Source organism: Pseudomonas aylmerensis, from assembly GCF_001702265.1.
Taxonomy (GTDB): domain Bacteria; phylum Pseudomonadota; class Gammaproteobacteria; order Pseudomonadales; family Pseudomonadaceae; genus Aquipseudomonas; species Aquipseudomonas aylmerensis.
Genome location: NZ_MAUE01000026.1, coordinates 115,344 through 173,014, shown reverse-complemented (window position 1 = coordinate 173,014; position 57,671 = coordinate 115,344). Strand labels below are relative to the sequence as shown.

Here is a 57,671-nt window from a genome sequence, read left to right as displayed (position 1 = left end):
CCTCGATGCTCGACGAGGACGGCAAATTCGTCGATGACTGCATCGTCTACCGCACCGGCCCCAACGCGTTCATGGTCGTGCACGGCGCCGGCACCGGGCATGAAATGCTCGTGCGTTCAGCCCAGGGCCGGCAGGTCGCGGTGCTGTTCGATGACGACCTGCACGACCTGTCGCTGCAAGGCCCGCTGGCGGTGGATTTCCTCGCCGAGCACGTGCCGGGGATCCGCCAACTGGCGTACTTCCACCACCTGCAGACGCGCCTGTTCGACCGCCCGGTGATGATCTCCCGCACCGGCTACACCGGCGAGCGCGGCTACGAGATTTTCTGCAAGGCCGCCGACGCCCCGTTCCTGTGGGACAGCATCCTCGAACAAGGCGCGAGCCTGGGAATTATCCCGTGCGCCTTCACCGCGCTGGACTGGCTGCGGGTGGAAAGCTCGCTGATGTTTTTCCCCTACGACAACTCGCAGATGTACCCCTTCGCCGACCAGAAGGCCGGCGACACCCTGTGGGAAATGGGCCTGGACTTCACGGTTTCGCCCGGCAAGCAAGCGTTCCGTGGCGCCGAGGAACACCTGCGCCTGCGCGGCCAGGAGCGCTTCAAGATCACGGGAGTGCTGCTCGAAGGCGTGCGCGCAGCCGAAGCCGGCGACACCGTGTGGCAGGGCAACCAGCAGGTCGGCGTGATCACCTGCGGCATGTATTCGCGCCTGAGCAAACGCTCGATGGCCATCGCGCGCATGAGCGTCGCGTGCTCCGTCCCCGGCATTGCCTTGCAGGTGCGCGGCAGCCTGGAGGCCAGCGCCACCACCCACGCCCTGCCCTTCGACGACCCGGAAAAAACCAAGCGCACGGCCAAGGGCTGAACCTTCCTTCACTGTATTCAGGAGCTTTCGATGGACGCCTCCCGCGAACATTACATCCTCAAGATCACCTGCCCGGCGGCGTCCGGGATTGTCGCCGCGATCAGCGCTTGCCTGTCTCGCCAGCAGTGCTACATCAGCGAGCTGGCCCAGTTTGACGACGAGTTCACCGGGCAGTTTTTCATGCGTGCGGTGTTCCGCTTCAACACCGGGGTCGATGGTGACATCGGCGCCCTGCGCGAAGGCCTCGGCGACCTCGCCGGCGGCTTCGACATGCAGTGGCAATTGTTCAGCTCGCAACGGCCGACCCGCGTGCTGCTGATGGTCAGCAAGTTCGACCACTGCCTCACCGACCTGCTGTACCGCCACCGCAAGGGCGAGATGGACATGCACATCACCGCCGTGGTCTCCAACCACCTCGACCTGCGCGCGATGGCCGAGCGCGAGGGCATCCGCTTCATCTACCTGCCCATCACCAAGGACACCAAGGCCAGCCAGGAGGCCGAGTTGATGCGCATCGTCGACGACACCCAGACCGACCTGGTGGTGCTCGCGCGCTACATGCAGATTCTCTCCGACGGCCTGTGCCAGCAGTTGTCGGGCCGCGCGATCAACATCCATCACTCGTTCCTGCCCGGCTTCAAGGGCGCCAAGCCGTATCACCAGGCCTATGACCGCGGGGTGAAGCTGATCGGCGCCACCGCCCACTACGTCACCAGCGACCTGGATGAGGGCCCGATCATCGAGCAGGAAATCCAGCGCGTCGACCACACCCACCTGCCCGACTCGCTGGTCGCCATCGGCCGCGACACCGAGACCGTGGCCCTTTCCAAAGCCCTGAAATACCACCTGGAACACCGGGTGTTCATCAACCAGGACAAGACAGTGATCTTTCGCTGACCCCCTCAGGAGGCACGCTCATGACTCTACGTGTTGCAATCATCGGCGCCGGCCCGTGTGGCCTGGCGCAACTTCGCGCCTTCCAGTCGGCCCGCGACAAAGGGGCAGACATCCCCGAACTGGTGTGCTTCGAAAAACAGCAGGACTGGGGCGGCATGTGGAACTACACCTGGCGCACCGGCCTGGACGAAAACGGCGAGCCGGTGCACGGCAGCATGTACCGCTACCTGTGGTCCAACGGCCCCAAGGAATGCCTGGAGTTTGCCGACTACACCTTCGAGGAGCATTTCGGCCGGCCGATCGGCTCCTACCCACCCCGCGAAGTGCTGTGGGACTACATCAAGGGCCGCGTGGAAAAGGCCGGCGTGCGCGACTACATCCGTTTCAACAACGTAGTGCGCCAAGTCACCTTCGACGAACAGACCCAGCGCTTCACCCTGCAGGCCCACGACTACACCAGCGACACCTTGACCAGCGAAGCATTCGACTACGTGATCAACGCCTGTGGCCACTTCTCCACGCCCAAGGTGCCGTACTTCGACGGCTTCGAGCAGTTCGCCGGGCGCATCCTGCATGCGCATGATTTTCGCGAGGCGCTGGAGTTCAAGGACAAGGACCTGCTGATTGTCGGCAGCAGTTATTCGGCCGAGGACATCGGCTCGCAATGCTACAAATACGGCGCGCGCAGCATCACCAGTTGCTACCGCACCGCGCCCATGGGCTACGCCTGGCCCGACAACTGGGAAGAAAAACCGCTGCTCAAGCGCCTGGAAAACAACCGTGCGTATTTCGTCGACGGCAGCAGCAAGCACATCGACGCCGTCATCCTGTGCACCGGCTACAAGCATCACTTCCCGTTCCTGCCCGATGAGCTGAGCCTGAAAACCGATAACCGCCTGTGGCCGATGAACCTCTACAAAGGCGTGTTCTGGGAAGCCAATCCGCGGCTGATCTACCTCGGCATGCAGGACCAGTGGTACTCCTTCAACATGTTCGATGCCCAGGCCTGGTACGCGCGCGATGTGATCCTGGGGCGCATTCCGCTGCCCAGCCACGCCGAGATGCTCGCCGACAGCCGGCAATGGCAGGCGCGCGAACAGGTGCTGGAAACCAACCAGCAGATGTTCGAGTACCAGGGCGCCTACATCCAGCACCTGGTGGACGCCACCGACTACCCGAATTTCGACATCGCCGCCGTCAACGAAACCTTCCTGCACTGGAAGCACGACAAGGCGGAAAACATCATGGGCTATCGCGACAAGTCCTATCGCTCATTGATGACCGGCACCCAGTCACCGCCGCACCACACCCCCTGGCTGCAGGCATTGGACGACTCGATGGCGGCGTACCTCGGCGAGCCCGCGACCGCCATCAAGTCGGTCGGTTGAAGGTGCAGCCGATGATGAATGCACCGCGTATTTCGCGCCCGCGAGAACCCGGCTTGTTTGCCCGCGCGCCGAACCTGGAACGCTACCGCGTGGCCGCCGGCGGTGTCACGCTGGTCGACTTGCAGCCCGGCGACGGCCTGCAAGTCATCGACGTCGAAGGCCGCCAGGCCTGCACACTGCTGGCCCTCGACGCCGGCGGCCGCAGCGCCCTGGCCAGCTGGGGATTGCACGCGTCTATCGCCTGCAGCGTGCCCGCGCGTATCGGCCAGGTGCTCGATCGGCGCGGCATAGAGGCGCAGCAGTTGCCGCGCGCCGCGTCGTTGTGGGACGACGACAGCCCGCCCGGCCACAGTCGCCATTTTGTCGCGCAGGACGCGCTGCTGGTGATCGTCGCCGCCCCTGCCGGCCCGACCGCTGTCGACCGGGAATACCGGCCCAGTGAGCTGCGCCTGCTGGTCACCCGCGCCAACCCGTCGCCGCTCTGGGTGCCTGCCCTGCCTGAGCCGTTGGGCGAAGTGCTGGACGAGTTCACCCTGCGCGCCGGCACGGCCCATGCCTACACCGTCGCCAAGGGGCAGTACGTCCAGGTACTGGATGTCGCGGGACGCCAGTGTTCGGACTTCGTCGCGCTCGACCGCCGCGCCCTGGATCGCGGTATTGAGCTGGACCTCGACCAGACCGTGACCCGCACGCTGAACGGCAGCGCCTACCCGGCACCGGGGCTGTTCTCGAAGTTTTTCGACCGCCAGATGCAGCCGATGCTCGAGGTGGTGCGCGACACCGTCGGGCGCCACGACTCGTTCGCCCTGGCCTGCGCGGCGCGTTATTACGAGAGCCACGGGTATTTCGGGCACGACAACTGCAGCGACAACCTCAGTCAGGTCCTCGCCCCCCATGGCGTACAGGCGCGCAAGGGTTGGCCGGCGATCAATTTCTTCTTCAACACCGGTATTGATGCACACCAGCAGATGACCCTGGATGAGCCCTGGTCGCGCCCCGGCGACTACGTGCTGCTGAAGGCCATGACCGACCTGGTGTGTGGCAGCACCTCGTGCCCGGATGACATTGACCCGGCCAATGGCTGGAACCCGACCGATATCCATGTCCGCATCTACCGCGAGAAGGAGCGTTTTTCCATCGCCATGAGCACTCGAACCACGGCGGATGCCGACCCGATTCTCACCCGTGAGTCTGCGTTCCACTCACGCACCAGCGCCCTCACCGGCAGCTTCACCGACTACCGCAACTGGTGGCTGCCGCTGCGCTACGACGGCTATGGCGCCACCGAGGAATACCTGGGGTGTCGCGAGCGCGTGGCGGTGATGGACCTGACCGCCCTGCGCAAATTCGAGATCATCGGCCCCGACGCCGAAGCCTTGCTGCAGTACTGCCTGACCCGCGACGTGCGGCGCCTGGCGGTGGGCCAGGTGGTGTACTCGGCGATGTGCCACGCGCACGGCGGCATGCTCGACGACGGCACCCTGCTGCGCCTGGGCCCGGACAATTTCCGCTGGATCTGCGGCGAAGACTACGCCGGCCCCTGGCTGCGCGAGCAGGCACAGAAACTCGGCATGAAAGTCTGGGTCAAGTCCGCCAGCGAGCAGATCCACAACCTCGCCGTGCAAGGCCCGCTGAGCCGCGAGCTGCTCAAGCAGATGGTCTGGACCCCGCCCACCCAGCCCAGCCTGGAAACCCTCGGCTGGTTCCGCTTCCTGGTCGGTCGGCTGGACGGCTTCGATGGCTGCCCGTTGATGATTTCCCGCACCGGCTACACCGGTGAGCTGGGCTATGAAGTGTGGTGCCAACCCGAAGACGCCGAGCGGGTCTGGGACCGCATCTGGCACCTCGGGCAACCCCTGGGCCTGGTGCCGCTGGGCCTGGAAGCCCTGGACCTGCTGCGCATCGAAGCCGGGCTGATTTTCGCCGGCTACGAGTTCAGCGACCAGACCGATCCGTTCGAGGCCGGCATCGGTTTCAGCGTGCCATTGAAGAGCAAGACCGATGATTTTATCGGCCGTGAAGCCCTGTTACGGCGCAGTGCCCACCCCACCCACAAGCTGGTCGGCCTGCACCTGGGCGGCAATGAGGCGGCCCACCATGGCGACCCGGTGTACCACGGCCGGGCCCAGGTCGGGGTGATTACCAGTGCCTGCCGCTCACCGTTGCTGGCCAGCAATATCGCGCTGTGCCGGGTGGATGTTAGCTGCGCCGAGCCCGGCACGGCACTTGAGATTGGCAAAGTCGATGGCCTGCAGAAGCGCATCAGCGCCACGGTCAGCGCAGCGATTTTCTACGACCCGGACAAAAGCCGGGTGCGCAGCTGATCGTTCCGATACGCGTGTGCCACCCCATTTTGACTGCCCCACTTAAACGCTATTCAGACATGGGAATACAGAGATGGAAGCGACGACGTTCGAGGCAGTACCGCAGGCCGCCAGTTCGGTGGGCAGCCTGCACCGCAAGATCGATTGGCGCGGGGCGTTCTGGGTCGCCAGTGGCGTACCCGCCCTGGTGCTGTTCTCTATTGGCGCCATTGCTGCGACGGTCGGCAAGCCGGCGTGGATCGTATGGATCGTGTCGATCCTGTTCGGATTTATCCAGGCCTTTACCTATGCCGAGATCGCCGGGCTGTTCCCGCACAAATCCGGCGGCGCCTCGGTGTACGGCGCGGTGGCCTGGGTGCGCTACAGCAAGCTGATCGCGCCGGTGTCGGTGTGGTGCAACTGGCTGGCGTGGTCGCCGGTGCTGTCCATCGGTTCGGGGCTGGCGGCGGGGTATATCCTCACCGCGCTGTTTCCTGCCGATGCACTGATCAACACTTGGCAACTGACCTTGCTGGACCTGGGCTGGGTGAAAAGCGGCCTGTCGCTGCGCATCAACGCGACCTTCGGCATCGGCCTGTTGATCCTGCTCACGGTATTTGCCGTGCAACACGGCGGCATCCTGCGTTCGGCACGCCTGACCCTGGTGCTCGGTGTCACCTCGCTGATTCCGCTGCTGCTGGTGGGCGTGGTGCCGTTGTTCACCGGGGATGCGGCCCAGGCCAACTTCCTGCCGCTGTACCCGCTGGCCCATGATGCGGCCGGGCAAGTCATCGATGGGCCCTGGGATATCTCTGGCTGGTCGCTGATGGCCGGCGGGTTGTTCATGGCCGCGTGGTCCACCTACGGCTTCGAAACAGCGGTGTGCTACACCCGCGAGTTCAAGGACCCCAAGCGCGACACCTTCAAGGCCATCTTCTACGCCGGCCTGCTGTGCATCCTGGTGTTCACCCTGGTGCCGCTGGCGTTTCAAGGCAGCCTCGGGCTGGGGCAACTGGTGACCCCGGCGGTGCTTGACGCCAGCGGCGCGATTGTTACACCGGCGGTGTACAGCGGCCTGTTGTCGCCAGCGATCTACAGCGGCATGGGCGTTGGCCAGGTGCTGGCCGACAGCATCGGCGGCGGCAAGGTGGTCGCCAATATCGTGCTGATCATGTTGGTGCTGGCGACGCTGCTGGCAATCATGACCTCAATGTCCGGCTCGTCACGCACGCTGTATCAGGCGTCGGTGGATGGCTGGCTGCCCAAATACCTGGGGCGCACCAATGAACACGGCGCGCCGACGGCGGCGATGTGGACCGACCTGTCGTTCAACCTGCTGCTGTTGTTGATGTCGGACTATGTATTTGTGCTCGCGGCGTCCAACGTCAGCTACATCATCTTCAACTTCCTCAACCTGAATGCCGGCTGGATTCACCGCCTGGACCGCCCCGACTGGGTGCGCCCGTACAAAGCGCCCACCGTGCTGCTCGCGGCAGGTGGCGTGTTGAGTTTCGTCAACCTGGCCTGCATGGGCCTGGGTGCGGACATCTGGGGTGCGGGCACGCTGGTCACCGGCTTGCTCCTGGCGCTGCTGATCTTGCCGGTGTTCTGCTTCCGTCACTACGTGCAGGACAAAGGTCGCTTCCCCGCCGCCATGCTCAGCGACCTGTATCTGCAGGTCGGCGACGGCCAACGCCGCGCCGGCTGGCTGCCCTATGCCACGCTGATTGCCGGTGCACTGGTGGTGTATGCCTGCCATCAACTGGTAGCCTGAGCACACTGGGCTGCTTATCGCTGAGGGATCTGTTCCCTCAGCGCCTCCCTATTTCTCCAGACAACGGTGACGCTTTTGACCAGCTCTCTCCCCACGCTTGCCCGCGATATCGACGGCAAGGCCATCTCTGCCCGGGTGCTCGACGAGGTTCGCGAAGAGGTCCAGGTGCTCGCCACGCAACAGATCTACCCTGCCCTGGCGGTACTGCTGGTGGGCGATGACCCGGCCAGCCATGTCTACGTGCGCAATAAACTGCTGCGCGCCAAGGAAGTCGGGATTCGCTCGCTTGAATACCGGCTGCCGGATGACGCCACCCAGGCGCAGGTGCTGGCCCTGCTGGCGCAGTTGAATGCCGATGCGTCGGTCAATGGCATCCTCGTGCAGCTGCCGCTGCCGGGGCATATCGACGAGGCGGCGGTGATTCACGCGATTGACCCGATCAAGGACGTGGACGGCTTCCACCGCGAAAACGTCGGCGGCCTGGTGCAAGGCATCGAGGTGCTGACGCCCTGCACGCCCAGCGGCTGCATGCGCCTGCTGTATGAAACCTGCGGTGATTTGAGCGGAATGCACGCGGTGGTCATCGGCCGTTCGAACATCGTCGGCAAACCGATGGCGACCCTGCTGCTGCAGGCCAACTGCTCGGTCAGCGTGGTGCATTCGCGCAGTGTCGATGCACCGGCGTTGTGCCGCCTGGCCGACATCGTCGTCGCCGCCGTCGGCCGCCCGCAGTTGATCGACGCCAGCTGGCTGAAGCCAGGCGCGGTGGTAATTGACGTGGGTATCAACCGCATCAACACCGAGACCGGCACGCGGTTGGTGGGCGACGTCGATTACGCCAGCGCTCGCACGGTGGCCAGCGCAATCACCCCGGTGCCCGGCGGTGTCGGGCCGATGACCATCGCCTACCTGCTGAAAAACACCCTGGTGGCCAGCCAACTCCAGCGCACTGCCCGGCCCCTGGCCCTGGCCGTGCCCTGAATGCCCCCCTGCAGGAGCTGGTTTGCCAGCGATGGCGGTGTGTCAGTCACCTTATGCTTTGACTGATCCAGCGCTTTCGCAGGCAAGCCAGCTCCCACATTTTTTCGAGGTGTCCGGTCGCTTGTGGAGGGTGCCCGCTTGTTAGGCAGGCCAGGCTGGCAGTGATCTGAACCACAACACAAAACCCCTGTGGGAGCTGGCGGAGTCGCCCTTATTTCAATCCCCAGGGTGATCGCAATATCCGGCGCGACGCAGCCCAAGTGTGGGAGTTGTCGAGCCCCGGCGAGGCTGCGAAGGCGGCGGCATTGCTGGCATTTTCTGCGCCTGGCACACCGCTTTCGCAGGCAAGCCAGCTCCCACATTTTTTCGAGGTGACCGGTCGATTGTGGAGGGCGCCCGCTTGTTAGGCAGGCCAGGCTGGCAGTGATCTGAATCACAACACAAAACCCCTGTGGGAGCTGGCTTGCCGGCGATGGCGGTGTGTCAGTCACCTTATGCTTTGACTGATCCACCGCTATCGCCAGCAAGCCAGCTCTTACAGGTTTGGGTTGTGATCAGTGGTTGTAAGCGCGCTCGTTATGCTCGGCCAGGTCCAGCCCCATGTCTTCCACCGATTCATGGGCACGCAGGCCGATCAGGGCGTTGATGACTTTGAGGATGATCCAGCTGATCGCGAAGCAGTACACGGTGGTCAGCACGGCCCCTTTGATCTGCGCCACGACCTGGCCGCCCATGGTCACGCCTTCGACCAGTCCGCCCATGGACGGTACGCAGAACACGCCGGTCAACACCGCGCCGATCATGCCGCCGATGCCGTGCAGGCCGAACACGTCGAGGCTGTCGTCGTAGCCGAAGCGGCGTTTCAACACAGTCACGCTGAGGTAGCAGAACACCCCGCACAGCAAGCCGATGGCCAACGCGCCGCCGACGCCCACATAGGCGCACGCCGGGGTGATCCCGACCAGACCGGCCAACGCGCCGCTGGCCAGGCCGAGGGCACTCGGTTTGCCGACCTTGAACCACTCGGTGAACATCCAGCCGAGGATCCCGGCACACGCGCCCAGTTGGGTATTGAGCATGACAATCCCGGAAAGGCCGTTGAGCCCGCCGCCGGAGCCGATGTTGAAGCCGAACCAGCCGACCCAGAGCATCGCCGCGCCGACCATGGTCAGGCTTAGGTTGTGCGCAGGCATCGGCGTGTTCTGGTAGCCCTTGCGCTTGCCGAGGATCAGGCACGCGGCGAGCGCAGCCACACCGGCGTTGATGTGCACGGCGGTGCCGCCGGCAAAATCGAGCACGCCCCAGTTATGCATCAAGGCCCCCGAACCGCCCCAGACCATATGCGCCACCGGGGCATACACCAGGGTGAACCAGATGGCCATGAACCACAGCGCCGCCGAGAACTTCATGCGTTCGGCAAACGCCCCGGCGATCAGCGCGGGGGTGATGATGGCGAAGGTCATCTGGAAGGTCACGAACACACCTTCCGGGATATCCCCCACCAGGCTTTCGGGGGTCATGCCGGCCAGGAAGGCACGGCTCAAACCGCCGACAAAACTGTTGAACGTCACCTGCCCTTCGACCATGCCGGTGGTGTCGACCACCATGCTGTAGCCGTAGATCACCCACAGCACGCCCACCAGGCCGGCGATGCCGAAACATTGGGTGAACAGCGAGAGCATGTTTTTCGCACGGACCAGGCCGCCATAGAACAACGCGAGCCCCGGCAGGCACATGAACAGCACCAGCACGGCGGCGGTGACCATCCAGGCGGTGCTGCCGGTGTTCAAGGTGGGTGCATCGGCGGCCTGTGCCAAAGGTGCGAAGGCACTGGCGGCCAATAACCCGAAGAGGGACTTGCCGAGAAGACGATTGACCATATTCAAAGCTCCTGCGAAAGAAATGGGATATGCCTGGCAGCGAGCAGTTGTTGTTAGGAGAGCCTCTTGGCGGGCTCCTTGATTAGCCTATCTGTCGTGGCGAGGGCGCTTACGCAGCCCTAAAACGCCGGCTGCAGCTGCGCTGAACGGCAGCAAGCGCCCTCGCCACAGGTATGACGCCAGGCTCAGTAGCCGGAACCGGGCACCCAGCTGGTTCCTGCCAACGGCACCCGGGCCATCGCCGCCGATTCCACGGTCAGCGCCACCAGGTCCTCGGGGTCGAGGTTGTGCAGGTGCGACTTGCCGCACGCCCGCGCCATGGTCTGCGCTTCCAGCACCATCACCCGCAGGTAGTTGGCCAACCGCCGCCCGCCTTCCACCGGGTCGAGGCGCTTGGACAGTTCCGGGTCCTGGGTGGTAATGCCGGCCGGGTCGCGGCCGTTCTGCCAGTCGTCGTAGTAGCCGGCGGCCGAGCCGATCTTTTTCAGTTCCGCATCCAGCCGTGGGTGGTTATCGCCCAGGGCAATCAGCGCCGCCGTACCGATGGCGACCGCATCCGCGCCCATCGCCATGGCCTTGGCCACGTCGGCCCCGTTGCGGATCCCGCCCGACACGATCAACTGGACCTTGCGGTGCATGCCCATCTCTTGCAAAGCCTGTACCGCTTGCGGGATCGCCGACAGAATTGGAATGCCGACGTGCTCGATAAACACTTCCTGGGTCGCCGCCGTGCCGCCTTGCATGCCGTCGAGCACGATCACATCCGCGCCCGCCTTGACGGCCAGCTTCACGTCGTAATAAGGCCGGCTCGCGCCGATCTTCACGTAGATCGGTTTCTCCCAGTCGGTGATTTCGCGCAGCTCGGCAATCTTGATCGCCAGGTCGTCCGGGCCGGTCCAGTCCGGGTGACGGCAGGCACTGCGCTGGTCCACACCGATCGGCAAGGTGCGCATGCCGGCCACGCGCTCGGTGACCTTCATGCCGAGCAGCATCCCGCCACCGCCGGGCTTGGCGCCCTGGCCGAGGACGATCTCGATGGCGTCGGCCTTGCGCAAATCGTCGGGGTTCATGCCGTAGCGCGACGGCAGGTACTGGTACACCAGGTGCTGGGACTGGCCGCGCTCTTCCGGGGTCATGCCGCCGTCACCGGTGGTGGTGCTGGTGCCGGCGATGGTCGCGCCACGGCCCAGGGCTTCCTTGGCATTCGCCGACAACGCCCCGAAGCTCATGCCGGCGATGGTCACCGGGATCTTCAGGTGGATCGGCTTCTTGGCAAAGCGATTGCCAAGAATCACGTCGGTGCCGCACTTCTCGCGATAGCCTTCGAGCGGGTAACGCGACACGCTCGCGCCGAGCAGCAGCAAGTCATCGAAGTGCGGCAACTTGCGCTTGGTGCCGCCGCCGCGAATATCGTAGATACCGGTTTCGGCCGCACGCTGGATTTCCTGGATGGTCAGGCGGTCGAAGGTGGCCGACTCGCGCAGTACCGGAGGGGTTTGTTCACTCATGGTTGTAGCTCCTGATCAGTACGCGGAGGCGTTATCGACTTTGAAGTTGTACAGCTGGCGGGCCGAGCCGTAGCGCTTGAAATCCGCCGCCTGGTGGGCGAAGCCGGCACGGTCGAGCAGTTCCTGCAGCTCTTGCAGGTGCTCGCTGCGCATCTCTTTTTCGACGCAGTCCGAGCCCAGGGACTCCACCGTGCCTTTCACGTAGATGTGGGTCTCGTACAACGAGTCGCCCAGCGCATCGCCGGCATCGCCGCACACCACCAGGCGCCCGGCCTGGCCCATGAAGCAGCTCATATGGCCGATGCTGCCGCCGACGACAATGTCGATGCCCTTCATGGAGATCCCGCAACGCGCGCCGGCATCGCCTTCAATCACCAGCAGGCCGCCGTGGGCCGTGGCCCCGGCCGCCTGGGACGCGCTGCCTTTGACGCGCACCGAACCCGACATCATGTTCTCGGCGCAGCCCACGCCGACATTGCCGTGCACGGTGATCGAGGCCTGTTGGTTCATGCCCGCGCAGTAGTAGCCGGCGTGGCCCTCGATATCGATGGACACCGGCTGGTTCACGCCCACGGCCAGGTTGTGCTTGCCGTTGGAATGGGTCACGCGCCATTCGTGGTCGAGCACTTGCGCATGCAGCGCCTGGTTGAGGTCACGCACAGTGGCGGTGGAAAGATCGATGGTTTTCATGTGTGCGCTCCTTAAGCTGACTGGCGTTCCCAGATATACAAAGTGGCCGGTGCCGGCTCCCAGATCCGCGCGTTCTCGATGCCCGGCAGGCTCGACAGCGCCTGGTATTCGGAGGCCATGGCCACGTAGTCGTCGGTCTCGGCGAGGATCGCCGGCTTGCACGCAATCGGATCGCGGATCACCGCAAAGCCGTTGCGCGTGCCGATGGCAAAGGTGAAGAAGCCGTCGAGGTCCTGCAGGGAATGGTCCAGCGCCTCTTTGAGCGAATCGCCCTGTTGCAGGCGCCAGGTCAGATAGCCGGCGGCGACTTCGGTGTCGTTGTCGGTCTCGAAATGAATGCCTTCGCGCTTGAGTTCCTGGCGCAGGCGGAAGTGGTTCGACAGCGAGCCGTTGTGCACCAGGCACAGGTCGGCTCCGGTGGAAAACGGGTGGCTGCCTTCCATGGTCACCGCGCTTTCGGTGGCCATGCGCGTGTGCCCGATGATGTGGCTGCCTTGCATGCCCGCCAGGCCGAAGCGCTGGGAAATCTCCTCGGGCAAGCCCATGCCCTTGAGGATTTCGATGCTTTGCCCGGCGCTCATGATGCGCACGCTCGGCGCCAGTTCGGCCAGGGCCAGGCGCACCGGCGCCTCGTCGGCGTGGATCTTCAATACCGCCGCGCTGGCGTTCTGGAACCAATCCAGCGAGCAACCCAGGCGCCCTTCGAGTTCGCCCATCAAGGCCTTCCAGTCGAAGGCTTCAGTGGTCGCCTGCAAGGTCAACTTGACCCAGCCGTCGGCGACCTCATCGCCGTAGATGGCGAAGCCCGCGCTGTCCGGACCGCGGTCGGTCATGGCCTGCAGCATCGGTTCAAACAGCTTGCCGAGCTGGGGTTCCAGTCGGGGATTTTTCAGGTACAGACCTACGATTCCACACATAAGAGCAGTCCTCACTTTGTTCTGGGTGGCCAGCTGCAAAACTGCAAGCAAGCCGGGTAGACAGATGACTTGGAGCGGCCCCTACCACCGCCTTGACTTGCAGCTTGCAACTCACAGCTGCCGCCCGTTGCCTCAGAAAAATTCGGTGTAGCGCGCGACTTCCCAGTCGCTCACATGGCGGCTGTACTCCACCCACTCCATGCGCTTGAGCTTGATGAATTCGCCCACGATCTGCGGGCCGAGCACCTCGGCAAACAGCGGGTCGGCTTCCAGCGCGTCGCAGGCTTCCTTGAGGGATTGCGGCAGGGTCTTGATGCCGCGCTCGGCGATCTGCTCCAGGCTCAGGCTGTAGAGGTTCTCGTTGCAGACGTGGTCGATTTCCAACTGGCGGTCGATGCCATCCAGGCCTGCCGCGATGATCGCGGCGCTGACCAGGTACGGGTTGCAGCCGGCATCAGGCAGGCGAAATTCCAGGCGGCCATACGGCACGCGCACCATCGCCGAACGGTTGTTGGCGCCAAAGGCGATAAAGGCCGGGGCCCAGGTGGCGCCGGACAACGAGTTGCCCACGACCAGGCGCTTGTAGGAGTTGACCGTAGGTGCGGCGAACGCACACAACGCCGGGCCATGGGCGAGCAAACCGGCGGCGAAGTGATAGGCCAGTTTCGACAGGCCCATGCCGCTCGGATCGCTGGCGTCATGGAACAGGTTTTTGTTCTCGGCGCTGCTGATCGACAGGTGAAAGTGCATGCCGTTGCCAGCGCGTTTCGGGTCGGGCTTGGGCATGAAGGAGCAGATCATGCCCAGGTCATTGGCGATCTCGCCGGCGGCCATGCGAAAGAAGGTAAAGCGGTCGGCCGAGGTCAGCGCGTCGCTGTAGGTGTAGTTGATCTCGAACTGGCCGTTGGCGTCTTCGTGGTCGATTTGATAGACCTCGAAATCCACCGCCTGCAAGGCTTCGGTCAGGCGCTCGAGGAACTCGCGCGAACGCGACAGGCCCTTGTAGTCGTAGCAGGGTTTGTCGAGGTTATCGCTGGGGTCGACCAGTTGCAGCTTGCCCTGCTCGTCGCGGCGCATCAGGTTGAATTCGGGTTCCAGGCCGGTGTTGAGGGTCCAGCCCTTGTCCTGCAGGCGCTGCACCTGCTGCTGCAGCACGTAGCGGCTGTCGTAGGGATGGGGCTTGCCATCGACATGCCCGACGCACACCACGCGCCCATAACCCGGTTGCCACGGCACCGGCGTCAGCGTGGACAGGTCACCGCGCGCCATGAAGTCCGGACCGTGGGGCTCCATGCCCATGCCGCTGATGGCAAACCCGGCAAAGCCCGCGCCCTCTTCGGCCACGGTCTTGAGCCCGCAAATCGGCACCGACTTGGTCTTGGCCGCACCGTGTATATCCACAAACTGCGCAAGCACGTACTTGATCCCGTGCTTGTCGATGATGCGCTGGGTTTCTGCTGGCAACATTGCGTGTCACTCCTCGCGAAAGGCAAAACCGTGTGGGTGGGCCTAGGCTGTCTTTTTATTCCTAAAAAGAAAGTTAGTTTCCTTACAGGAATGCAATACCCTTGCCAGATTCACGAGCGGCGGATTGAACTGCCGGTGAAAGCGCTTTTGTGCTGTATATATGGGAAAATTGTTTTCCCCGCAGGAATACGCACAGCGGGGTGGCCTTGAAGAGCCAGATCTTGCACTTTCCCAGTGCGAAAATAATATTACTGAACGGAAACCGTGCAGGAGCCGATGATCATGTCCACCGAAACCGCCCCGCGCCTCAAGCTCGAGCAATACCTGGGGCTGCAGATCAAACGCCAGCGCCAGGCCCAGGACCTGAAGCTGTCCGACGTGGCGAAAATCGCCGATATCAGCCAGGGCATGTTGAGCAAGATCGAAAACGCCCAGGTCTCCACCAGCCTCGACACCCTGAGCCGCCTGTGTGATGTGCTCGGGCTGCCGCTGTCGAAGTTGTTCAGCGAATACGACCAGCAGGATGGCAGCGCTTTGCTGGTCAAGGCCGACCAGGGCATGGAAGTGGTGCGCCGAGGGACCGAGAAGGGGCATACCTATCACCTGCTCAACCATACGCGCGGGCCGAAAAAGAGCTTCGAGGCGTACATGGTCAGCATGGATGACGCCAGTGAGGAGTTCCCGACCTTTGCGCATCCGGGGACGGAGTTTTTGCACTTGCTCGAAGGTGAGCTGATTTACCGGCACGGGAACCAGCTTTACCGGATGGAAGCGGGTGACAGCCTGACCTTCGAAGGGGAGATTCCGCACGGGCCGGAGCAGTTGGTGCAGGTGCCGATCCGGTTGTTGTCGATCATGAACTACGGCAACGACAAGGAATAACGCACGCACCGAGATTGTTTTCTGTGGGAGCTGGCTTGCCTGCGATGCGGGCAACTCGGTCTGCCAGTGGCAGTGGGTGGATGCCATCGCCGGCAAGCCAGCGCCTACATTTCATCGCATTTCACGGTAGGAACGCTGCGGAAAAATTCCTATCAGTTAAAAAACTTTCCCAAAACCCCTAGACGCCCCGCCCCCATTCCCCTATAAAGCCACTTCAGGAATATTTTATTCCTCACAAGAAAATGCGCTCACGGAACGAGCCCGCTGTCCTCAGACATTTTTTCGCTATGCGATGAGCTGCCGCCATCATCCCGAGGACGTGTCATGCAACACGAAAAAAACCATTTCATCATCAAGGTCACTTGTCCCGCGGTGTCCGGCATTGTCGCTGCCGTCACCACTTACCTGGCGGACAACGCGTGCTACATCGGGGAGATGGCGCAGTTCGATGATGACTTCAGCGGCCGCTTCTTCATGCGCGCCGTGTTTCGCTTCAACGACGGCCACACCGGCGATCTCGAACAGATTCGCGCAGGCTTCGCCGATGTCGCCCAGGCCTTCGACATGCAGTGGGAGTTGTACGACACCCGCGAGCCGATGCGCGTGATGCTGATGGTGAGCAAGTTCGACCACTGCCTCACCGACCTGCTCTACCGCTACCACAAGGGCGAGATGGACATGACCATCACCGCCATCGTCTCCAACCACCTCGACCTGCGGCCGATGGCCGAGCGTGAGGGCATTCGCTTTATCTATCTGCCCGTGTCGAAGGACAACAAGGCCGCGCAGGAAGCCGAACTGATGAAGGTGGTCGACGACACCCGCACCGAACTGGTGGTGTTGGCGCGCTACATGCAGATCCTCTCCGACGACCTGTGCCGGCAACTGTCGGGGCGCGCGATCAATATTCACCACTCGTTCCTGCCCGGTTTCAAAGGCGCCAAGCCCTATCACCAGGCCTACCAACGCGGCGTGAAGCTGATCGGTGCCACCGCGCACTACGTCACCAGCGACCTGGATGAGGGTCCGATCATCGAGCAGGAAGTGCAACGCGTGGACCACGTGTACAAGCCCGACGACCTGGTCGCCATCGGTCGCGACACCGAGACCGTGGCCCTGTCCAAGGCGGTCAAGTACCACCTTGAGCACCGGGTGTTTCTCAACCAGGACAGAACGGTGGTGTTCCGGTGAACGCGCACAAACTGATCGATGGCAAAGCCGCCGCCGCGCAGGTGCTGCTGCAGGTCCGCGAGGACGTCGCACGCCTGCATGAGCAAGACATCCTGCCAGCCCTGGCGGTGATCCTGGTCGGCAACGACGCCGCCAGCCAGGTGTATGTGCGCAACAAGATCCTGCGCGCCGAAGAGGTAGGCATCCGCTCCGTGGAGCACCGCCTGCCCGGCGATACCAGCACCGAACAACTGTTGATCCTGATCGGCCAATTGAACGCCGACCCGGCCATCCACGGCGTCCTCCTGCAATTGCCGTTGCCGGCGCAGATGGACGAGCTGCGCGCCCTGGAGGCCATCGCGCCGGACAAGGACGTCGACGGTTTTCACAGCCAGAACGTCGGCGGCCTCAGCCAGGGTCGCGCGGTGCTCACGCCATGCACGCCGAGCGGCTGCCTGTATTTGCTGGAACAAACCTGCGGCGACCTGCGCGGCAAACATGCGGTGGTGATCGGCCGTTCGAACATCGTCGGCAAGCCCATGGCCGCGCTGCTGCTCAAGGCGGACTGCTCGGTGACCGTGCTGCATTCGCGCAGCCACAACGCCCAGGCGCTGTGCCGGCAGGCGGATATCGTGATCGCCGCCGTGGGCCGCGCACGCTTGATCGACGCCAGTTGGCTGAAGCCCGGCGCGGTGGTGATCGACGTGGGTATCAACCGTATCGACGACGCCGGCCGCAGCCGCCTGGTGGGCGATGTCGACTTCGACGGCGCCCTGCCCCATGTCGCGGCCATCACCCCGGTACCCGGCGGTGTCGGCCCGATGACCATTGCCTTCCTGATGAAAAACACCGTGGCCGCCGCCCTCGCGCAACACCACGCCTTACGCAGCCAATCGGAGGCCGTATGCCATTCAATCTATTGAAGTACGGGCTGAGTTCGGAGTACCCGGTGGAGGTGGATCTGCCACCGCCCAAGGAACTCAAGGCCAGCTATGACGTGGTGATCATCGGCGCCGGCGGCCATGGCCTGGCGACCGCCTACTACCTGGCCAAGTACCACGGCATCAGCAACATCGCGGTGCTGGAAAAGGCCTACCTGGGCGGCGGCAATACCGCGCGCAATACCGCGGTGATCCGCTCCAACTACCTGACCAGCGAGGGTGTGCGCTTCTACGCCGAGTCGGTGAAGATGTTCCAGTCGCTGTCCAACGAATTCGACTTCAACATCATGTACTCCGAACGCGGCCAACTGACCCTGGCGCATACCGATGCCACCGTGCGTTCGTTCCGCCAGCGTGCCGAGGTCAACAAGCACTTCGGCGGGCGCACCGAGATGATCGACCGCCAGCAGATCCGCGAACTGGTGCCCAGCCTCAACCTCGACCCCGGGCACTTGCCGGTGATCGCCGGGCTCTGGCATATCGACGGCGCCACCGCGCGCCACGATGCCGTGGCCTGGGGCTACGCCAAGCAGGCGGCCAAGCGAGGGGTGGAAATTCATCAACTCACCGAGGTGCAGGACCTGGTCATCGACCACGGCACGATTACCGCCGTGAAAACCAATCGCGGCACCATCCAGTGCGGCTGCGTGGTACAGGCGATTGCCGGGCACAGCTCGTTGCTGATGGCCAAGGCCGGCATCCGCTCGCCAATCCAGACCTTCCCGCTGCAAGCCATGGTCACCCAACCGTTCAAGCCGTTCCTCGACCCGTTGGTGAGTTCCTCCGCGCTGCACTGCTATGTGCAGCAGACCAGCCGCGGTGAAGTGGTGTTCGGCGGCGGCTCCGATCCTTATCCGCTGTTCAACACGCGCTCGACCCTGGACCTCAAGGAAAGCCTGCTGGCCCACGCGATCGAAATGTTCCCGTTCCTGGCCAACGCCAAGCTGATGCGCCAGTGGGCCGGGATCACCGACATGACCCCGGACTACAGCCCGATCATGGGCCTGTCACCGGTGAAGAACTACTACCTCGACGCCGGCTGGGGCACCTGGGGTTTCAAGGCCACGCCCATCTGCGGCAAGACCATGGCCGAGCTGGTCGCCAGCGGCGGCCAGGTGCCGGCGCTGATCAAGCCGTTCGGCCTCGAACGTTTCTCGACCTTCCAGCAAGTCAACGAGATGGGCGCTACGGCGGCCAGTCACTGATGGAGAGCGGACTATGAAAATCATGACGTGCCCGCTCAACGGGCCGCGCAATATCAGCGAGTTCACCTACGGCGGCGAGTTCAAGCCGATGCCCGACCCCGTCCACTGCAGCGATGCCGAATGGGCCGACTACGTGTTCAACACCGACAACCTCGCCGGCGTGGTGCGCGAATGGTGGATGCACACGCCGTCCAGCTACTGGTTCCTCGCCGAGCGCCACACAGTCACCGATGAGGTCCTGCGCACCTTCGACCCCAAGGAACTGTTCACCACCCGCGTCGATTTCGCCGCCGCCAAGGAGATCGCCGGATGAACCGCCTTCCCGCCCCCATGGGCTTGCTGATCCAGCGTGATCAAGCCCTTGATTTCAGTTTCGATGGCCAGGCGTACCAAGGCTTGCAGGGCGACAGCATCGCCAGCGCCTTGCTCGCCAACGGGCGTTTCCTGCTTTCGCGTTCGTTCAAATACCACCGCCCGCGCGGCCCGCTGACCATGGCGGGCCAGGATGCCAACAGCCTGGTGCAACTGCCCCGCGAGCCCAACGTGCTGGCCGATGCTCACGCGTTGTCTGCCGGCTTGGCGGTGAGCGCGCAGAACGTCAACGGCTCGCTGGACAACGACAAGGACGCCTACCTCGGCAAGTTCTCCAAGTTCATGCCGGTGGGGTTCTACTACCGCTCGTTCTACAAGCCCAAGGGCATGTGGAAAGTCTGGGAGCCGATCATTCGCAAGAAGGCCGGCCTGGGTGTCCTCGACCTGACGTTCCAGCCCGAGTACTACGACAAGGCCTATCTGTTTACCGACCTGGCCGTCATCGGCGCCGGCCCCGCCGGCCTACAGGCGGCGCTGACGGCCGCGAATGCCGGGGCCAAGGTGCTGCTGATCGAGCAGCAGCCGATCCTCGGCGGGTCACTGACCTATGCACGCTTCGATATCGCCGGTACCCGCGCCGACAGCCTGCGCCGCGAACTGGTGAGCGCGGTGCAGCAGCACGCGAATATCCAGGTGCTCACCGAGGCCACGTGCAATGCCTGGTTTACCGACAACTACCTGCCGGTGATCCAGGGCAAGCGCATGTACAAGGTGCGCGCGCAGCAGTGCCTGGTGTGCAGCGGCGCCTTCGACCAGCCGGTGATTTTCCGCAACAACGACCTGCCGGGCGTGATGCTGACCAGCGCCGCGCAACGCTTGATGAAACTCTACGCGGTCAAGCCGGGCAAGCGCGCGGTGGTGCTGACCGGCAACGACGACGGCTACCTCGCCGCCCTCGACCTGCATGACCAGGGCGTGGAAGTCGCCGCCGTGATCGACCTGCGCCACGCCCCGGCCGACAAAGCCCTGTCCGGCGCCCTGGCCCAGCGCAAGATCCCGTTGCTGAACAACAGCACCGTGTTCGAGGCCCTGCATGAGAAAGGCCTGCGCCACGTGAAAGGCGTCGACGTGCGCCAGATCACCGGCCAGGGCCAGGTCAGCGCCAGCGGGCAAGTGTTCGACTGCGATCTGCTGTGCATGTCGGCCGGCTACATGCCGGTGTATCAACTGCTGTGCCAGGCCGGCGGCAAGCTGGCCTATGACGACCAGCGAGCCGAATTCAGCCTCAGCGGCCTGCCCCGCAACCTCCAGCTGGCGGGCTCGGTGCACGGTCGGCATCAGCTCGAGAATGTGCTGGCCGACGCCGCCAACGCAGCGGCCGACATCGCTGTCGCGCTGGGCCTGGGCACTACGATTGCGCCGCTGCCATTGCACAGCGAAGCCCAGGTCAACTTCGGCTGGCCGATCTTCCCGCACCCCAAGGGCAAGGATTTCGTCGACTTCGACGAAGACCTGCAAGTGGCGGACATCGTCAACGCCACGCGTATCGGCTACCGCGATGTGCAACTGGTGAAGCGCTATTCCACGGTCGGCATGGGCCCGTCCCAAGGGCGGCATTCGGCGCTGCCGACCGCACGCCTGGTGGCCTGGGCGACCCAGCGCAATATCAGCGAGACCGGGGTGACCACCGCACGGCCCCCTTTCGTCGCGGAGAAACTCGCGCATGTCGCCGGGCGCGCCTTCGACCCTTACCGGCAGACACCGATGCACGCGCGGCATGTGCAGGCCGGGGCGAAGATGATGCCCGCCGGTATCTGGCAACGCCCGGCCTACTACGGCCGCGCCCAGGATCGCGACGCCTGCATGCAGGCCGAAGCCCTGCACGTGCGTAACCACGTCGGGCTGATCGATGTGTCGACCCTCGGCGGCCTGGACGTGCGCGGCCCGGATGCCGCTGAACTGCTCAACCGCCTGTACACCTTCGCGTTCCTCAAGCAACCGGTGGGCCGTTCGCGGTATGCGCTGATGACCAATGAACACGGGGTGGTCATCGACGACGGCGTGTGCGCGCGCCTGGCCGACCAGCACTTCTACGTCACCGCCACCACCAGCGGCGTCGACCGCATCTACCAGCAGATGCTCAAGTGGAACGCGCAATGGCGCCTCGACGTCGACGTGGCAAACGTCACTGCCGCGATCTGTGCGGTGAACGTGGCCGGGCCGGATTCGCGCAAGGTGCTGGAACAGGTCTGCACTGACCTCGACCTCAGTGCCGAGGCCTTCCCCTACCTCGGCGTGCGCCAAGGCACGGTGGCCGGGATCAAGGCGCGGTTGCTGCGGGTCGGGTTTGTCGGCGAGCTGGGTTATGAAATCCACGTGCCTGCACGCCACGGCCTGGCGCTGTGGGATGCGTTGATGGAGGCCGGCAAGGCGTTCGATATTCGCCCGTTCGGCGTCGAAACCCAACGCCTGCTGCGCCTGGAAAAAGGCCACGTGATCATCAGCCAGGACACCGACGGCATGACCCACCCGGCAGAAATCGACATGGGCTGGGCGGTAAGCCGCAACAAGCCGTTTTTCGTCGGTCGCCGCTCGGTGGACATCCTCGAAGCCCAGCCGCTGAAACGCAAACTGGTGGGTTTCACCTTGCCCAAGGGCAGCGTGCAACCGCTGGAAGGCCACCTGGTGCTCGACGGCCCGGACATCAGCGGCAACGTCACCTCGTGCGAATACTCTGCAACGCTGGGCCGCATCATCGGCCTGGCCTACGCCGGGATCGAACAGAGCACACCGGGGCAGCGCATCCCGATCCGCGTCGAAGGCGGCATCGTCGTCCAGGCCGAGGTGGTGCCACTGCCGTTTTTCGACCCCACCAACCAACGCCAGGAGGGTTAAGCCATGACCAGTCTGAAAGCCCACGAACTCTTCACGCCGCCCTGCCACCTGGTGGACCAGACCGATCTGCCCCGGGTCGGCTTTCGCGGCGCGCAAAGCGCCGAGTACCTCAGCGCACGCGGTTTCACCCTGCCCGCCGCCCCCAACCAGGCCACCCCGCAAGCGGACGGCAGTTGGGTGGCGCGCCTGTCGCAGACCGAATACCTGTTGTTGGGTAGCCCGCAGGATCAGGGCCAGCGCATCGCCGATGAAGAGGCCCGCTGGGAGCTGGACCACCGCGCCAACTACCTGCTGCCGCGCCAGGACAGCCACGCCTGTGTGTTGCTCAGCGGCGCGGTGATTGCCCACGTGATGGCCAAGCTCTGCGGGGTCGATCTCGGTTTCCCGGCCTTCCAGCCGGGAGCGGTGGCGCAGACGTCAGTGGCGCGGGTGAATGCGCTTGTGATCCACACCGGGAGTGTGGAGGCACCGGCGCTGCATATCCTCTGGGATCGCGCGTCGAAGGAATACTTCGTCGGTGCATTGCTGGATGCATTGGGCGAGTTTGGCGGGGCCACTCTGCTCAGCGCATGAAGCTGGCTTGAAATCGATCTCGGCCCAACCTGTGGGAGCGGGCTTGCCCGCGAAGGCGGTGTGTCAGTCAAGACCTATTGGGCTGAGACACCGCATTCGCGAGCAAGCCCGCTGCCACATTCTGGAGGCTGTTGTGTGAGCAAAGGTCAGTCGGTGTAGCCCAACCGCGCCGCCCTGACCTTCTGGGTATGTTGACGTGTCGCCAGGCAGTAATACAGCGGGCACGTCACCACCAACCCCACCAGCCACGACAGGTCCGCGCCGTCCACCAGATTGGCCCACGGCCCCACGTACAGCGACGTATTGGCAAACGGCAGCTGGACAATGATGCCGATGAAATAGGCCACGATCGCATGCAGGTTGAAGCGCCCGTAGACCCCGCCGTCCGCGCGGAAGATCGAGGCAATGTCGTACACCCCGCGCTTGATCACATAGAAGTCGATCAGGTTGATCGACGCCCACGGCACCAGCACCAGCAACAGCGCCAGGATCAGCCCGATAAACTGCGAGATGAAGTCCGCCGATGCGCCCAGCGCCACGAGGCAGCAACCGGCCAGGACCACGCCGGACAGCACCACGCGCACCTTGATGCTCGGGGTCCAATGGCTGGCGAAGGTCTGGATCGAGGTGATGATCGACAGCACCGCGCCGTACAGATTCAGCGCGTTGTGGCTGATGATATTGAGCAGGAACAGCACCATCAGGATCGGTCCGAGCCAGCCAGTGGCTTGCTTGACCGCGACCATCGCCTCGGTACCTTCGGGCGTGGCCAGTGCCGCGACCAAACCAAATGCGAACGACAGGATGGTGCCGAGCGTGGCGCCCAGGTAGGTCGCGATAAACGGCCGGGTGATGCCGATATCCGCCGGCAGGTAGCGCGAATAGTCACTGGTGTAGGGCGAAAAGCTGATCTGCCAGATCACCCCCAGCGACACCGTGGCCAGCCAGCCGGCGGCGTTGAAACCGCCACGGGTGAGGAAGTCCGCTGGCAGGTCATGGGCGAAGATGTAGATGAAACCGGCGAGCAGCGCGCTGCCCATTACCCAGGTGCCGATACGGTTGAGGCTGTGGATGAAGCGGTAGCCGATCACGCCGATGGCGGTAGCGCTGAGCGCGCCGATCAGAATGCTCGCCGGCACCGGCACCGCGGGCACGATGCCGACGATGGATTTGCCGGCCAGCACGATGTTGGAAATGAAAAAGCCGATGTAGATCAGCGCCGCGAAGAACACGATCAGCAGTGCGCCGTAACGGCCGAACTGGCCCCGGCTCTGCACCATCTGCGGGATGCCCATGCGCGGGCCCTGGGCCGACGCGAGGGCAATCACGATACCGCCGAGCAGATGCCCGAGGGCAATCGCCAGCAGCCCCCACACCAGGTTGAGGTGGAACACCTGGGCCACCATGGCACCGGTGACGATGGGCAGCGGCGCAATGTTGGTGCTGAACCATAGGGTGAACAGGTCGCGGGCCTTTCCATGGCGCTCTGCGAGAGGAACGTAATCGACCGTGTGATTCTCGATCAGGGGATCTTGCCGGGACATCTGGGGCATGGAAATGGACTCGCGTTTGTCTGATCTTATAGTTGTTTGACGCCATACCGGGGGCGCATCGTGGCGGCCCCTCAGATGAACACCATATTATGGTATTCCAACATTTTCACAAGACTGATCCGTAGTCTCAGCGCGCATCTGATCCGCAAGTGTGCCACATGGCCCTCGGCGTTTTCGCGCCTTTACCCCCGTATTTATTGGTTATAAGACCAAAGGTTGACGTTCATCGGCCGCCTGAAAAAGCTGTTGCATCGATTGTATTACGGTATACCATCAGACCTACAAATTCATAAAAACCCGCTCTACCGCCAGAGGACCGTCCCATGATCGATGCCGCTATCTACAAACAAGTGATGGGTTCGTTTCCGTCCGGGGTCACCGTGATCACCACGCTCGATGACGACGGGCAAATCGTCGGGCTGACCGCCAGTGCCTTCAGTTCGTTGTCGATGGACCCGGCGCTGGTGCTGTTCTGCCCCAACTACAGCTCCGATTCGTACCCGGTGCTGATCAAGAACAAGCGCTTTGCGATCCACGTCCTGTCCGGTGGGCAACAAACCGAAGCCTATGCCTTTGCGCGCAAGGGCAAGGACAAGGCACAGGGCATCGAATGGACGCTCAGCGAACTGGGCAATCCGATCCTGGCGAACGCCACGGCGGTGATCGAGTGCGAGTTGTGGCGCGAGTATGAAGGTGGCGACCATGCAATCATGGTCGGCTCGGTGAAAAACCTGATCGTGCCCCAGCAGAACGCCGGGCCGCTGGTGTATTGCCACGGCAAGATGGGCGCCCTGCCCCTGGTTGCCTGATTAATTCCGATACACCGCAGTCAAGCCAGCGCCCACAGCTGAATGCATTTCAACGATGGGCGCTGGCTTGCCTGCGATAGCGGCGGTCAGGTACGGAAGCGGCTGACCAGCTGGTTCAAGGTCTGCGACAACGCGGTCAATTGCTGCGCATCGCCACGTGTGGAGTCGGCCAGGCTCGCCACCAACTGTGCATCCGCGTGAATCTGGCTGATATGCCGGTTGATGTCTTCGGCCACCTGGTGCTGTTCTTCGGCGGCGGTAGCGATTTGCGTGTTCATGTCGCGGATGACATCCACCGACTCACGAATCAAGCCAAAGCTGGCGCGCGCATCGTTGATCGACACCACGGTTTCCTGGGACACCTCAAGGCTGGCATGCATCTGCTTGCCCATCTGATGGGTGCGCCGCGCCAGATTGCCAAGCAGTCCGTCGATTTCGCCGGTGGAGTCTGCCGTGCGTTTGGCCAGGGCGCGCACCTCATCCGCCACCACCGCGAACCCACGCCCCTGCTCGCCGGCCCGGGCGGCTTCGATGGCGGCGTTCAACGCCAGCAGGTTGGTCTGCTCGGCGATGGAACGGATGGTGCCGAGGATCGACTGGATGTCGTTGCTGTCTTTTTCCAACTGCTCCATGGCCTGGGCCGAGTGGCCGATCTCTTCGCTCAAGCGCCCGACACTGCTCACCGCCGCGTCGATCTGCTGTTGCCCGGTGTGGGCCTGGCGCTGGCCATTGTCGGCAGAATCGGCAGCCTGGCTGCAGGAGCGCGCGACTTCGTTGGAGGTGGCGACCATTTCATGAAACGCCGTGGAGACCATGTCCACCGCTTCGCGCTGGCGTGAGGCGACGTCGGCCATCTCTATCGAGACTTCGGTGGCACTGCCGGAGCTGCTGTGGATTTGCGCGGCGGCCTGGCCGATGCGCTGGATCAGGGTGCGGATGGCTTCCAGGAATTGATTGAACCAGCCGGCGAGCTGCGCCGTCTCGTCGCGGCCATTGACCGCCAGGCGCGCCGTCAGGTCACCCTCGCCCTGCGCAATGCCTTCCAAACCACTGGCCACGCCACGGATCGGCTTGACGATCAGCCCGGCAAACCAGGCGCCCGCCGCAGCAAACAGCAGGCCACACACCAATGCGATAGCCGCGATCAACCAGGTCAGGCGTGCCGCGCCGGCCATCACTTCGCTTTCGCGCACCAGCCCGACAAACCGCCAGCCCAATGCCTTCGACGGCCACACCAGCGCCATGTAGCGCTCGCCCGCCAGTTCCACCTGCACCAGGCCTTGGCCGGCTTCGCTCAACTGCCGGTAGCCGTCACCCAACTCGCCGAGTTTCTTGAAGTTGTGGGACGGGTCATTCGGGTCTACCAGCACCGTGTTGTTGGCCTCCATCAGCATCAGGTAGCCGCTTTCGCCCAGCTTGATCTGCTTGACCAGGTCGGTCAGTTGCTTGAGCGACACGTCGATGTTGACCACCCCGCTCGCCTTGCCCTGGCGGTCGTTGAAGCTTTGCACGGTGCTCACCAGCACCACGTCGTCGGCCGCCCAGTAATAGGCTTCGGTGCGCAGGGTCTTGCCCGGTTGCGCCATGGCCGTCTTGTACCAGGGCCGCGTGCGCGGGTCGTAGTTGGCAAGGTTGGGGTCGCCGGGCCAAAACACATATCCACCATCCTCGGTACCGAGCGACAGGTAGGTGTAGGCCGAATGACTCTTGGCCAGGCCCTCGAACAACGCGAACAACTGCTGGTCGCGCTCGCCGGGAGCAATGTGCGCGGCGTCGCTGGCCAGGTAGCGTTTCACATCGCCCTGCAGGCTGCGCAACTGCGGGTGCGCAGCCAGGTAGGCGACGTTCTGGCTGATGCCTTCGAAGAACAGTTGCATCGCGTTGTCGACCTGGCGGATCTCGCGGCCACTGCTGTCGACAAAGCTGTCGCGGGCCTCATGGCGTACGTTGAGAATGATCAGCACAGCCACCAGAATCACCGGTAGGCTGGCGATCACCGCAAACGCCAGGATTAATTTTTGTTTTATGTTCATCGAGCTCGCCTTCCTTGTGAGGTGAGGGTGCAACCGTTGGAGAGAAAAGTTTTGCGGATATTCCGTATTATGGTATACCAACAATCAATCCGCCGAACAGCCGTTATCACTGGCAAGCTTCAAGGTGGCGAGAGTACTTAAGGGCCCGCAGTCGACAGGCCTATCACAATAGATCCGAGGTAAGCGTCATGAAGTTTTCCCTGTTCGTACACATGGAACGTTGGGATGAAAGCGTCAGCCACCGTCAGTTGTTCGAAGACTTGACCGAACTGACCCTGATGGCCGAGGCCGGTGGTTTCAGCACCGTATGGATTGGCGAACACCACGCCATGGAATACACCATCTCGCCGAGCCCGATGCCGCTGTTGGCTTACCTCGCGGCCAAGACCACCACCATTCACCTGGGCGCCGGCACCATCATCGCGCCGTTCTGGCACCCGTTGCGGGTGGCGGGCGAATGCGCGTTGCTCGACGTGATCAGCAACGGCCGCATGGAAGTCGGCCTGGCCCGTGGCGCCTACCAGGTCGAATTCGACCGCATGGCCGGCGGCATGCCCGCCTCTTCCGGCGGCCAGGCCTTGCGCGAGATGGTGCCCGTGGTACGCGCCTTGTGGAAAGGCGACTACGCCCACGATGGCGAGATCTGGAAATTCCCCACCTCCACCAGCGTGCCCAAGCCGATCCAGCAGCCCAACCCGCCGATGTGGATCGCCGCCCGCGACCCGGACTCGCACAACTTCGCGGTGGCCAACGGCTGCAACGTGATGGTCACGCCGCTGATGAAGGGCGACGAAGAAGTCCTCGACCTGAAAAACAAATTCCAGGCCGCCCTCGACAACAATCCCGACGTACCGCGCCCGCAACTGATGGTGCTGCGTCACACCCACGTGCATGCCGCCGATGATCCGGACGGCTGGAAAGTCGGGGCCAAGGCGATCTCCAAGTTCTATCGCACCTTCGATGCCTGGTTCGGCAACAAAGAGGTGCCGGTGAATGGCTTCCTGGCCCCGAGCCCGGAAGAGAAATTCGCCGCGCGCCCCGAGTTCGAGCTGGAAAGCCTGCACAAGACCGCGATGATCGGCACCGCCGAAGAAATCATCCCGCGCATCCGCTACTACCAGGAACTGGGCGTGGATGAGTTCAGCTTCTGGTGCGACAACAGCCTGCCGCATGCCGAGAAAAAGAAGTCCCTGGCGCTGTTTATCGAGCAGGTGGTGCCGGCGTTTCGTTGAGTGATCTGCAGCTAAGCGTGCGAGCGGGCTTGCGGTGGGGGCAGGCTCGCTTGTGCTGGGGGGCAAAACGCCCCCAAAAGCCGGGGACTGCCGCGCAGTCAGTGCAAGTAAGCTCCCTCACACAGAAAGCCCGTGCCTGCAGTTGGACCGAAGGCCGCCTGCCGATCACCTACACTCATCACAGCCACGCGACATTTAGCCTCAGCCCATCATCGCAGCACCTGTAATAGTCTATTGCAGGACTCCAATGTACTAACTAGTTACTTATCTTGCTAAAATCGCGTCTTTGCCCTCTCACCTTCGAGTCCTGTCGATATGAAACGAGCATCGCGCGCCCATGGCGCCTCTAGATTCCTCCTGCTGGGTTTGGGCGTCATCATCGCCCTGCTCGGCCTCGCGCTGGCTGTTGGCGGCGCCAAACTGGTGAGCCTCGGCGGTTCCTGGTACTTCCTGATCGGCGGCGTGGCCATGGCGGTTTCCGGGCTGTTGATCGCCCGAGGCAAAACCGCTGGCGCGTGGTTGTTCGCAGCGTTCCTGGTGGGGACGGCGATCTGGGCAGTGGCCGATGTCGGGCTGGTGTTCTGGCCGCTGTTCTCGCGGCTGTTCATGTTTGCGGCCATCGGCCTGGTGGTGGCGCTGGTCTATCCGCTGCTGGCTGGCCGGCCTGCACGCGGTGCCTATGGCGTCGCCGCCGTGCTGGCGGTGGGTGTGGCGGTTGCGGCGGGCAATATGTTTGTCGCCCATCCGAGTGTCGCGCCCAACGGTACTGGCCCGGGCATCACGCCGGTGGCTGCAGCCGACGCGCAGAAAGACTGGGCGCACTACGGCAACACCGAAGGTGGCAGCCGCTTCGCCGCGCTGGACCAGATCAATCGCGACAATATCGACAAACTCAAGGTGGCGTGGACCTACCACACCGGTGACGTGGCGATCAGCGACGGCAACGGTGCCGAAGACCAGCTCACGCCCTTGCAGATCGGCAACAAGGTGTTTATCTGCACGCCGCACAACAACCTGATCGCCCTCGACGCCGATACCGGCAAAGAGCTGTGGAAGAACGAGGTCAACGCCAAATCGGCGGTCTGGCAGCGTTGCCGGGGCATGGCCTACTTTGACGCCACCGCGCCGATCGCCCAGCCGACCCAGCCCAACAGCTCGCCGATCATTGCCGCCAGCGTGCCTGCCGGTGCGCAGTGCCAGCGCCGCTTGCTGACCAACACCATTGATGCGCGCCTGATCGCCGTGGATGCCGACACCGGCAAATTCTGCGAAGACTTTGGCACCCATGGCCAGGTGGACCTCAAGGCCGGCCTCGGCGATGTACCGGACAGCTACTACCAGCTGTCGTCCGCGCCGTTGATTGCCGGCACCACCGTGGTGGTCGGCGGCCGCGTCGCCGACAACGTGCAGACCGACATGCCTGGCGGCGTGATCCGTGGCTTCGACGTGATCAGCGGCCAAATGCGCTGGGCCTTCGACCCGGGCAACCCGCAAGACAAGCAAGCACCGGCCGACGGCAGCACCTATGTGCGCAGCACGCCGAACAGCTGGGCGCCGATGTCTTACGACCCGCTGATGAACACGGTCTTCCTGCCGATGGGCAGCTCGTCCACCGACATCTACGGCGTCGAACGTACTCAACTGAACCACAAATACGGCGCCTCGGTGCTGGCACTGGATGCCTCCACCGGTGCTGAAAAGTGGGTGTACCAGACGGTCCACAATGACCTGTGGGACTTCGACCTGCCGATGCAGCCGAGCCTGATCGACTTCACCCCACCGGGCAGCGACAAGGCAGTTCCAGCGGTGGTGATCGGCACCAAGGCCGGGCAGATCTATGTGCTCGACCGCGCCACCGGCAAGCCGCTGACCGACGTCAAGGAAGTCCCGGTCAAGGCCGCCAACATTCCTAACGAACCCTACTCGCCGACCCAGCCGAAATCGGTGGGCATGCCGCAGATCGGCGCGCAGACCCTGACCGAGTCGGACATGTGGGGCGCCACGCCGTACGACCAGTTGCTGTGCCGTATCGACTTCAAGGGCATGCGCTATGAAGGCCTGTACACCGCGCCAGGCACCGACAAGTCGCTGAGTTTCCCAGGCTCCCTGGGTGGCATGAACTGGGGCAGCATCTCCACCGACCCGGTGCACGGTTTTATCTTCGTCAACGACATGCGCCTGGGCCTGTGGATCCAGATGGTGCCGTCGCAGAACAAGGCGCAAGCCTCGTCCGGTGGCGAAGCGTTGAACACCGGCATGGGCGCAGTACCGCTCAAGGGCACGCCATATGCGGTGAACAAAAACCGCTTCCTGTCGGTGGCCGGCATTCCGTGCCAGGCGCCGCCGTTCGGCACCCTTACCGCCATCGACATGAAGACCCAAAAGGTCGCGTGGCAAGTGCCGGTGGGCACCGTTGAAGACACCGGTCCGCTGGGCATCCGCATGCACCTGCCGATCAAGATCGGCCTGCCGACCCTCGGCGGTACCCTGTCGACCCAGGGCGGCCTGATCTTCATTGCCGGCACCCAGGACTTCTACCTGCGCGCGTTCAACAGCAACAACGGTGATGAAATCTGGAAAGCCCGCCTGCCCGTCGGCAGCCAGGGTGGCCCGATGACCTACGTGTCGCCAAAAACCGGCAAGCAGTACATCGTCATCACCGCCGGCGGCGCACGCCAGTCCACCGACCGTGGCGACTACGTGATCGCCTACGCCCTGCCATAACCCCTGTGTTCGCGCGGTGTCCCCCGCACCGCGCTTTCGGCTTTTTGGAAGACCGCGCATGACCCCCACTTCTCACTTTTTTCCCGACCGCCTGCTTGGGCGCCTGTTGCTGGGCCTGGCCTTCAGTGCCGCCCTGCCCGCCCAAGCCGACGACACCACCCTGACCGGCGACTGGGGCGGCCTGCGCCGCGAGCTGGACGAGCAAGGTATCCGCTTTACCGGCGACTACAGCGGCGAAACCGCCTATAACGCCCACGGCGGCCAGCACCGTTCGGCGCGTTATTCGCAGAACCTCAAGCTCGGCGTGCAGTTCGACCTGGGCAAGCTGTACGGCTTCAACAATGGCGACCGCATCCAGCTGACCATCAATGACCGGCGCGGCAACAGCGCCTCCGAGGACCTGGTGGGCAACCGCCTGCCGATCCAGGAAAACTACGGTGGCCTCTACACCCGTCTCACCGAGCTGAGCTACGAGCGCACGCTGTTCACTCCGGCGCTGAATCTCAAGCTCGGCTACATGGCCATGGGCAATGATCTTGGCGGCCTGGACAGCGGCATTCTGTGCAACTTCATGAACGCCGGTTTCTGCGGGCACCCGCTGAACATGTCCGGCGGCAGCGGCTGGACCAACTACCCGAATGCGCGCCTGGGCGCACGGGTGAAGTATGACTTCTCGCCGTCCTGGCAACTGCGCGTGGCCGCTTTCAACGTGGACCCGGACAGCAACGGCAACTCCAGCCGCGCCTGGCACCTGGGGCCCAAGCACACCACCGGCACCGTGGTGCCGATCGAGCTGGTGTACAAGCACGCCGGCACGCTGCCGGGTGAATACAAGCTGGGCTATTACTACGACAGCTCGAATGTAAAACGCATCGGCAGCGACAAAGACGTCAGCGGGCGTGGCGGTCACTACCTGTTGATCGACCAGGCCGTATGGGCCTCCAGCAGCTCCGCCGGCCGTGTGCTGCACGCCTTCGGCCAATACTCCGCCGCCAGCGAAGCGGCCTCGCCGTTCAGCAAGTGGTATGGCGCGGGCGTAGTGCTGTACAAACCGTTCGAAGGGCGCCCGCGCGATACCCTCGCCCTGGGTTATGGCCGTGCCGTGCCGAACCCGCGCAGCCGTGACGTGCAGGAACTGGCGGCGTTCAACGCAGGCAACAGCTACCCCAACCTGGACAATGCCGAACAGCTGATCGAACTCAGCTACGGCTACCAGGCTACGCCTTGGCTGAACCTGCGCCCGGATGTGCAATACATCATCGAACCGGGAGCGTTTTCCGGCTCGGACATCGACAACGCGTTGGTGTTGGGCTTGCAGGTCAAGGCCGTGTTCTAAGCGTCTCAACAGTCAAAAAATGCAGGCGCTGGTTTGCCTGCGATAGCGGTAGTTCCAAGCAGGATCAATAAGCTGACACACCGCTATCGCGGGCAAGCCCGCTCCCACAATGACCTAGGACGTGCCCTGCTGGTACTCGCGCGGCGTGCAGCCAAACTCGCGCCGAAACACCGTATGCAGGTACTGCGCGGACTTGAAGCCGCACTGCTGGGCAATATCGGCAATCGCCAGTGCCTGGTTTTCCAGGCCCTTGGCGGCGGCGGCGAGTTTGAAGCGCAGGATCTCGTCATGCACGCTGCAGCCGCGTTCCTTGCGAAAGTGCGACTCCAGTGACGAGCGCGACACCCCCACATAAGCCGCCACTTGCGCGGTTTTGATGCCCTGGCACGCGTACTGGCGGATAAACAGCAGGGCCTGCATCACATACGGATTCCCCAGCGGCTGGTGCAAACTGGAGGCCTGCACATTGATCGCCTCCGGCGGCACCAAGATCTGCGTACCGGTGCAGGGCTTGCCGTGCAGCATCTGGTGCAGCAATGCCGCCGCCGTGCGCCCCATGGTTTCGGTGCCCTGGATCACTGAGCTGAGCGGCACCCGCGTGAGGGTGCGGGTCAGCGGGTCGTTGTCGATGCCGATCAACGCCACTTCCTCCGGCACCGCGATGCCGGCAGTCAAACAGGCTTGCAGCAATTGCCGCGCGCGGGCGTCGGTGACGGCGATGATGCCGATCGGCTTGGGCAGGCTCTGCAGCCAGGCGATCTGCTGCTCCACTGCGCTGTCCCAAAGCGGCGCGCTGGTTCCCAAACCGCGATAGACCTCGACGTGCAAGCCGTCCCGCTGCAGCAGCAAGCGAAAGGCTTTCTCGCGCTCCTGCGCCCAGCGATTGGCCTGTGCCTCGGGCAGGCTGAAACAGGCAAACCGGGTCAGACCGGCCTCGATCAGGTGTTCGTAGGCCAGTTTCATCAGCGCATGGTTGTCAGTGGCCACGTAAGGAATGCCGGTGGGATAAGCACGCGCATCCTGGTAGGAGCCGCCCACCGCCACCACCGGCAGCTTGATATTGGCCAGTGCTTCGCCAATCAACGGGTCGTCGAAGTCAGCGATGATGCCGTCCCCCTGCCAGCGCTCGATGCCCTTGAGGCGGCACAGGAAGTCTTCTTCAAGGAACAGATCCCAGGACGCGCGGGTGCTGCTCAAGTAATTGCCGATGCCGGTGATGATGCCCCGGTCGTAGATCTTGCTGCCGTTGAACAGCAAGGCAATGCGGTGCACGGGCGGTAGGGTTTTCATTGTTTTTGTCCGAAGGCCAGTCGCTACAGACTAGCCCCCGCCACTCAAAATCGCACCACACCTTGATGATTTTCATAATCGGCAGGCCAGGTGCCGTTGCTAGTATCCAGACACCGCCAAGAACAATAAGGAAAACGCCATGACGTACTTCCCCGGTGTCGAGAAGGTTCGCTTCGAAGGCCCCGACAGCGATGCTCCCCTCGCCTTTCGCCATTACGACGCCAACAAGCTGATCCTCGGCAAACCCATGCGCGAGCACCTGCGTATGGCAGCCTGCTATTGGCACACCTTCGTGTGGCCGGGGGCCGACATGTTTGGCGTGGGCACCTTCAAGCGCCCGTGGCAGCGCAGCGGTGACCCGATGGAACTGGCCATCGGCAAGGCGCAGGCGGCGTTTGAGTTTTTCTCCAAGCTGGGCATCGACTACTACAGCTTTCACGACACCGACGTGGCGCCGGAAGGCAGCTCGCTGAAGGAGTACCGCAACCACTTCGCGCAGATGGTCGATCAGCTCGAACGCCATCAGGAAGAGACTGGCATCCGCCTGCTGTGGGGCACCGCCAACTGCTTCAGCAACCCACGGTTTGCCGCCGGCGCCGCCAGCAACCCCGACCCGCAAGTGTTTGCCTACGCCGCCGCGCAGGTGTTCAGCGCGATGAACGCCACGCTGCGGCTCAAGGGGTCCAACTATGTGCTGTGGGGTGGCCGCGAGGGCTATGAAACCCTGCTCAACACCGACCTCAAACGCGAGCGCGAGCAACTCGGGCGCTTTATGCGCATGGTGGTGGAGCACAAGCACAAGATCGGCTTCAAGGGCGACCTGCTGATCGAGCCCAAGCCTCAGGAGCCGACCAAGCACCAGTACGATTACGACAGCGCCACGGTGTTCGGCTTCCTGCATGAATACGGCCTGGAACACGAGATCAAGGTCAACATCGAGGCCAACCACGCGACCCTGGCCGGGCACAGCTTTCATCATGAGATTGCCACAGCAGTGTCGCTGGGCATCTTCGGCAGCATCGACGCCAATCGCGGCGATCCGCAGAACGGCTGGGACACCGACCAATTCCCCAACAGCGTCGAGGAGATGACACTCGCCACTTATGAAATCCTCAAGGCCGGGGGTTTCAAGAATGGCGGCTACAACTTCGACTCCAAGGTGCGCCGGCAGAGCCTGGACGACGTCGACCTGTTCCATGGCCACGTCGCGGCGATGGATGTGCTCGCCCTGGCACTGGAGCGTGCGGCGGCGATGGTGCAGAACGACCGTCTGCAGCAGTTCAAGGACCAGCGCTATGCCGGTTGGCAGCAGCCGCTGGGCAAAGCCGTACTGGCGGGCGAGTTCAGCCTGGCATCGCTGGCCGAGCATGCCTTTGAGCACGAACTGAACCCGCAGGCAGTGAGCGGCCGGCAGGAGATGCTGGAGGGGGTGGTCAACCGGTTTATCTATCCCTGATGGCGAGCGGACTTCCTTTGGCTGGCGGACTTGTTATGGCAAGTGGGCTTGTTGTGGCAAATGGGCTTTTTGTGATGAGCAGCCTCTTTGTGGCAAGTGGGCTCTTTGTGGTGAGCGGGCTTGCCCCGCGTTGGGCTGCGAAGCGGCCCCAAGACCAGGCACCTCGGTGTGCCAGGTTGAACCCGGTCGCTTGCAATAGGGGCTGCTTCGCAGCCCAACGCGGGGCAAGCCCGCTCGCCACAACAAGCTTGCTAGCCTCAATAAGCCTGCTAGCCACAAAGAGGCTGCTCAACCCAATGAACCCACTTGCCACAAAGAGGCTGCTCAACCCAAAGAACCCACTTGCCACAAAGAGGCTGCTCGCCACAAATACAGTGTTCGCCTAGAGTCTTCGCACAGTGTCTTTCCAACAACAATAAAAGGACGCACCACCATGAAAGCATTCAAACGCACGCTGCTCGCCACTGCCCTGGCCTTGCTCGCCCTGCCGGTGATGGCTGATCCTGCGCACCCGAAGATCGGTTTCTCCATCGACGACCTGCGCCTGGAGCGCTGGTCGCGAGACCGCGATTACTTCGTCGCGGCGGCAGAAAAACTCGATGCCAAGGTCTTCGTGCAGTCCGCCGATGCCAACGAGCAGAAGCAGATTTCCCAGATCGAAAACCTGATCTCACGCGGCGTCGACGTGATCGTGATCGTGCCGTTCAACGCCACCGTGCTCACCAACGCCGTCGCCGAAGCCAAGAAGGCCGGGATCAAGGTGGTGTCCTATGACCGCCTGATCCTCAATGCCGATATCGACGCCTACATCTCCTTCGATAACGAAAAAGTCGGCGAGATGCAGGCCAACGGTGTGCTGCAAGCGGCGCCCAAGGGCAACTACTTCCTGCTCGGCGGCGCGCCCACCGACAACAACGCGAAAGTGCTGCGCGAAGGCCAGATGAAAGTGCTGCAGCCGGCCATCGACAAGGGCGATATCAAGATTGTCGGCCAGCAGTGGGTCAAGGAATGGAACCCTACCGAAGCGCTGGGCATCGTCGAAAACGCCCTGACCCGGAACAACAACAAGATCGACGCCATCGTCGCCTCCAACGACGCCACCGCCGGCGGTGCGATCCAGGCGCTGGCCGCGCAGAAGCTCGCCGGCAAGGTGCCGATCTCCGGCCAGGACGCCGACCTCGCCGCCGTCAAGCGTGTGATCGACGGCACCCAGACCATGACCGTGTACAAACCACTCAAGTTGATCGCCACCGAAGCCGCCAAGCTGTCGGTGCAACTGGCGCGCAATGAGAAGCCGTCCTATAGCTCGCAGTACGACAACGGCAGCAAGCAGGTCGACACCATCCTGCTGACCCCGACACCGCTGACCAAGGCCAATATCGACCTGCTGGAGAAGGACGGTTTCTATACCAAAGAGCAGATTGGCGGGCTGTGACCGCCATGGCTGACTACCTGCTGCAAATGAACGGCATCGTCAAAAGCTTTGGCGGGGTCAACGCGCTCAACGGCATCGATATCAAGGTGCGGCCGGGGGAATGTGTCGGCCTGTGCGGTGAGAACGGCGCCGGCAAATCCACCTTGATGAAGGTGCTGTCGGCGGTCTATCCGTATGGCACCTGGGAGGGAGAAATTCTCTGGGACGGACAGCCGCTCAAGGCCCAGTCCATCAGTGAAACCGAGGCCGCCGGCATCGTCATCATTCACCAGGAGCTGACGCTGGTGCCCGACCTGTCGGTGGCCGAGAACATCTTCATGGGCCACGAACTGACCCTGCCCGGCGGGCGCATGAACTACCCGGCGATGATCCATCGCGCCGAACAGTTGATGCGCGAACTCAAGGTCCCGGACATGAACGTGGCGCTGCCGGTGTCGCAGTACGGCGGCGGTTACCAGCAGCTGGTGGAAATCGCCAAGGCCCTGAACAAGCAGGCGCGCCTGCTGATTCTCGACGAGCCCTCCTCGGCCCTGACCCGCTCGGAAATCGAGGTGCTGCTCGACATCATCCGTGACCTCAAGGCCAAGGGCGTGGCCTGCGTGTACATCTCGCACAAGCTCGATGAAGTGGCGGCGGTGTGCGACACCGTCTCGGTGATCCGCGACGGCAAGCACATCGCGACCACGGCCATGGCCGACATGGATATCCCGCGGATCATTACGCAGATGGTCGGGCGGGAAATGAGCAACCTCTACCCCACCCAACCCCATGACATCGGCGAGGTGGTTTTCGAGGCGCGCAATGTCACCTGTTACGACGTCGACAACCCCAGGCGTAAACGCGTCGACGATATTTCATTCAGCCTCAGGCGCGGGGAAATCCTCGGCATTGCCGGTCTGGTCGGTGCCGGGCGCACGGAACTGGTGTCGGCACTGTTCGGTGCCTACCCCGGCCGCTACAGCGGCGAGGTGTGGCTGGACGGCCAGGTGATCGACACCCGCACGCCGCTCAAATCCATCCGCGCCGGGCTGTGCATGGTGCCCGAGGACCGCAAGCGCCAAGGCATCATCCCGGACCTGGGCGTCGGCCAGAACATCACCCTTGCCGTACTCGACACCTACGCGCACATGACCCGCATCGACGCCGAGGCCGAACTGGGCAGCATCGATCAGCAAATCACACGCATGCACCTGAAGACGTCCAGCCCGTTTTTGCCGATCACCAGCCTGTCCGGCGGCAATCAGCAAAAAGCCGTGCTGGCGAAAATGCTGATGACCCAGCCCAAGGTACTGATCCTCGACGAGCCCACGCGCGGCGTGGATGTGGGCGCCAAGTACGAGATCTACAAGCTGATGGGCGCGCTGGCGGCCGAAGGGGTATCGATCATCATGGTCTCCTCGGAGCTGGCCGAAGTGCTCGGCGTGTCCAACCGCGTGCTGGTGATCGGCGACGGCCAGTTGCGCGGCGATTTCATCAACCAGGGGCTCACCCAGGAACAGGTGCTCGCCGCGGCGCTCAGCCAACACAATAATAACGATCGGAAAACCGAGTAGATGAATCAGGTCAAACAGCTGTTTACCCGCTACAAAATGCTCGCACTGGTGATCGCCGTGGCGTTCATCTGGCTGTTTTTCACCTGGCAGACCGAGGGCGGTTTCCTCACCCCGCGCAACCTCTCCAATCTGCTGCGCCAGATGGCGATCACCGGGATCCTGGCCTGCGGCATGGTGCTGGTGATCATCAGCGGCGAGATCGATTTGTCGGTGGGTTCGCTGCTGGGTTTACTGGGCGGGCTCGCGGCGATCCTGGACGTGGTCTATCACGTGCCGCTGCTGGCCAACCTCAGCCTGGTGGCGCTGTGCGGGTTGATGATCGGATTGGCCAACGGCTACATGACCGCTTACCTGCGCATCCCCTCGTTTATCGTCGGCCTGGGGGGCATGCTGGCGTTTCGCGGAATTCTGCTGGGGATCACCGGCGGCACCACCATCGCGCCGGTGTCGCCGTCGCTGGTGTACGTCGGCCAGGGTTACCTGCCGCACGCGGTGGGCGTGGGGCTCGGCGTGTTGCTGTTTGCGCTGACGCTGTTCCTTACCTGGAAACAACGGCGCAACCGCGCACTGCATGGCCTGGCGGCGCACTCGCGGGTGCGCGACGTGCTGCGGGTAGTGCTGATCGGCGCGGTGCTGGCCGGGTTCGTTACCACCCTCAACAGCTACGACGGCATCCCGGTGCCGGTGCTGTTGCTCCTGGTGCTGCTCGGCGTGTTCAGCTATGTCACCAGCCAGACCGTGTTCGGCCGCCGCGTGTATGCAGTGGGCAGCAATATGGAAGCCACGCGCCTGTCGGGCATCAACGTGCAGGCGGTCAAACTGTGGATCTTCGGCATCATGGGCGTGATGTGCGCCTTCGCCGGCCTGGTCAACACGGCCCGCCTCGCCGCCGGCTCACCCTCGGCGGGCAGCATGGGCGAACTGGATGCCATTGCTGCGTGCTTTATCGGCGGCACCTCCATGCGCGGCGGCTCGGGCACGGTGTATGGCGCGTTGCTCGGGGCGCTGGTGATTACCAGTCTGGATAACGGCATGTCGATGCTGGACGTGGACAGTTACTGGCAGATGATTGTGAAAGGCAGCATTCTGGTGCTGGCGGTGTGGGTGGATGTGAGTACACGGGCGGGGCGGCGCTGAACGCAAGCAAACATGTGCGAGCGGGCTTGCCTGCGATAGCGGTCTATCAGTGACAAATGTCCTGACTGACCCTGCGCTATCGCGGGCAAGCCCGCTCGCACGAGAGGTCCTGCGGTGTTCTAACCGTTGTTACTTGGAGACCGGCATCGCAAACTCCGCGCCCTGCTCGATGCTCTCCGACCAGCGCTGCATGATCGACTTCTGCTTGGTGTAGAAGCGCACACCTTCAGTGCCATAGGCATGCATGTCGCCAAACAAGCTCTTCTTCCAGCCACCAAAGCCGTGCCAGGCCATCGGTACCGGGATCGGTACGTTGATGCCGACCATGCCCACTTCGATGCGCCGCGCGAACTCGCGGGCAATGTTGCCGTCGCGGGTGAAGCAGCTCACGCCGTTGCCGAACTCGTGGTCGTTGACCAGCTTGATCGCCTCGCCGAAGTCACTCACGCGCACGCAGGCCAGCACCGGGCCGAAGATTTCTTCGCGGTAGATGCTCATCTCTTTTGTCACGTGATCGAACAGGGTCGCGCCGAGCCAGAAGCCATTTTCCAACCCCGCTTCGGTCGGCACATAGTCACGGCCGTCGAGCAGCAGTTGCGCGCCAGCCTTCACACCTTGTTCGATGTAGCCGCTGATGCGCTCAAGGGCCGCACGCGACACGATCGGGCCCATTTCGGCCTTGAGGTCCCGGCCATCGGTGATGCGCAGTTGCTTGGCGCGTTCGGTCAGGGCGGCGATGACTTTGTCACCGACATCGCCGACCAGCACCGCCACCGAAATCGCCATGCAGCGCTCGCCGGCACTGCCGTAGGCGGCGCCCATCAGCGCGTCGACGGTTTTCTCGATGTCCGCGTCGGGCATCACCACCATGTGGTTTTTCGCGCCGCCCAGGCCTTGCACGCGCTTGCCGTTGCGCGCGCCGGTTTCATAGATGTACTGCGCAATCGGTGTCGATCCGACAAAGCTCACAGCCTTGACGTCCGGGTGTTCGATCAGCGCGTCCACCGATTCCTTGTCGCCCTGCACCACGTTGAATACGCCTTTCGGCAAGCCGGCTTCATGCAGCAGCTCGGCCATGAACAGCGAAGCGCTCGGGTCGGTCGGGCTCGGCTTGAGGATGAACGTGTTGCCCGCCGCGATGGCGATCGGGTACATCCACATCGGTACCATCACCGGGAAGTTGAACGGCGTGACGCCGGCCACCACGCCCAGCGGCTGGCGCAGGGTCCAGTTGTCCATGCCCCGCGAGACCTGGTCGGAATGCTCGCCCTTGAGCAGGTTCGGGATGCCGCAGGCGAATTCAAGAATATCGATGCCCCGGTCGACTTCGCCCTGGGCGTCGGTGAAGACCTTGCCGTGTTCGGCGACGATGATGCGCGCCAGGTCATCCTTGCGCTCACGCAGCAGGTGCAGGTATTCGAACAGTACGCGGGCGCGGCGGATTGGCGGGGTGTCGGCCCAACCGGCGAAGGCGGCCTGCGCAGCGGCGACGGCTTCGGACACGGTCTGGCGGCTGGCCAGGGCGACGCGGGCGGTGACTTCGCCGGTGGCCGGGTTGTAGACGTCCTGATACCGGTCATCGCGGCTCACGCGCTGATCGTTGATGTAGTGCTCGATTGTTGTAGTCATGGCAATAGATCCCAGGTGGGTGGCGTTGGGACACACGATAGGCTTTCGGTTTGTTCCAAACCAGAGCAGAATCCAGAACTGATTGTCCTTATAAGCGAACAATAAGCGCATGGAAAAATCCGAGATCGAAGGCTTGTGGACCCACATCCACTGGCTGTCAGTGCTGGAAGAACACGGCACCTACACCGCTGCAGCGGCACGGTTGGGGGTGAGCAAATCTGCAGTCAGCCAGCGCATCAGCGACCTGGAAAAAGCCACCGGTACCCGGCTGGTGACGCGCACCACGCGCAGTGTGCGCCTCACCGATGCCGGGTTGTCGCTGACCCGCGAGGTGCGCGGTGCCTACGAACAGATCGCGCGCAGTTTTTCCTCGGTGCGCGACTCGGCCGGGGAGATTCGCGGGCTGGTGCGCCTCACCGCCCCGGTGGCGTTCGCGCGCCAGCAACTGGTGCCGCACTTGTCCGAATTCCTCCAGCGGTATCCGCAGGTGCGCCTCCAGCTGGATGTGTCGGACGCCTTGAGTTCGCTGGCCGCCGAAGGCTACGACCTGGCGGTGCGCCACGGTTTCCAGGTGCCCGAAACCCACGTGGCCTGGAAGCTCTGCGACACCGGCTCGGTGCTGGTCGCCAGCCGCGATTACCTGCAACGCCATGGCGAGCCGCGCGAACCCGGCGACCTCAGCGCGCACAACTGCCTGTTCTACCCACGCGGCAGCGACCAGCCCGCCTGGACCTTCGAACGCGGCAGCAAACACCTTGAGCGCGTCACCGTACCGATCGCCGGCAGCTTCGCCACCAACAACAGCGAAGCGTTAAGGGATGCGGCCCTCAACCACCTGGGCATTGCCCTGCTCCCGGATTTCAGCGCCCATGCCGCGCTCGCCAGCGGCAAGCTGGTGCAAGTGCTCAAGGACTGGACGCTCAAGGGCGCATTTGCCGATGAGATTTACCTGATACGGCCCTATTCGCCCCACGTGCCGAAGTCGGTGAGTGCCTTGGTCGGCTTTTTGAAAGAACGGTTGTCGGGCGGGTTCCGATTCAAGGGCTGAGGTTTGCCTCTTGCCCAACAGAACAAAAAGTCCATAATGGACAAATAAGTTCAATAATCGGAGCGCCCATGTCCAGCACACCTCGCGTCATCAACCACGCCCAGGCCCGCGAGTTACTTGCTCAGGTGGATGTACTGCAGATCCTGCGTGCGCTGTTTCGCGACCTCGCCGCCGGGCACGCAGTGCAACCGGCGCAACAGTTGGTGGAATTTCCCCACGGCGGCGGTGACTTTATCAACTACCTGGGGGTGCTGGCGCAGGACGGCGTGTATGGGGTCAAGACCTCACCCTACATCGTGCGCGAACAAGGGCCGCTGGTGACGGCCTGGACGCTGCTGATGTCGATGCAAACCGGCCAGCCGTTGCTGCTGTGCGATGCCGCCGAGCTGACCACCGCGCGCACGGCCGCGACCACGGCGTTGGCGGTGGATGCACTGGCGCCGCCGCAGGCAAAGCGCCTGGCGATCATCGGCAGCGGCAAGGTCGCGCAGGCGCATCTGCACTATGTGAAAGACCTGCGGGACTGGCAGAGCATCAACCTGTTTTCGCCGAGCCTGGCCGGGAAAAATCCCCAGCTCGAAAGCCTGGACCCGCGGTTGAAGATCGCCTCAACCTGCGATGCCGCATTGGAGGAAGCCGACGTGATCCTGCTGTGCACCTCCTCGGCCGGGCCGGTGATCGACCCGGCGCGCCTGGGCAAGCCGGCGTTGATCACCTCCATCAGCACCAACGCCCCGCGCGCCCATGAAGTGCCGCCGCAAAGCCTCAACGACATGCAGGTGTTCTGCGACTATCGCCGTACCACCCCAGGCTCGGCCGGCGAAATGCTGATTGCCGCCGAGCAGCACGGCTGGGACATCGCCTCGGTGGTCGGCGACCTGCCAGAGTTGCTCAGCGAGCAGGTGCCGCGCCCATCCTACGACCGTCACGTATTCTTCCGCTCTATCGGCCTGGGCCTGGAAGACATCGCACTGGCTAATGCCCTTTGGAGACAGCTATGAGCCACGCAGACTTCATCATCATCGGCGGCGGCATTGCCGGCGCCTCCACCGGTTTCTGGCTGTCGCCGCACGGCAAGGTGATTGTGCTGGAGCGTGAATCCCACCCGGCCTACCACTCCACCGGACGCTCGGCGGCGCTGTATACCGCCGCCTATGGCACCCCGCAGGTGCGCGCGCTGACCCTCGCCAGCCGTGAGTTTTTCGACCACCCACCCAGCGGTTTCTGCGAGCACCCACTGCTGACGCCACGCGGTGAAATGACCGTGGACTTCATCGGCGACCCGGATGAATTGAACGCGCAGTACTTGAGCGCCAAGGCCACCGTGCCGCAGGTCGAGCAACTGAGCGCCGACCTGGCCTGTGCGATGCTGCCGATCCTGCGCCGCGAAAAAGTCCACGGTGCGATTTATGACCCCACCGCCAGCGACATCGACACCGACGCGCTGCACCAGGGCTACTTGCGCGGGATTCGCCGCAATCAGGGCGAAGTGCGCACTGACAGCCACGTCCTCGGTTTGAGCCGCGACAGCGCCGGCCTCTGGCATGTGAATACCCAGGACGCCACCTTCACCGCGCCGATCATCATCAATGCCGCCGGCGCCTGGGCCGATCATATCGGCGGGCTGGCCGGCGCCGCCGCCATTGGCCTGCAACCCAAGCGGCGCTCGGCGTTTATCTTCGCCGGCCCCGAAGGCCAGGACACCCACGCCTGGCCGATGCTGGTGGCCCTCGACGAAGCCTTCTACATGAAGCCCGACGCGGGCATGTTCCTCGGCTCCCCCGCCAACGCCGACCCGGTCGAGGCGCAGGATATCCAGCCCGAAGAGTTGGACATCGCCATGGGCATCTACCAGATCGAAGAAGCCACCACCTTGACCATCCGCCGCCCGACCCGTACCTGGGCCGGGCTGCGCAGCTTTGTCCACGATGGGGATCTGCTGGCGGGCTTCGACTCGCAGGTGCCGGGGCTGTTCTGGGTCGCGGCGCAAGGCGGCTATGGCATCCAGACCTCCCCCGCCATGGGCCAGGCCAGTGCCGCACTGGTGCGCGGTGCGCCGCTGCCGGAGCAACTGACGCGGTTCGGCCTGGACGCTGGTATGCTCTCCCCCGCCCGCCTGGAGCCGCATTGATGAACACCGCCGAACACGACAAGGTCATGCAGAACTTCCGCGCGATTGCCGACGCAATCGCCACGCTGTTCTTTCCCCACGCGGAAGTGGTGCTGCATGACTTGCGCACGCAAAAAGTCGATTACATCGCCAATAACCTGTCCAAACGTGGCATCGGTGATGAGTCGGCGCTGGAGGACATGCTCAGCGATGACGTCAGCGAGGTGAATATCGGCCCCTATGAAAAACTCAATTGGGATGGCCAGAAGATTCGCAGCCTGAGCACCGTGCTGCATGACCATAACGGCCGTCGCCTGGCCGTGCTGTGCATCAACCTGAATATCTCGCTGTTCGAGAATGCCAAGGCGGCGCTGGATCTGTTCCTGTCGCCGAGCAAGTTGATCCCGCAACCGGATTCACTCTTTCGTGATGACTGGCAGGAGCGCATCAACACCTTCTTGCACGCCTGGATGCGTGAACGCCAATTGAGCCTGAACCTGCTGACCCGTGACCACAAGCGTGAGCTGGTGCTGGCGCTGCATGCCGAAGGCGCGTTCAAGGGCAAGAGCGCCTCCAACTATGTGGCCAATGTGCTGGGCATGGGGCGGGCGACGGTCTACAAGCACTTGAAGGAATTGAAGGGCTGAAAGCAGCTTTTGTGCAGGCGCCCGGCTTGCCGGCGATAGGGTCCTTGCGGTCGCCATCGCCGGCAAGCCGGGCTGCTGCAAGGGTCAATCGCCGTAGATATCAGACTTGAAGTACTGCTGCGAAATCTTCTGGTACTCGCCACTCGCGCGGATGCCATCGATGGCGCTGTTGAGTTGGCTGACCAACTCGGTATTGCCCTTGCGCACCGCGATCCCCGCGCCCTCGCCCACGTATTTCGGGTCCTTGAGTTCCGGGCCGACAAACGCATACCCCTTGCCGCGTGGCATCGACAGGAAATCGCTCAGGGGAATGGTGTCGGCGAAGATCGCGTCCAGTCGCCCGGCCGCCAGGTCCATGTAAATCTCTTCGTTATTGCTGTAGCGCTTGACGGTGATGCCCTTGGGCTCGAACACCTCGGTGGCGTAGCGGTCGGTGGTCGTGGCGCGTTGCACGCCGACCGTCTTGCCCTTGAGGCTGGCGTACTGGTCATCCACCACCGCGCCGTCCTTCATCACCAGGCGCGACGAAGTGAAGTAATACTTGTGGGTGAAATCCACCGACTTCTTGCGGTCTTCATTGATGGTCATGGACGACAGGGCCATGTCGATTTTCTTCACCTTGAGGGAAGGAATCAGGCCGTCGAACTCACCTTCGATCCACACGCACTTGACCTTCATCTGCGCGCACAAAGCGTTGCCGATGTCGTAGTCGAAGCCAACGATCTTGCCTTCCTCGGTCTTGGACGCAAACGGCGGGTAAGCGGCCTCGATGCCGATGCGCAGGGTTTTCTCGGCGGCCAGCAAGTGGCTGGAGGCGATCAGGCCAAGGGCCAGGACGGGAATGACGAAGCGTTTCTTCATGGTTGTGTCTCGCAAGTTGTTGTTGGTTTAGGCAAGCGCGAAGAAAAAATCAGACAAAAAAGAGCTTTATTTGTACTTATAATTCCATATTGGACTTTTATGTATATACCGTCAAATCGCCTCGCCACCCTATGACTTTTTTGCACAACGCACCGGTGTTTTTGAGCGTTCATCTCTAGATTTATGCGTGCCTATACTCGGTTCAGCCTCCCGGTGGAATCGAGGGGCCGCAGCATCACAGCCATGTCCCTACAACAATAATCAAGGACACCGACCATGACCCAGCCCTTCCTGGCCGCTCGGGATTTTTTGCTCGCTCACCGTACCGACTACGCCACCGCCGTGCGCGACTTCCGTTGGCCACACCTGGACGCGTTCAACTGGGCCCTGGACTACTTCGATGCGATGGCAGAAGGCAACGCGGCGGATGCGCTGTGGATCGTCGAAGAGGACGGCAGCGAGCAACGCTACAGCTTCCAGCAACTCGCGGCGCGCTCCAACCAGGTGGCCAACCACCTGCGCGCCCTGGGTGTGCGCCGGGGCGAACGCGTGCTGCTGATGCTCGGCAACGATGTCGCGCTGTGGGAAACCATGCTGGCTGCGTTCAAGCTGGGCGCCGTGGTCATCCCCGCCACTGCCCTGCTCAACCCCGATGACCTGAGTGACCGTATCGAGCGCGGCCAGGTGCGCCACCTGGTGGTCGGTGAAGCGCATGTCGGCAAGTTTGACGGCCTCGGCGCTGGCTGCAGCCGCATCTGCGTGGGCGCCGCCCCCACTGGCTGGGTCGCGCACAGCGCCGCCTTCGAATACCCCGAGCAGTTCGAGGCCGAAGGCCGCACCCTGGCCACCGACCCGATGCTGCTGTATTTCACCTCCGGCACCACGTCCAAGCCGAAAATGGTGCTGCACAGCCACCAGAGCTATCCGGTCGGCCACTTGTCGACCATGTACTGGATCGGCCTGCAGCCGGGTGACCTGCACCTCAATATCTCATCTCCGGGCTGGGCCAAGCATGCCTGGAGCTGCCTGTTCGCGCCATGGAACGCCGGCGCCTGCATCTTTATCCATAACGTCGCGCGTTTCAGCGCGCCGGCCCTGCTCAACACGCTGGAACGTTACCGCGTGACCAGCCTGTGCGCGCCGCCCACCGTGTGGCGCATGCTGATCCAGGAGGACCTGGCCAGCTACAAAAGCCGTCTGAACCTGCGTGAACTGGTGGGCGCCGGTGAACCGCTGAACCCGGAGATCATCGAGCAGATCCAGCATGCCTGGGGCCTGCCGTTGCGCGACGGCTTCGGCCAGTCGGAAACCACCGCGCTGGTCGGCAACACCCCAGGGCAATTGCTCAAGCCGGGCTCCATGGGCCGGCCGCTGCCGGGCTACCAGGTGGCGCTGCTCGATGCCGACGGCGTGCCGGGCACCGAGGGCGAAGTCGCCCTGCCCCTGGCGATACGTCCGCTGGGCCTGATGCTGTGCTACGAGGACAGCCCGGAAAAAACCGCTGAGGTGATGCGCGACGGCTACTACCGCACCGGCGATACTGCGCAGATCGACGCCGACGGCTACATCACGTTTGTCGGGCGCGCCGACGACGTGTTCAAGGCGTCCGACTACCGCATCAGCCCCTTCGAACTGGAAAGCGCGCTGATCGAGCACCCGGCGGTGATGGAAGTCGCCGTGGTACCCAGCCCGGACCCGCTGCGCCTGGCGGTGCCAAAGGCCTTCCTGATCCTCGCCCACGACGCCCCCGGCAGCGCCGAGTTGGCGCAGCACATCCTCGCCTTCGCCCGCGAACACCTGGCGCCGTACAAGCGCGTGCGGCGGATCGAGTTTGTCAGCGAATTGCCCAAGACCATCTCCGGCAAGATTCGCCGGGTGGAATTGCGCCAGATGGAAGTGCTGCGGCGCCAGAGTGAAACGCGGGGTGAGCAGGAGCACTTCGAGGAGGACTTTGTGCGGCCGACGGTGGAGTCGTAGTCCACGCGCCTGAACACGCCCGGTAGCCCGTCAAGGTGTTACCGGGTGAGTGAGCAGGCGTGAGGATCATCGTTCAGTCAGGTCGAGAGGCTGGGTTTGTCGCCGTCAGGGCCTGAAGAGGTAGATTTCCTGATACCCCAGCCGGGTGTCATCGGTGACACGCAACAGGCGGCCACCGGCATAGGCGATGTCTGCCAGAACCGACGGGTGCGGATGCCCATGGCTGTTGCGCACTGCGTAAGAAATGACCGCGTTCACGCGAGGGCGGTGATTCAACCCGGGGTTATAAAAACGCGCACCTGCATTAGGCGCTGCGCCATGGTGCGGGACCACTACGGTTTGAGTCTGGGGAAGCTCGCGTTTGTAGTGCCGTTCAAAGTCCTGCCAGATGCCCGGCTCGCCCAACGTCGCATGCAGCCCACGGTTCCAGAAACGGAGCTTCCAGGTGTCATGGCGTCCTGCCGAGGAGGAACCGACGACCAGATTATCTTCATCGAGCATGACCGTGCCGGGCGCAGCACCGGTGCTTTCCAAGACCACCGACACAGGGTGTGGAAACTCTTGCGTCCGCGGCGGCTCAGACCGCTCGGCGTCTGGTGGCTCCCGTTGAGGATCATCGGAAAATACGCGCTCCTCGGTCTTTCGAGGGCCGGTTTTCACCATGGTGACGGGACGCTTCCAGAGCTTGCCAACCCCATTGGCCAGGCCGTGCAACTCCTTGAGAGTATCCTTATCAATGGCGTCGGCCTGGCTGGCAATGATCAGTGCCAACTCCTCGACACCCAGATAAGGCAGGACAATACGGTCCACCGCATAGCGTTTCACCAGGCTCTGCGCACCGTTCATATGATCGGCGTCAAAGTGAGACAGGACCATCAGGTCAAGAACCGCCTTATTCCCACCCGGCGCCCGCTTCGTCAAAGAAACCCGTTTCAACGCGTACTGGAACTCCGGGGATAGCTTCGCGTATTTCAATGCGCCGCAGTCGAAGACGTAGTCAAACCGGTGCCGCCCGGTCGCTGAAAATTCGACCGTTGCCGAATGAAACGAGCCTTGACCTACGCCGTGCTGAATCCGTGAGTGCCTGACGTACATGTCGTTGATACCCCTGAAATAAAGGGCAGGGATGGTAAGGTGGCAATTTAACATCGTCAACGCTGTGGCGGTCATGCAGCGGCCGCCCGGCCTTTTGTCTATTCCTGTTGATTACTTGCCTGATCCTCCGATTTATCGACCATCGGATACCTGGCCCCTTGCGCGGTGGTCTAGAGTTCGACAATGAGCGGCCATCCCAAAAAGGCCGCCACTACCGTCGATCAGCAGGTGAATCATGGAATTGCGAATCAACCAGAAGACCTATCAGGTCGATGCCGACGCGGACACCCCCTTGCTGTGGGTGATTCGCGATGACCTGGGGCTGACCGGCACCAAGTACGGCTGCGGCCTGGCGCAATGCGGCGCCTGTTCGGTGCTGGTGGACGGCAATGTAGTGCGCAGTTGCGTCACGCCGGTGGCTGGGGTGGTAGGCCGTGAGGTCACCACCATTGAGGCGATCGAGGACGATGAAGTGGGCAAGCGCGTGGTCGCCACCTGGGTCGAGTATCAGGTCGCGCAATGCGGTTATTGCCAGTCCGGGCAGGTGGTGGCAGCCACCGCGCTGCTCAAGCACACCCCCGCCCCCAGCGATGCGCAGATCGAAGCGGCGATGATCAACCTGTGCCGCTGCGGCACCTACAACGCTATCCACAGCGCCATGCAGGCGCTGGCCAAGCCGGAGAGCGCCTGATGAATACGCGCAATAAAATGCTCGAGCTGCCGCTGGGCGAGCCGGTCAACCTGTCGCGTCGGCACTTTCTGGTGGGCACGGCAGTGGGTGCGCTGGTGATCGGCTTTGGCCTGCCGCTGGGCTCGGCCAGGGTGCAAGCGGCCACGCCGGCCGAGCGCGGTACCCAAGTGCCGGCGTTTCTGGAAATTCGTCCGGACGGCAGCGTGCGCCTGCTCAGCCCCTTCATGGAAGGCGGCCAAGGCACTCACACCGCCATGGCGCAGATTGTTGGCGAAGAACTCGACGCCGACCCCGCCACCTTTATCGTCGAAGCCGCCCCGCCTGGCGAAGCCTATGTGGTGATGGAAAACGGCATGCGCATCACCGGCGGCAGTATGTCGGTGCGCATGAGCTACCCGACCATGCGCCGCCTGGGCGCCCTCGCCCGCGCCATGCTGCTGCAGGCCGGCGCCCAGCAGTTGGGTGTGCCGGTCGCCGAACTGACTACCCAACCGGGCCGCGTGGTACATGCCGCCTCCGGGCGTTCGCTGGGCTACGGCGAGCTGGCTGGCCGCGCGCTGGACATGCCGGTGCCCGACCCCGCCAGCATCACCCTGCGCGATCCGAGCCAGTTCCGCTGGATCGGCAAGCCGGTGAAACGCCTGGATGCCTACGACAAATCCACCGGCAAGGCGCAGTACAGCATCGACTTGAAGGTCGACGGCATGCTTCACGCCGCCGTGCAACATGCGCCGCGCCTGGGCATGACCGTCGGCAGCCTGCGCAATCAGGCGCAGGTCGAAGGCATGAAAGGCGTGCACTCCGTCCACACGCTGCCCGGCGCGGTGGCAGTGGTAGCCGAACGTTGGTGGCACGCCAAGCGCGCAGTCGAGGCGATCCAGGTCGATTGGCAAGAAGCTGCCGCCGATTCGAGCCTGCGCGTGATGCCGGCGAATTTTTCCAGCGACAAGCACCGTGACTTTCTCGCCACGCAGCAAGGCCCGTCGCGCGATGACGAGAACGAAGGCGACGTGGCCGCCGCACTCGCCAATGGCAAGACCCGCATTGAGGCCACCTACCACAACCAGTACGTCAACCATGCCCAGCTGGAGCCGCCGTCCGCCCTGGCGCGCTTCAACGCCGATGGTTCACTGGAGGTCTGGCTGCCCAACCAGGCGCCGGATATGTTTCGCGCCGACATCGCCAAGCGCACCGGCCTCGACCTTGCGCAGATCACCCTGCACTCGCCGCTGCTGGGCGGTTTTTTTGGCCGGCACTTCCTGTATGAATCGGCCAACCCTTATCCGCAGGCCATCACCTTGGCCAAGGCGGTCGGTCGGCCGGTCAAGCTGATCTGGAGCCGCGAGGAAGAATTCCTGCGCGATGTGTTGCGCCCGGTCGCGGTGGTCAAGTTCCGCGCGGCTCTGGATGACCAAGGCCTGCCGCTGGCGCTTGAAGCGGTAAGCGCCACCGAGGGCCCGACCGAAGGCCTGGCCGGCAAACAGGGTGACAAGATCGACCCTACCGCGTTGGAAGGGCTGTCGGGCAAGGCCTATGCGATTCCCAACAAGCGCATCGCGCAGATCTACGTGAAAGGCCCGGTGATGCTGGGCTATTGGCGTTCGGTGGGCAATTCGCTGAACGACTTTTTCTATGAAGCATTCCTCGATGAACTGGCGGACAAGGGCGGTCACGACCCGTACGAATTACGCCTGCACCTGCTGCGTGACAACCCGCGGCTGACCACGTTGCTGCAGGCGGTGGGCGAGCTGTCCGGTGGCTGGAAGCGCGGGCCCTACACCGCCGAAGATGGCACCCGGCGCGCGCGTGGCGTGGCCATGGCCTCGCCGTTCGGCTCGCATGCGGCGGTGGTCGCCGAAGTGTCGATCGACCAGGGCCAGGTCAAGGTGCATCACATCTGGGAAGCCATCGACCCCGGCAGCATCGTCAACCCGGCGATCATCGAGGCGCAAGTCAATGGCGCGGTGGCCCTGGGCTTGTCGCAGACCCTGCTGGAGGAAGCGGTGTACGTGGACGGCAAGCCACGGGCGCGCAACTACGACCTGTACCCGATCCTGCCGCCGTCGCGGATGGCGCAGGTGCATGTACGGATTGTCGAGAGCGGCGAAAAAATGGGCGGTATCGGCGAACCCCCGTTGCCGGCAGTGGCGCCAGCCGTGGCCAATGCGGTCGCACATTTGACCGGCCAGCGCATCCGCAGCCTGCCCTTGAGCCGCTATACCTTCAGTTGATCGACAAGGACCGCGCATGAACAACCCTCGCTTCGCAAGAACCGCAGGCTGGCTGTTGCTGGCCTGCCTGGTCGCAGCCGGCGTGCTGGCCTGGTACGTCACCCGCCAGCCCGCGACGCCCTTCGCACAGGAGTCGACCGCCAGTGCCGACCCCGCGCTGGTCAGCCGCGGCGAGTACGTCGCGCGCCTCAGCGACTGCGTGGCCTGCCACAGCCTGGCGGGCAAGGCACCTTTCTCCGGCGGCCTGGAGATGGCCACGCCGCTGGGCAACATCCACGCCACCAACATCACGCCTGACCGCGACGCCGGCATCGGCACCTACAGCCTGGCCGACTTCGACCGCGCGGTGCGCCACGGCGTGGCGCCGGGTGGCAAGCGCCTATACCCGGCCATGCCCTACCCTTCGTATGCCAAGCTCAGTGACGATGACATCCGCGCGCTGTATGCGTTTTTCATGCACGGCGTGCAACCGGACAAACAGGCGAATATCCCCAGCGACATCCCCTGGCCGCTCAACCTGCGCTGGCCCATCGCGTTGTGGAATGGCGTGTTCGCTCCCACCGCGCCTTATGCGGCCAAGCCCAATCAAGATGCGGTGTGGAACCGTGGCGCCTACATCGTCCAGGGCCCGGGCCATTGCGGCAGTTGTCACACGCCACGCGGCCTGGCTTTCAACGAGAAGGCCCTGGACGAGTCCGGTGCGCCGTACCTCGCCGGTGGCCTGCTCGATGGCTGGTACGCCCCGAGCCTGCGCCAGGATCACAACACCGGCCTGGGCCGCTGGAGCGAGGCGCACATCGTGCAATTCCTCAAGACCGGGCGCAATCAGCATGCGGTGGTCTATGGCTCGATGACCGAAGCCTTCAACAACTCCACGCAGTTCATGACAGACGACGACCTGGCCGCCATCGCCCGGTATCTCAAGTCACTGCCCGGCGACCCGCAGCGCGACGGCCCCCCGTGGCAATACGTGGCCGCTGATACCCGCCAGGACATTCCCGGCGCCCACACCTACGCGACCCGCTGCGCCGCCTGTCATGGCTCGGACGGCAAAGGCCAGCCCGAGTGGATGCCGCCGCTGGCCGGCGCCACCTCCGCCCTCGCCAAGGAAAACGCCTCGGCGATCAACATCACCCTCAACGGCTCGCAACGCATCGTCGCTGCCGGCGTGCCGGATGCCTACCGCATGCCGGCCTTTCGCGAGCAATTGTCCGATACGCAAATCGCTGAGGTGCTGACGTATGTGCGCAGCACGTGGGGCAACCACGCTGACGCAGTCGACGCCAAGGCCGTCGGCAAACTGCGCGGGCATACCGATCCGGCCAGTGCCAGTCCGATCATTTTGCAAATGCGCTGAAAGACGGCACCCCTCCCCCCTCCCTGGCGTGGTCACCGAAGTGAGCGCGCCAGGAACCCAATCGCCAGGTGAACACAAGCTGTCTTGAACGGGCTCAGCGCACGTTGACACTTCCCTGCGTTCGCCTGCTCCCGTTCGCCTCGTCTGACACACAAATCAGAACCCTTTTACGCAATGCACTCGCCATTGCGCACAGAAACAGGCGGGCAACCTCGGCAAGATCGAGACCCACCCCACCGCGCAGAACATGGCAAACATTGCGGTTATCAATGGCAGGCCATTTTCCTGACTGACGGTTTCTCCCTTGGCTTTTTTATACATATAAAGTATGCATAATGAGAACGTTCAGGATTCAATTTGATGAAGCGAAAAATATCGCCAATCAGCAAAAGCACAAAGGCATCAGCCTGGCCGACGCAGAACCCGTGTTCTACGACGAAGCGGCCCTGACGATATAAGACCACGATCATGACGAAGAACGCTGGGTGACCATCGGCACTGACGCGAAAGGACGCATTTTGGTAGTTGCTTATACCTACCGCGACCCACATTTCGTGCGCATTATCAGCGCCAGGCTTGCCTCAAGAAATGAACGGCGCCAGTACCTGGAGGCTTGAACCATGAAAGACGAATACGATTTCACCAACGGTAAGCGCGGTGCTGTCGCCAGCAACAAGGGCAAGACCCGCATCACCATAATGCTTGACGATGCAGTGATCGACGCTGCCCGTGAGCGTGCGCAAAGCGCCGGCACGGGCTATCAAACCGTAATCAACAACCTGTTGCGCCAGGCGTTGGTTTCACAGGAAGCGCACAACCTGGCGCCTGCCCCGAAGAAGCGGGCCAAACCCCTGAAAGTCCTCAATAGCGGTATCAGCCTGTCTGAGGTTGAAGCCCTGGAACAACAACTCATCGCGGTCGCCGGAGAATTGAATCGGGTGCTGGGCACCTCCAGATCGGCAAAATCCAAAGCAACGCTGTAAGTTGATTCACCCTGCCTAGGCTTGTGTAAGGCACCGGTCGCTGGCTGACGGTTTGGCCAACCCACGTTAGAGGGGATGGGTTTCACGACGAAAACACCTGCGGACGCCGCCGTGTCGGCGGCGCAAAGCTGAGCGGTTGCTGGCGGGCCAGTTGCGCCTGGACGTGCGCGACCGCGTCGAGCACGCGCTGTGCCCACTGCTCGTCCTGCGGGTCGACCACTACCACGCGAAAGCCGTGGTCATGGCCTTCACTGCGCACACCTTCGGAATCGTCGACGTGCAGGTCGATGTCGAAGGCCGGTGGAAATTTGGAGGGTGCGTTCGACAGCCCGCGCACGCTGAGCGCACGGTTGTGCAGCACGCTGTTGACCACGCCGTCGACACGAATGCCGTACAGCAACAGCCAACGCCGGATGTAGGACGGGGTCCGCCCGGACGAGGTATAGACCCAGATGCTGCAGCCTTGGCGGCGCAGTTCACGGGTCAGCGAGCGAGTCCCCACGCGCAGCGGTTCGCCCAGCCACCGATGGACACAGGCCGGCAGCCGGCTGTGTTCGACCGCACTGTGGTGAAGCTGGCAGGCCAGCGTGTCGTCGATGTCGAACGAAATGCGGATACGCGGGCGATTGAACAGACGCCGAACGCTGTCGAGCACTGGATACCCTCCCATCACAGGCCTCCTCGAGCAGCAGGCACGGGTGTGTCGCCCAGGAAGAACTCCCTGGGATCCGGGGCCTGATCTTCGAGGAATGCCGCGTATTTTTTCTTGATCTTGGGCAATTCGTACAGGGCCTTGACGCCATGCTTGGCGGAGTTGCGGATGACCGAGGACGGGTTGAAATAGCCCTCGGCGTTTTCCAGCGTGAGCACGAACGGCGGCAACCCCGCGCGCATCAGCAGGTAGCTGACAATCAGCGAACCACTGCGGTTATTGCCCTCGATGAACAATTGCGGCTTGCTGAGGATGCGCACGTAGACACCGGCTGCGCGCTTCCAGACCGACTCGCTGCGGTACGCGCAATACCAGTTGTACAAGTCCTTGATGCCACCCTCGACATTGTTGAAAAAGTGCTGCTCGGTCGCCGCCAGGTGCTGGGCGTATTCCAGCCGGCGCACCGGGTCCTTGCCGCAGAGCACGGTGGCATTGATCTCCAGCATCAGGTTGAGTTGCTGCAGGTCAAACAGGTCGACGCCGCGAGCGACATAGTCATCAATCAGGGCATAGCCTTCCAGTACATTTTCCAGCACCTCGTCCGTGAACGGATCGCGCGGCTCGGTAAAGTGGCGGCTGAGCTCGGCAAAGCGGCTCTGTACTTTACGCAGAGCGCGTTCGATCGCGGGCAAATCAAGACGACGTGTTGCAGACATTGGCAATCCTGGCAAACGGTGGAAAGGTCGATCAGCTGAACTTGCCGCTGATGTAGTCCTCGGTCATTTTTTCGCGTGGGCTGCCGAAAATCTGGGTGGTCGGGCCCATCTCTACCAGGTAGCCAGTACGCGTGCCCTGGGAAATATCCACCGAGAAGAACGCAGTGGTGTCAGCCACACGGATGGCCTGCTGCATGTTGTGGGTCACCAGCGCGATGGTGTAGTCCTTTTTCAACTCGACCATCAGCTCTTCAACCCGGCGCGTGGCGATCGGGTCGAGCGCCGAACACGGCTCGTCGAGCAACAGCACTTCCGGCTCGGTGGCGATGGCGCGGGCGATACACAGCCGTTGCTGCTGGCCGCCGGAAAGCGACAGGCCACTGACCTTGAGCTTGTCCTTGACCTCATCCCACAGCGCAGCGCCCTGCAGCGCATGCTTGACGCGATCGCCGAGGTCGCCCTTGTAGCGGTTGAGGCGCAGGCCAAACGCGACGTTGTCGAAGATGCTCATCGAAAACGGGTTCGGTTGCTGAAACACCATGCCGATATAGCGGCGCACGACCACCGGGTCCACGCCTTTGCCATACACGTCCTGCCCGAGGAAATGCACGTGCCCCTCGAAGCGGAAACCTTTGACCAGGTCATTCATCCGATTGAGGCTGCGCAGCACAGTACTCTTGCCGCAACCGGAAGGCCCGATAAAGCCGGTGATCTTGTTTTTCTCGATGGGTACGTGGCTGTCGCGCACGGCCATGAAGTTGCCGTAGAAAATCTTGTCGAGCTTGCAGTCCATGACCACAGGCGCCTGGGTGGTAAACGGAGCGGCTATTTGCGCAGTTGATACGTTCAAAATTCAGATGCTCCCTTGTTCAGTACTTGGGCTTGCCGAAAATGCGGCTGACAATGTTCACGACCAGCACGATCATCACCAACACCAGCGAAGCCGCCCATGCGAGTTCGAGCTGATTGTCGAAGGGCATGCCGGAGAAGTTGTAAATCAGTACGGCCAGCGATGCCGTCGGGTTCATCACCGCGAGGCTGCCGTCGTGGTAGATCCAGTAGTTGCTGAACAACGCGGTAAACAGCAATGGCGCGGTTTCGCCCGCAGCACGCGCAACGGCCAGCATCACGCCGGTGAGAATCGCCGGCATGCCGGTTGGCAAGATGATTTTCCAGATGACCTGCGAGCGCGTGCAGCCCATGCCGTAGGCGGCGTCCTTCATGATCTTGGGCACCATGCGCATCGACTCTTCAGCCGTCAGCACGACGATCGGCAGCATCAACACCGCCAGGGCAACGCCGCCGGCCGGTGACGAGTAGGTGCCGGTGGTCATCACCACCAGGGCGTAGGCGAACACGCCGGCCAGAATGGACGGCAGCCCGGTGAGCATCTTGGCGGCAAAGCGCGCGGCGTTCGCCAGCTTGCTGTCGGGCCCCAGTTCAGCGAGGAAGACGGCGGCCATGATGCCGACCGGCACGGCAATGGCGGCGGCAATGCCGACCATCACAAAGGTGCCGGCCATGGCGTTGCCGAAGCCGCCGCCAGTCTCGAAACCGGTAGGCGGCAATTCGGTGAACACTTCCAGGCTCAGCCGTGCCCCGCCGCGCGTGATCAGCATGTACAGCACGGAAATCAGCGGCACGCTGGCGATCAGCGCACCCGTCCACACCAACGTGGTCAGCACCAGGCTGCGCAGGGCGCGCCCTTCGAACTTGCGCTGCAGGCTGGGCATAGCGCCGGCTGGCGAGGTCAAGCTGCTGGCAGGCGAAGTGAGGTCAGTCATTATTTGTTCCCCCGCTGGGCGTAGAGCATGATCATGGAGCCGAGGATGTTCACCAGCAGCGTGATGAACATCAGCACCAGCGCGGCGTACATCAACACCTCGATTTCGTTGGGGCCGGCTTCGGGGAAGTTCAGCGCCAACAGCGCGGCCAGGGTGTTGGCCGGCGCAAACAGCGAGAGCGAAATGTTGTTCGCATTGCCCACCAGCATCGCCAGCGCCATGGTTTCACCCAGCGCGCGACCCAGGCCGAGGACCAGCGAGCCGAAAATGCCGGTCGCCGCCGAAGGCACCATCACCTTGAGAATCGCTTCCCAGTGGGTGGTGCCCATGCCGTAGGCGGCCTGCTTGGTTTTCATCGGCACGCCAGTGAGCGCGTCCTGCGACACTGCCGCAATCGTCGGCAGAATCATGATGGCCAGTACCAGCGCGGCCGGAAGCAACCCGGGCCCGCTCAGGGACGTGCCGAAAAAAGGAATCCAGCCCAGTTCGCTGTTCAGCCAGGCGGTGAGTGGCCGAATCGCCGGGATCACCACGTAGATCCCCCACAGGCCGTAAACCACGCTGGGGATGGCCGCGAGCAGCTCGACAATGGTGCGAAACACCGCTGCCAGCTTCGCCGGCAGGAAATCCTGGGTGAGGAAAATGGCCATGCTGACACCGAAGAAACCGGCGATCAGCAAGGC

General features: G+C 63.1%; 46 protein-coding genes and 2 pseudogenes (2 of these 48 cut by a window edge). 31 read left to right on the top strand and 17 right to left on the bottom strand.

Annotated elements, in window-relative coordinates; translation table 11 throughout:
* The 6 genes from BBG20_RS18405 to folD (BBG20_RS18380) form a co-directional block, all read left to right on the top strand.
* Positions 1 to 866: the 3' portion of an aminomethyltransferase family protein gene (locus BBG20_RS18405; protein WP_065905724.1), read on the top strand. It extends 265 nt beyond the left edge of the window; 866 of the gene's 1,131 nt are visible here — the last part of the coding sequence; the start codon falls outside the window, past its left edge; it ends in the stop codon at positions 864 to 866.
* Between the two features lie 30 nt (positions 867 to 896).
* Complete coding sequence (gene purU, locus BBG20_RS18400; protein WP_065905722.1) at positions 897 to 1,763, top strand: formyltetrahydrofolate deformylase; 867 nt, start codon at positions 897 to 899, stop codon at positions 1,761 to 1,763.
* A 20-nt stretch (positions 1,764 to 1,783) separates the two neighbouring features.
* Positions 1,784 to 3,151 (top strand): NAD(P)-binding domain-containing protein, encoded by a 1,368-nt coding sequence (locus BBG20_RS18395; protein ID WP_065905720.1) that lies wholly within the window; start codon positions 1,784 to 1,786, stop codon positions 3,149 to 3,151.
* Positions 3,152 to 3,165: 14 nt separating this feature from the next.
* Positions 3,166 to 5,475 carry a DUF1989 domain-containing protein gene (locus BBG20_RS18390; RefSeq protein ID WP_065906102.1) on the top strand — a complete coding sequence of 770 codons (2,310 nt, stop codon included), beginning with the start codon at positions 3,166 to 3,168 and terminating at the stop codon, positions 5,473 to 5,475.
* A 73-nt stretch (positions 5,476 to 5,548) separates the two neighbouring features.
* On the top strand, positions 5,549 to 7,228 hold the full coding sequence (locus tag BBG20_RS18385; RefSeq protein ID WP_065905718.1) for an APC family permease: 1,680 nt from the start codon (positions 5,549 to 5,551) through the stop codon (positions 7,226 to 7,228).
* Positions 7,229 to 7,294: 66 nt separating this feature from the next.
* Positions 7,295 to 8,209, top strand: coding sequence for a bifunctional methylenetetrahydrofolate dehydrogenase/methenyltetrahydrofolate cyclohydrolase FolD (gene folD, locus BBG20_RS18380; RefSeq protein ID WP_083221428.1), 915 nt, complete (start codon positions 7,295 to 7,297; stop codon positions 8,207 to 8,209).
* A gap of 554 nt (positions 8,210 to 8,763) precedes the next feature.
* Here the strand turns inward: folD (BBG20_RS18380) and BBG20_RS18375 are convergent.
* The 5 genes from BBG20_RS18375 to glnT all read right to left on the bottom strand — a co-directional run bounded on the left by BBG20_RS18375 (position 8,764) and on the right by glnT (position 14,671).
* Positions 8,764 to 10,089 (bottom strand): ammonium transporter, encoded by a 1,326-nt coding sequence (locus BBG20_RS18375; protein ID WP_065905713.1) that lies wholly within the window; start codon positions 10,087 to 10,089, stop codon positions 8,764 to 8,766.
* Between the two features lie 185 nt (positions 10,090 to 10,274).
* The gene (locus BBG20_RS18370) at positions 10,275 to 11,597 is read right to left on the bottom strand and encodes an FMN-binding glutamate synthase family protein (RefSeq protein ID WP_065905711.1); all 1,323 of its coding nucleotides are present in this window, start codon (positions 11,595 to 11,597) and stop codon (positions 10,275 to 10,277) included.
* 15 nt (positions 11,598 to 11,612) lie between these two features.
* Complete coding sequence (locus BBG20_RS18365) at positions 11,613 to 12,287, bottom strand: GltB/FmdC/FwdC-like GXGXG domain-containing protein (RefSeq protein WP_065905709.1); 675 nt, start codon at positions 12,285 to 12,287, stop codon at positions 11,613 to 11,615.
* 11 nt (positions 12,288 to 12,298) lie between these two features.
* On the bottom strand, positions 12,299 to 13,204 hold the full coding sequence (locus BBG20_RS18360; protein WP_065905707.1) for a class II glutamine amidotransferase: 906 nt from the start codon (positions 13,202 to 13,204) through the stop codon (positions 12,299 to 12,301).
* Positions 13,205 to 13,336: 132 nt separating this feature from the next.
* Positions 13,337 to 14,671: a type III glutamate--ammonia ligase gene (gene glnT / locus BBG20_RS18355; protein ID WP_065905705.1), complete on the bottom strand. Its 1,335-nt coding sequence runs from the start codon at positions 14,669 to 14,671 to the stop codon at positions 13,337 to 13,339.
* Positions 14,672 to 14,953: 282 nt separating this feature from the next.
* Here glnT and BBG20_RS18350 point away from each other — a divergent pair, with 282 nt between their 5' ends.
* The 7 genes from BBG20_RS18350 (at position 14,954) to BBG20_RS18320 (ending at position 22,649) form a co-directional block, all read left to right on the top strand.
* A complete protein-coding gene (locus BBG20_RS18350; protein ID WP_053139883.1) occupies positions 14,954 to 15,553 on the top strand; it encodes a helix-turn-helix domain-containing protein in 600 nt (199 codons plus the stop codon).
* Between the two features lie 324 nt (positions 15,554 to 15,877).
* Entirely contained in the window at positions 15,878 to 16,744 is an 867-nt protein-coding gene (gene purU / locus BBG20_RS18345; RefSeq protein WP_065905702.1) for a formyltetrahydrofolate deformylase, read from the top strand.
* Positions 16,741 to 17,646 carry a bifunctional methylenetetrahydrofolate dehydrogenase/methenyltetrahydrofolate cyclohydrolase FolD gene (folD, locus tag BBG20_RS18340; RefSeq protein WP_065905700.1) on the top strand — a complete coding sequence of 302 codons (906 nt, stop codon included), beginning with the start codon at positions 16,741 to 16,743 and terminating at the stop codon, positions 17,644 to 17,646. The genes purU (BBG20_RS18345) and folD (BBG20_RS18340) overlap by 4 nt, the downstream gene beginning before the upstream one ends.
* Positions 17,628 to 18,869: an FAD-dependent oxidoreductase gene (locus BBG20_RS18335; RefSeq protein WP_065905698.1), complete on the top strand. Its 1,242-nt coding sequence runs from the start codon at positions 17,628 to 17,630 to the stop codon at positions 18,867 to 18,869. The genes folD (BBG20_RS18340) and BBG20_RS18335 overlap by 19 nt, the downstream gene beginning before the upstream one ends.
* Positions 18,870 to 18,882: 13 nt before the next feature.
* A complete protein-coding gene (locus BBG20_RS18330; protein WP_065905694.1) occupies positions 18,883 to 19,182 on the top strand; it encodes a sarcosine oxidase subunit delta in 300 nt (99 codons plus the stop codon).
* Positions 19,179 to 22,076, top strand: a complete 2,898-nt coding sequence (locus BBG20_RS18325; RefSeq protein WP_065905693.1) for a 2Fe-2S iron-sulfur cluster-binding protein — start codon at positions 19,179 to 19,181, stop codon at positions 22,074 to 22,076. Before BBG20_RS18330 ends, BBG20_RS18325 begins: the two co-directional genes overlap by 4 nt.
* A gap of 3 nt (positions 22,077 to 22,079) precedes the next feature.
* Positions 22,080 to 22,649 carry an aminomethyltransferase family protein gene (locus BBG20_RS18320; protein WP_065905692.1) on the top strand — a complete coding sequence of 190 codons (570 nt, stop codon included), beginning with the start codon at positions 22,080 to 22,082 and terminating at the stop codon, positions 22,647 to 22,649.
* 146 nt (positions 22,650 to 22,795) lie between these two features.
* Here the strand turns inward: BBG20_RS18320 and BBG20_RS18315 are convergent, their stop codons facing one another.
* The gene (locus BBG20_RS18315) at positions 22,796 to 24,202 is read right to left on the bottom strand and encodes a purine-cytosine permease family protein (RefSeq protein ID WP_065905691.1); all 1,407 of its coding nucleotides are present in this window, start codon (positions 24,200 to 24,202) and stop codon (positions 22,796 to 22,798) included.
* A 323-nt stretch (positions 24,203 to 24,525) separates the two neighbouring features.
* Between BBG20_RS18315 and BBG20_RS18310 the strand changes: the two genes are divergently transcribed.
* Complete coding sequence (locus BBG20_RS18310; protein WP_065905687.1) at positions 24,526 to 25,011, top strand: flavin reductase family protein; 486 nt, start codon at positions 24,526 to 24,528, stop codon at positions 25,009 to 25,011.
* A gap of 86 nt (positions 25,012 to 25,097) precedes the next feature.
* Here BBG20_RS18310 and BBG20_RS33520 read toward each other — a convergent pair whose 3' ends face one another.
* Together BBG20_RS33520 and BBG20_RS33515 are read right to left on the bottom strand one after the other, a co-directional pair.
* The gene (locus BBG20_RS33520) at positions 25,098 to 25,802 is read right to left on the bottom strand and encodes a methyl-accepting chemotaxis protein (protein WP_404940345.1); all 705 of its coding nucleotides are present in this window, start codon (positions 25,800 to 25,802) and stop codon (positions 25,098 to 25,100) included.
* 201 nt (positions 25,803 to 26,003) lie between these two features.
* Positions 26,004 to 26,888 (bottom strand): annotated as a pseudogene (locus tag BBG20_RS33515) (cache domain-containing protein); the annotation flags it as partial.
* Positions 26,889 to 27,232: 344 nt separating this feature from the next.
* Here BBG20_RS33515 and BBG20_RS18300 point away from each other — a divergent pair.
* From BBG20_RS18300 to BBG20_RS18290, 3 genes are all read left to right on the top strand, one after another.
* Complete coding sequence (locus BBG20_RS18300) at positions 27,233 to 28,276, top strand: LLM class flavin-dependent oxidoreductase (RefSeq protein WP_065905683.1); 1,044 nt, start codon at positions 27,233 to 27,235, stop codon at positions 28,274 to 28,276.
* A gap of 315 nt (positions 28,277 to 28,591) precedes the next feature.
* On the top strand, positions 28,592 to 31,000 hold the full coding sequence (locus BBG20_RS18295; RefSeq protein WP_065905680.1) for a glucose/quinate/shikimate family membrane-bound PQQ-dependent dehydrogenase: 2,409 nt from the start codon (positions 28,592 to 28,594) through the stop codon (positions 30,998 to 31,000).
* A 58-nt stretch (positions 31,001 to 31,058) separates the two neighbouring features.
* Positions 31,059 to 32,336 carry a carbohydrate porin gene (locus tag BBG20_RS18290; RefSeq protein ID WP_065905677.1) on the top strand — a complete coding sequence of 426 codons (1,278 nt, stop codon included), beginning with the start codon at positions 31,059 to 31,061 and terminating at the stop codon, positions 32,334 to 32,336.
* Positions 32,337 to 32,450: 114 nt separating this feature from the next.
* Here the strand turns inward: BBG20_RS18290 and BBG20_RS18285 are convergent, their stop codons facing one another.
* A complete protein-coding gene (locus tag BBG20_RS18285; protein ID WP_065905674.1) occupies positions 32,451 to 33,626 on the bottom strand; it encodes a XylR family transcriptional regulator in 1,176 nt (391 codons plus the stop codon).
* A gap of 139 nt (positions 33,627 to 33,765) precedes the next feature.
* On the opposite strand from BBG20_RS18285, the gene xylA reads away from it, so the two are divergent.
* The 4 genes from xylA to BBG20_RS18265 all read left to right on the top strand — a co-directional run bounded on the left by xylA (position 33,766) and on the right by BBG20_RS18265 (position 39,207).
* Positions 33,766 to 35,082, top strand: coding sequence for a xylose isomerase (gene xylA, locus BBG20_RS18280; protein ID WP_065905671.1), 1,317 nt, complete (start codon positions 33,766 to 33,768; stop codon positions 35,080 to 35,082).
* Positions 35,083 to 35,515: 433 nt separating this feature from the next.
* Entirely contained in the window at positions 35,516 to 36,517 is a 1,002-nt protein-coding gene (gene xylF / locus BBG20_RS18275) for a D-xylose ABC transporter substrate-binding protein (protein ID WP_065905667.1), read from the top strand.
* Positions 36,518 to 36,522: 5 nt separating this feature from the next.
* Positions 36,523 to 38,070 carry a D-xylose ABC transporter ATP-binding protein gene (gene xylG, locus BBG20_RS18270; protein WP_177343951.1) on the top strand — a complete coding sequence of 516 codons (1,548 nt, stop codon included), beginning with the start codon at positions 36,523 to 36,525 and terminating at the stop codon, positions 38,068 to 38,070.
* Positions 38,071 to 39,207: a sugar ABC transporter permease gene (locus BBG20_RS18265; RefSeq protein WP_065905663.1), complete on the top strand. Its 1,137-nt coding sequence runs from the start codon at positions 38,071 to 38,073 to the stop codon at positions 39,205 to 39,207. It begins immediately after the preceding gene.
* A 129-nt stretch (positions 39,208 to 39,336) separates the two neighbouring features.
* Here the strand turns inward: BBG20_RS18265 and BBG20_RS18260 are convergent, their stop codons facing one another.
* The gene (locus tag BBG20_RS18260; protein WP_065905661.1) at positions 39,337 to 40,836 is read right to left on the bottom strand and encodes a CoA-acylating methylmalonate-semialdehyde dehydrogenase; all 1,500 of its coding nucleotides are present in this window, start codon (positions 40,834 to 40,836) and stop codon (positions 39,337 to 39,339) included.
* A 109-nt stretch (positions 40,837 to 40,945) separates the two neighbouring features.
* On the opposite strand from BBG20_RS18260, the gene BBG20_RS18255 reads away from it, so the two are divergent.
* The 4 genes from BBG20_RS18255 (at position 40,946) to BBG20_RS18240 (ending at position 44,641) form a co-directional block, all read left to right on the top strand.
* Positions 40,946 to 41,884 (top strand): LysR family transcriptional regulator, encoded by a 939-nt coding sequence (locus tag BBG20_RS18255; RefSeq protein ID WP_065905660.1) that lies wholly within the window; start codon positions 40,946 to 40,948, stop codon positions 41,882 to 41,884.
* Positions 41,885 to 41,952: 68 nt separating this feature from the next.
* On the top strand, positions 41,953 to 42,885 hold the full coding sequence (locus BBG20_RS18250) for an ornithine cyclodeaminase family protein (RefSeq protein ID WP_065905659.1): 933 nt from the start codon (positions 41,953 to 41,955) through the stop codon (positions 42,883 to 42,885).
* Positions 42,882 to 44,015: an NAD(P)/FAD-dependent oxidoreductase gene (locus BBG20_RS18245; protein ID WP_065905658.1), complete on the top strand. Its 1,134-nt coding sequence runs from the start codon at positions 42,882 to 42,884 to the stop codon at positions 44,013 to 44,015. The genes BBG20_RS18250 and BBG20_RS18245 overlap by 4 nt, the downstream gene beginning before the upstream one ends.
* Positions 44,015 to 44,641, top strand: coding sequence for a helix-turn-helix transcriptional regulator (locus BBG20_RS18240; RefSeq protein ID WP_065905656.1), 627 nt, complete (start codon positions 44,015 to 44,017; stop codon positions 44,639 to 44,641). The genes BBG20_RS18245 and BBG20_RS18240 overlap by 1 nt, the downstream gene beginning before the upstream one ends.
* A gap of 84 nt (positions 44,642 to 44,725) precedes the next feature.
* On the opposite strand, the gene BBG20_RS18235 is transcribed toward BBG20_RS18240, so the two are convergent.
* On the bottom strand, positions 44,726 to 45,502 hold the full coding sequence (locus BBG20_RS18235) for an ABC transporter substrate-binding protein (protein WP_065905654.1): 777 nt from the start codon (positions 45,500 to 45,502) through the stop codon (positions 44,726 to 44,728).
* A 276-nt stretch (positions 45,503 to 45,778) separates the two neighbouring features.
* Here BBG20_RS18235 and BBG20_RS18230 point away from each other — a divergent pair, with 276 nt between their 5' ends.
* The gene (locus BBG20_RS18230) at positions 45,779 to 47,479 is read left to right on the top strand and encodes an AMP-binding protein (RefSeq protein ID WP_065905653.1); all 1,701 of its coding nucleotides are present in this window, start codon (positions 45,779 to 45,781) and stop codon (positions 47,477 to 47,479) included.
* 105 nt (positions 47,480 to 47,584) lie between these two features.
* Here BBG20_RS18230 and BBG20_RS18225 read toward each other — a convergent pair whose 3' ends face one another.
* Positions 47,585 to 48,649 carry a ComEC/Rec2 family competence protein gene (locus BBG20_RS18225; RefSeq protein ID WP_065905651.1) on the bottom strand — a complete coding sequence of 355 codons (1,065 nt, stop codon included), beginning with the start codon at positions 48,647 to 48,649 and terminating at the stop codon, positions 47,585 to 47,587.
* A gap of 160 nt (positions 48,650 to 48,809) precedes the next feature.
* Here BBG20_RS18225 and BBG20_RS18220 point away from each other — a divergent pair, with 160 nt between their 5' ends.
* The 5 genes and pseudogenes from BBG20_RS18220 to BBG20_RS18200 all read left to right on the top strand — a co-directional run bounded on the left by BBG20_RS18220 (position 48,810) and on the right by BBG20_RS18200 (position 53,836).
* Entirely contained in the window at positions 48,810 to 49,265 is a 456-nt protein-coding gene (locus BBG20_RS18220) for a (2Fe-2S)-binding protein (protein ID WP_065905649.1), read from the top strand.
* Entirely contained in the window at positions 49,265 to 51,496 is a 2,232-nt protein-coding gene (locus BBG20_RS18215) for a xanthine dehydrogenase family protein molybdopterin-binding subunit (protein WP_065905647.1), read from the top strand. Before BBG20_RS18220 ends, BBG20_RS18215 begins: the two co-directional genes overlap by 1 nt.
* 16 nt (positions 51,497 to 51,512) lie before the next feature.
* Positions 51,513 to 52,853: a c-type cytochrome gene (locus tag BBG20_RS18210; protein WP_065905645.1), complete on the top strand. Its 1,341-nt coding sequence runs from the start codon at positions 51,513 to 51,515 to the stop codon at positions 52,851 to 52,853.
* A gap of 335 nt (positions 52,854 to 53,188) precedes the next feature.
* Positions 53,189 to 53,470: pseudogene (locus tag BBG20_RS18205) on the top strand (BrnT family toxin).
* A gap of 3 nt (positions 53,471 to 53,473) precedes the next feature.
* Positions 53,474 to 53,836: a BrnA antitoxin family protein gene (locus BBG20_RS18200; protein ID WP_065905641.1), complete on the top strand. Its 363-nt coding sequence runs from the start codon at positions 53,474 to 53,476 to the stop codon at positions 53,834 to 53,836.
* Positions 53,837 to 53,918: 82 nt separating this feature from the next.
* Here BBG20_RS18200 and BBG20_RS18195 read toward each other — a convergent pair whose 3' ends face one another.
* From BBG20_RS18195 to pstC, 5 genes are all read right to left on the bottom strand, one after another.
* Complete coding sequence (locus BBG20_RS18195; RefSeq protein ID WP_065905639.1) at positions 53,919 to 54,506, bottom strand: hypothetical protein; 588 nt, start codon at positions 54,504 to 54,506, stop codon at positions 53,919 to 53,921.
* A complete protein-coding gene (locus tag BBG20_RS18190) occupies positions 54,506 to 55,204 on the bottom strand; it encodes a hypothetical protein (protein ID WP_065905637.1) in 699 nt (232 codons plus the stop codon). The genes BBG20_RS18195 and BBG20_RS18190 overlap by 1 nt, the downstream gene beginning before the upstream one ends.
* A gap of 31 nt (positions 55,205 to 55,235) precedes the next feature.
* Positions 55,236 to 55,997, bottom strand: coding sequence for a phosphate ABC transporter ATP-binding protein PstB (gene pstB, locus BBG20_RS18185; protein ID WP_065905635.1), 762 nt, complete (start codon positions 55,995 to 55,997; stop codon positions 55,236 to 55,238).
* 76 nt (positions 55,998 to 56,073) lie between these two features.
* A complete protein-coding gene (pstA, locus tag BBG20_RS18180; RefSeq protein ID WP_065905632.1) occupies positions 56,074 to 56,988 on the bottom strand; it encodes a phosphate ABC transporter permease PstA in 915 nt (304 codons plus the stop codon).
* Positions 56,988 to 57,671, bottom strand: the 3' portion of a protein-coding gene (pstC, locus tag BBG20_RS18175) for a phosphate ABC transporter permease subunit PstC (RefSeq protein ID WP_065905630.1). It continues 282 nt past the right edge of the window; only the last 684 of its 966 coding nucleotides appear in the window; its start codon lies off the right edge, out of view; it ends in the stop codon at positions 56,988 to 56,990. The genes pstA and pstC overlap by 1 nt, the downstream gene beginning before the upstream one ends.

Bases quoted from the DNA above. Each gene is read 5' to 3' on its own strand.
- purU (WP_065905722.1), top strand. From the start codon at position 897: ATGGACGCCTCCCGCGAACATTACATCCTCAAGATCACCTGCCCGGCG.
- BBG20_RS18395 (WP_065905720.1), top strand. From the start codon at position 1,784: ATGACTCTACGTGTTGCAATCATCGGCGCCGGCCCGTGTGGCCTGGCG.
- BBG20_RS18390 (WP_065906102.1), top strand. From the start codon at position 3,166: ATGAATGCACCGCGTATTTCGCGCCCGCGAGAACCCGGCTTGTTTGCC.
- BBG20_RS18385 (WP_065905718.1), top strand. From the start codon at position 5,549: ATGGAAGCGACGACGTTCGAGGCAGTACCGCAGGCCGCCAGTTCGGTG.
- BBG20_RS18375 (WP_065905713.1), bottom strand. From the start codon at position 10,089: ATGGTCAATCGTCTTCTCGGCAAGTCCCTCTTCGGGTTATTGGCCGCC.
- BBG20_RS18370 (WP_065905711.1), bottom strand. From the start codon at position 11,597: ATGAGTGAACAAACCCCTCCGGTACTGCGCGAGTCGGCCACCTTCGAC.
- BBG20_RS18365 (WP_065905709.1), bottom strand. From the start codon at position 12,287: ATGAAAACCATCGATCTTTCCACCGCCACTGTGCGTGACCTCAACCAG.
- BBG20_RS18360 (WP_065905707.1), bottom strand. From the start codon at position 13,204: ATGTGTGGAATCGTAGGTCTGTACCTGAAAAATCCCCGACTGGAACCC.
- glnT (WP_065905705.1), bottom strand. From the start codon at position 14,671: ATGTTGCCAGCAGAAACCCAGCGCATCATCGACAAGCACGGGATCAAG.
- BBG20_RS18350 (WP_053139883.1), top strand. From the start codon at position 14,954: ATGTCCACCGAAACCGCCCCGCGCCTCAAGCTCGAGCAATACCTGGGG.
- purU (WP_065905702.1), top strand. From the start codon at position 15,878: ATGCAACACGAAAAAAACCATTTCATCATCAAGGTCACTTGTCCCGCG.
- BBG20_RS18335 (WP_065905698.1), top strand. From the start codon at position 17,628: ATGCCATTCAATCTATTGAAGTACGGGCTGAGTTCGGAGTACCCGGTG.
- BBG20_RS18330 (WP_065905694.1), top strand. From the start codon at position 18,883: ATGAAAATCATGACGTGCCCGCTCAACGGGCCGCGCAATATCAGCGAG.
- BBG20_RS18325 (WP_065905693.1), top strand. From the start codon at position 19,179: ATGAACCGCCTTCCCGCCCCCATGGGCTTGCTGATCCAGCGTGATCAA.
- BBG20_RS18320 (WP_065905692.1), top strand. From the start codon at position 22,080: ATGACCAGTCTGAAAGCCCACGAACTCTTCACGCCGCCCTGCCACCTG.
- BBG20_RS18315 (WP_065905691.1), bottom strand. From the start codon at position 24,202: ATGCCCCAGATGTCCCGGCAAGATCCCCTGATCGAGAATCACACGGTC.
- BBG20_RS18310 (WP_065905687.1), top strand. From the start codon at position 24,526: ATGATCGATGCCGCTATCTACAAACAAGTGATGGGTTCGTTTCCGTCC.
- BBG20_RS33520 (WP_404940345.1), bottom strand. From the start codon at position 25,802: ATGGTCGCCACCTCCAACGAAGTCGCGCGCTCCTGCAGCCAGGCTGCC.
- BBG20_RS18300 (WP_065905683.1), top strand. From the start codon at position 27,233: ATGAAGTTTTCCCTGTTCGTACACATGGAACGTTGGGATGAAAGCGTC.
- BBG20_RS18295 (WP_065905680.1), top strand. From the start codon at position 28,592: ATGAAACGAGCATCGCGCGCCCATGGCGCCTCTAGATTCCTCCTGCTG.
- BBG20_RS18290 (WP_065905677.1), top strand. From the start codon at position 31,059: ATGACCCCCACTTCTCACTTTTTTCCCGACCGCCTGCTTGGGCGCCTG.
- BBG20_RS18285 (WP_065905674.1), bottom strand. From the start codon at position 33,626: ATGAAAACCCTACCGCCCGTGCACCGCATTGCCTTGCTGTTCAACGGC.
- xylA (WP_065905671.1), top strand. From the start codon at position 33,766: ATGACGTACTTCCCCGGTGTCGAGAAGGTTCGCTTCGAAGGCCCCGAC.
- xylF (WP_065905667.1), top strand. From the start codon at position 35,516: ATGAAAGCATTCAAACGCACGCTGCTCGCCACTGCCCTGGCCTTGCTC.
- xylG (WP_177343951.1), top strand. From the start codon at position 36,523: ATGGCTGACTACCTGCTGCAAATGAACGGCATCGTCAAAAGCTTTGGC.
- BBG20_RS18265 (WP_065905663.1), top strand. From the start codon at position 38,071: ATGAATCAGGTCAAACAGCTGTTTACCCGCTACAAAATGCTCGCACTG.
- BBG20_RS18260 (WP_065905661.1), bottom strand. From the start codon at position 40,836: ATGACTACAACAATCGAGCACTACATCAACGATCAGCGCGTGAGCCGC.
- BBG20_RS18255 (WP_065905660.1), top strand. From the start codon at position 40,946: ATGGAAAAATCCGAGATCGAAGGCTTGTGGACCCACATCCACTGGCTG.
- BBG20_RS18250 (WP_065905659.1), top strand. From the start codon at position 41,953: ATGTCCAGCACACCTCGCGTCATCAACCACGCCCAGGCCCGCGAGTTA.
- BBG20_RS18245 (WP_065905658.1), top strand. From the start codon at position 42,882: ATGAGCCACGCAGACTTCATCATCATCGGCGGCGGCATTGCCGGCGCC.
- BBG20_RS18240 (WP_065905656.1), top strand. From the start codon at position 44,015: ATGAACACCGCCGAACACGACAAGGTCATGCAGAACTTCCGCGCGATT.
- BBG20_RS18235 (WP_065905654.1), bottom strand. From the start codon at position 45,502: ATGAAGAAACGCTTCGTCATTCCCGTCCTGGCCCTTGGCCTGATCGCC.
- BBG20_RS18230 (WP_065905653.1), top strand. From the start codon at position 45,779: ATGACCCAGCCCTTCCTGGCCGCTCGGGATTTTTTGCTCGCTCACCGT.
- BBG20_RS18225 (WP_065905651.1), bottom strand. From the start codon at position 48,649: ATGACCGCCACAGCGTTGACGATGTTAAATTGCCACCTTACCATCCCT.
- BBG20_RS18220 (WP_065905649.1), top strand. From the start codon at position 48,810: ATGGAATTGCGAATCAACCAGAAGACCTATCAGGTCGATGCCGACGCG.
- BBG20_RS18215 (WP_065905647.1), top strand. From the start codon at position 49,265: ATGAATACGCGCAATAAAATGCTCGAGCTGCCGCTGGGCGAGCCGGTC.
- BBG20_RS18210 (WP_065905645.1), top strand. From the start codon at position 51,513: ATGAACAACCCTCGCTTCGCAAGAACCGCAGGCTGGCTGTTGCTGGCC.
- BBG20_RS18200 (WP_065905641.1), top strand. From the start codon at position 53,474: ATGAAAGACGAATACGATTTCACCAACGGTAAGCGCGGTGCTGTCGCC.
- BBG20_RS18195 (WP_065905639.1), bottom strand. From the start codon at position 54,506: ATGGGAGGGTATCCAGTGCTCGACAGCGTTCGGCGTCTGTTCAATCGC.
- BBG20_RS18190 (WP_065905637.1), bottom strand. From the start codon at position 55,204: ATGTCTGCAACACGTCGTCTTGATTTGCCCGCGATCGAACGCGCTCTG.
- pstB (WP_065905635.1), bottom strand. From the start codon at position 55,997: ATGGACTGCAAGCTCGACAAGATTTTCTACGGCAACTTCATGGCCGTG.
- pstA (WP_065905632.1), bottom strand. From the start codon at position 56,988: ATGACTGACCTCACTTCGCCTGCCAGCAGCTTGACCTCGCCAGCCGGC.